Below are 57031 nucleotides of genomic sequence, written 5' to 3' on the forward strand. Positions count from 1 at the left end.
GCGCCCTGGCCCGGCGGCGGGTGCTGGTGAAGCGGCTGGTCTGCGTGGAGGACCTGGGCAACGTCGAGGTGCTCTTCACCGACAAGACCGGCACCCTCACCGACGGGCGGCTCAGCCTGGCCGAGACCCTCGGCCCGGACGGGCGGCCCGACGCGCACGTGCTGCTGGCCGGCCTGCTCGCCAACGAGGCCAGCGCCGGCGGTGACGGCAACCCGATGGACCGGGCGCTCTGGGCGGCGCCGGACGCCGGGGCCCAGCCGGTCGCCGCGTACCGGCGGGTGGGGCTGCTGCCCTTCGACCATCAGCGCCGCCGGGTGAGCGTGCTGGTGGACGGGCCGGACGGGCGGACGCTGGTGACCAAGGGCGCGCCCGAGGAGGTGATGGCGCTCTGCCGGGACGTACCGGAGGCGGCGCGGCGCGCCCTCGACGAGCGGCTGGCCGGCGGCGACCGGGTGACCGCGGTGGCCAGCCGGCCCGCGGCCGGACTGACCGGCATCGAGCCGGACGACGAGCGGGAGCTGACCTTCGGCGGGCTGCTGGTCTTCCTGGATCCGCCGAAGCCGGACGCCCGGGCCGCGCTGGACCGGCTCGCCGGGCTGGGCATCGGCGTCAAGGTGATCACCGGGGACCACCCGGCGGTCGCCGTCCGGGTCTGCGAGCAGCTCGGCCTGCCGGTGACCGGGGTGCTGACCGGGTCCGAGCTGGCCGGCATCGACGACGCGGCGCTGCCGGCGGCGATCGAGGCCACCACGGTCTTCGCCCGGGTCTCGCCGGAGGACAAGGCCCGGCTGGTACGCGCCCAGCGGACCGCCGGCCGGGACGTGGCGTTCCTCGGCGACGGGGTGAACGACGCGCTGGCGCTGCACGCCGCCGACATCGGCATCTCGGTGGCCGGCGGCACCGACGTGGCCCGGGACGCGGCCGACGTGCTGCTGCTGGAGAAGGACCTCGACGTGCTCGCCGACGGGGTCACCGAGGGCCGGCGGATCTTCGCCAACACCATCAAGTACGTGCTGATGGGCACGTCCAGCAACTTCGGCAACATGTTCAGCGCGGCCGGGGCGTCGGCGTTCCTGTCGTTCCTGCCGATGCTGCCGGCCCAGATCCTGCTCAACAACCTGATCTACGACCTGAGCCAGGTGGCGATCCCCACCGACCGGGTGGACGCCGACCAGCTCGCCCGCCCGGCGCACTGGGACCTGCGGGAGATCCGCCGGTTCATGCTGACCTTCGGGCCGCTCTCCTCGCTCTTCGACTTCCTCACCTTCGCGCTGCTGCTCAGCGTGCTGCACGCCGGGCCGGTCGAGTTCCGCACCGGCTGGTTCGTGGAGTCGCTGGCGACGCAGACGCTGGTGGTGTTCGTCATCCGTACCCACACCAGCCCGTTCTGGCGCAGCCGGCCCAGCCGGGCCCTGCTGCTCGCCGCCTTCGGCGCGGTCGCGGCGGCGTGGCTGATCCCGTACCTGCCGGTCGCCGGGCCGCTCGGCTTCCGGCCGCTGCCGATCGTCTTCCTGCCGGTGCTGGTGGGGCTCGTGGCGGCGTACCTGGCGCTGGTGGAGGCGACGAAGCGGACCCTGTTCGCCTCGTCGGACCTGCTGCGCCCGAGCCGCCGCGAACCGGCGGCGGTGCACCGCCGGCGCACCCACCGCCGGGCGGCCCGGTTCAGCACCCGTTAGGCGAGGCCCAGCAGGGTACGCAGGTGGCGCGGCGGCGGGCAGTCGTGCGCCAGCATCGCGTCGTGCCAGTCGCGTACCGGCACCCCGTCCGGGCGGGCCCGGGCGATGTCGGCGACCTCGCTGTAGCCGACGAAGTAGGTGGAGAGCTGGGTGGAGGTGAGCAGCGCCCGGCGCCACTTGCCGGCCGCCTCGCCCTCCTCCTGGAAGCCGCGCCCGGTCATCAGCGCCATGGCGTCGGCCTCGGGCAGGTCCTCGGCGTGCACGAGCTGGTCGAGCAGCGCGTTGATGGTCATCCGGAGCTGCATCTTGAGCTGCTGGAGCCGGACCGGCAGGCCACCGAAGCCGAGCCCGGCCATCAGCTCCTCGGCGTAGACCGCCCAGCCCTCGACGAACACCCCCGACTCGGTGAGCGCGCGGACCCGGGTGGGCCCGGCGTAGCGGCGGGCGTGGGCCAGCTGGAGGAAATGCCCGGGCATCGCCTCGTGCACGGTCAGGTTCCGGATCATGTGGTCGTTGTACTCCCGGTAGAAGGAGTCGACCCGGTGCGCCGGCCAGTCCGCCGGGGTGGGCGCGATGCAGTAGAAGGTCGGCACGTCCGCCGTCTCCAGCGGGCCGGGCGAGTCGCAGTAGGCCACCGCCACGCCCCGGGCGAACTCCGGCATCTCCTGGATCACACACGGGTCGTCGACCAGGGTGACCAGGTCGTGCGCGCGGACGAAGTCGGTCGCCTCGTCCAGGGTGACCGAGGCGAGGTCGACGATGGTGGCGTCGTCGGGGTGCTCGGCGGCGAGCAGGTCCAGCGCCCGGCGTACCGTCTCGTCGTCGGCCGGGCCGCCGACCAGCTCGACGGCCGCCGCGCGGAGCTCGGCGCCGACCCGGTCGAGGTTGGCCCAGGCCCGGCGCTGGATCTCGGCGGCGCTCAGCTCGGTGTCCAGGGTGTGCCAGAGCCGCGCCTCCCAGCGGCGCCGGCCCAGCCGCGGGTCGCGCCCCGGGCCGGTGTCGGCGACCAGCCCCATCCGCAGCCAGGCCACGAACTCCTCGAGCGCGGCGATCGCCGCGGTGGCGGCCGGCTCCACCCGGTCGTGCAGGGCCGGCGCCTGGGCCAGCAGCGCCGGCACCTCGTCGCGGATCAGCGCCGCCGTGCCGGTGAACTGCCCGATCGCCGTCTCGGCGTGGATCCGGGGCATGTCGCGCAGCGTCGCGCGGGCGGTGGCCAGCGCGTCGGGTACCGCGGCGAGCCGCCCGGCCAGGTGGGTGAGCCGCTCCTCGGCCGGCGCGTACGGGCGGGCCAGCAGGGCGTGCAGCAGCGGACCGGGGTTGTGCCGCAGCGGGTCCCACTCGTGGCTGCGGATCTCGGTGGCCTCGAAGAGCCCGCCGTCGACCAGGTTGCTGAGCAGGGCGTGGTCGACCTGTTCCGCGACGTCGAGGGAGTCCGGGTCGATCTCGGAGAGCGCGTCGGCCGCGTCCTTGAGCATCGCCTGGTCGGCGGCGAGGGCGTCGGCGGAGAGGTCGGGCAGCCGGTCGTCGTACCGATGGTCCCCGGCGGACGTGGCCAGCCCGGGCCGGCTCTCCAGCAACGCCTCCACGATCCGCTCGGCGAGCGGCCCAAACGCTTCCATGCCGAAACCCTACCGATCTCCCCGGCTTCCCGGTCTCCACCGCCGCTCCGGTTGATCACGGAGCTGCGTCAGCCGAGCCCGGTTTCCGGCCGCGACCTCCTTGATCAGCTCGGCTGGTCGGGGGTGGGGTGGGCGGGGCGTTCGGCGGCGCGGACGGCCTGCGCGTAGGCCAGGCTGGCCCGGCGGAGGGCGGCCTCGGGGTCGATTCCCGCCTGCCGCGCGGCGGCGACCGTGGCGAGCAGGCCGGCGCCGAGCCGGGCCTCCGGGTCGACCTGGGACTCGGCGAGCGGCGGGGGCACGGCCAGGCCGATCCGGGCCGCCCGGTCCAGGATCTTCGCGGCCAGGGCGAGGGCCGGCTGGCTCAGCGCGATGCCGTCCAGCACCGACTCCCGGGTCTTCTCCGCCCGCTTGATCCGCTCCCAGTTCGCCTCGATCTCCTCGATCGAGCCGGCCTCGACGCCGGCGAAGACGTGCGGGTTGCGCCGGACCATCTTGTCGACCAGGCCGCCGGCCACGTCGTCGACCGTCCAGCTCTTCCCCTCGGGCAGGTCCTCGGCGAGCCGGGCGTGCAGCAGCACCTGGAGCAGCACGTCACCCAGCTCCTCGCGGAGCGCGTCGGTGTCGTCGGCGCTGATCGCGTCGTACGCCTCGTAGCACTCCTCCAGCAGGAAGCCGGCCAGGCTGCGGTGCGTCTGCGCGCGCTTCCACGGGTCGCCGCCCGGCGAGGCGAGCCGGTCCATCACCTCGACCGCGTCGAGCAGCCGGGCGCCCGGCGGGTCCCAGGAGCCGTACATCAGCTCCAGCTCGGCCAGCCCCGGCTCGCGGGCCAGCCGCAGCCCCAGCTCCCGGGCCAGCGCCTCGTCCCCGGTCGGTCCGGCCAGCCAGACCGCGCTGCCGTGGGCCGCCGCCGCGTCGAGCAGCGCCTGCGTCGCGCCCCCGGTGACCACGGCCACCTCGGCACCGGCCGTGCGGACCACCCGGGTCAGCTCGCTCTCCGCGCCGGCCAGCACCGGAGCTTCGCGTACGACGTCCCAGGCGGCCGCGGTCAGCAGGCCGGCCGGCAGCCGGGGCGAGGTGACCAGCAGGACGATCCGTGCCGTCATGCTCAGGTGGTGGCCGGGCCGGTGGAGGCGTCCGTCTCGGCCGGGTCGGTGGCCTCCGGCTCCGGGGTCGAGATGTCGGTCACCTCGTCGGCGCCGTCGACGTACGGCAGGTCGTAGAGGCTGATGGTGCGCAGCTGGAGCAGGGCCGGCACGGCGAGCGACGCGTAGCGCGGGTTCACCCGGACGTCCTGGCGCTCCACCTCGTCCTTCAGCGCCTCGCTCAGCCCCACCACGGCCGACAGCTGCGGCGCGATGGTCGGGTCGGCGAAGGCCTTGCGCTGGTCGTCCGCGGACCAGCCGGCCGGGGCCACGTTCGCCTTCACCAGCGCCGCGTAGACGGCGGTCCGGTCGGCGTCGGACAGCTCCGCCTTCGGCAGCCCCTTGCCGAGCGCGGCGAAGACGTCGTACCACTCGGCGGCGAGCCGCGCGTACTCGGTGTCCGGCACGTTGAGCGCCTGCCCGATGTCCGCCGGGCTGATCTCGTCGGCGGTCTGCAGCTGCTTCGCCGCGACGATCCGCTTGCCCAGGTCGAGGCCGACCAGCAGGTTGACCACGTCCTGGCCGTCCAGGTCCAGCTGCCGCCGCTCGGCCGGCACCTGCTGGCCCTGCTCCTCGGCGGACTTCACCACGCCGGCGTACGCCCGCGCGGCCTCGTCCCGGATGGTGTTGACCCGGTCGATCGAGTAGCTGGTGTCGCCGACGTACGCGGCGACGTCCGGGGCGGACCGGCCGCAGCCGGCGACGGGAAGCACAGCGAGGGCCGCGACGCTGGCGGCGGCGAAGAGACGGCGAGCACGCATGACGGCCACTCTCTCACGCCCGGCGCCCGGCTGTGACGCCGCCCACCTGGGTGCCCACCACACCGCGCCCCGGCCCCCGCCGGCCCGCCGGGTCACCGTCCGCTCGCCACTGCGGGGCTGGCAGAACCGGCCAGCTCCTCGGGCTCGCCAGGTCACCGTCCGCTCGCCACTGCGGGGCTGGCAGAACCGGCCAGCTCCTCGGGCTCGCCGAGCACGTCGGAGAGGAGTTGGGCGCACCACTCCAGCAGCGCCTGGTCGCGCAGCGGTTCGCCGCCGATCCGGCGGGTGCTCGGCCGGGGCACGCTGACCTGGTCGAGCGCGGCCTTGTAGACCGAGTCCGGGTGGTAGCGCTTGAGCCGCAACTGCTTGGAGTCGGGCAGCGGCAGCGGGCCGAACCGGAGGTGCTTGCCCTGCATCGACACGTCGGTCAGGCCGTAACGGCGGGCCAGCAACCGGAACCGGGCCACCGCCACCAGGTTCTGCACCGGGGCGGGCGGCTCGCCGTACCGGTCGGTCATCTCGGCGACCACCTCGCGCAGCCGCTCGTCGTCCCGGGCCTCGGCGAGCTTGCGGTACATCTCCAGGCGCAGCCGCTCCACCGCGACGTAGTCGTGCGGCAGATGCGCGTCGACCGGCAGGTCGATCTTGACGTCGACCTCCTCCTCCGGCCGCTCGCCCTTGAACGCGGAGACCGCCTCGCCGACCATCCGGACGTACAGGTCGAAACCGACGCCCTCGATGTGCCCGGACTGCTCGCCGCCGAGCAGGTTGCCGGCGCCCCGGATCTCCAGGTCCTTCATCGCCACGTACATGCCGGCGCCCAGCTCGGTGTGCTGGGCGATGGTGGCCAGCCGCTCGTGCGCGTTCTCGGTGAGCGGCTTGTCCGGCGGATACAGGAAGTACGCGTACGCCCGCTCCCGGCCGCGGCCGACCCGGCCCCGGATCTGGTGCAGCTGGGCCAGGCCGAGCAGGTCGGCCCGCTCCACGATCAGCGTGTTGGCGTTCGGGATGTCGATGCCGGACTCCACGATCGTGGTGCAGACCAGGACGTCGAACTCCTTCTCCCAGAAGCCGACCATCACCTTCTCCAGGGCGTCCTCGCCCATCTGGCCGTGCGCCACCGCCACCCGGGCCTCGGGCACCAGCTCCCGGATCCGCCGGGCCGCCCTGTCGATCGACTCGACCCGGTTGTGCAGGTAGAACACCTGCCCGTCGCGGAGCAGCTCGCGGTGGATGGAGGCGGCCACCTGCCGGTCGTCGTACGCCCCCACGAAGGTGAGCACCGGGTGCCGTTCCTCGGGCGGGGTGGCGATGGTGGACATCTCCCGGATGCCGGTGATCGCCATCTCCAGCGTGCGCGGGATCGGGGTGGCCGACATCGCCAGCACGTCGACCGAGGCGCGCAGCGTCTTCAGGTGCTCCTTGTGCTCGACGCCGAAGCGCTGCTCCTCGTCGATGATGACCAGCCCGAGCGACTTGAACCGGGTGGACGCCTGGAGCAGCCGGTGGGTGCCGATCACGATGTCGACGGTGCCGTCGGCGACCATCTCCAGCGTCCGCTCGGTCTCCTTCGGCGTCTGGAACCGGCTCAGCTGCCGGATCGACACCGGGAACTGGCTCATCCGCTCGGCGAACGTGTTGTAGTGCTGCTGCACCAGCAGGGTGGTGGGCACCAGCACGGCCACCTGCTTGCCGTCCTGCACCGCCTTGAACGCCGCCCGGACCGCGATCTCGGTCTTGCCGTAGCCGACGTCGCCGCAGATCAGCCGGTCCATCGGGACGGTCTGCTCCATGTCCCGCTTGACCTCCTCGATGGCGGCCAGCTGGTCGGGCGTCTCCTGCCACGGGAACGCGTCCTCCAGCTCCCGCTGCCACGGGGTGTCGGGGCCGAAGTTGTGCCCCTTGGACGCCTTGCGCGCGGCGTAGAGCTGGATGAGCTGCGCGGCGATCTCGCGGACCGCCTTGCGCGCCCGGGCCTTGGACTTCTGCCAGTCCGAGCCGCCCATCTTGTGCAGCGTGGGCTGCTCACCGCCGACGTACCGGGAGAGCTGGTCGAGCTGGTCGGTGGGGACGAAGAGCCGGTCGCCGGGCTGGCCGCGCTTGCTCGGCGCGTACTCGATGACCAGGTACTCCCGGCTGGCGCCGTTGACGGTGCGCTGGACCAGCTCGACGTACCGGCCGATGCCGTGCTGCTCGTGCACCACGAAGTCGCCGGCCCGCAGCTCCAGCGGGTCGATGGTGTTGCGCCGCCGGCTGGGCATCTTGCGCATGTCGCGGGTGGAGGTGCCCCGGCCGCCGGTGACGTCGTCGCCGGTGAGCAGCACGAACCGGGACGCCTCGTCGACGAAGCCGGCGGTCAGGCAGCCGCAGGAGACCAGCAGCTCGCCGGGGGCCGGCGCGGCCGGCACCTCCTCGGTGAGCCGGGCGCCCAGGCCGGCGTCGCGGAGCACCTCGACGGCCCGCTGGGCGGGGCCGTGCCCCTCGAAGACCAGCGCGATCGACCAGCCCTCGCCGGCCCAGCGCTTCAGGTCGTCGACCACCCGGGCGGTCTCGCCGTGGTAGAGCGGGGCGGGCTGGGCGGCCAGGGTGACCGCGATGGCGTCGTCCGGGGTGACGTCGACCTCGGTCGGCTCGTCCTCCCACGGCTGCCGGGCGGGCGTGGCCCCCGCTTCCACCAGGCCGAACGGCGCGAGGGTCCACCACGGCTGGCCCAGGGCGCGGGCGCGGGTGCGTACGTCGGCCAGGGTCTTGAAGGCGGCGGCGCCGAGGTCGACCGGGGCCTGGCCACCGACGGCGGCCGCGGCCCAGCTGGCCTGGAGGAACTCCTCCGAGGTACGGACCAGGTCGTGCGCCCGGGTGCGGATCCGCTCCGGGTCGCAGAGCAGCACGTGGGTGCCGGTCGGCATGCAGTCGACGAGCAGTTCCAGCGCGTCGGCGCCGATCAGCGCCGGGGCCAGCGACTCCATCCCCTCGACCGGGATGCCCTCGGCCAGCTTGTCCAGGATCTCGGTCAGCTCAGGATGCTCGACGGCGAGCGCGGCGGCCCGCTTCCGCACCTCCGGGGTCAGCAGCAGCTCCCGGCACGGCGGCGCCCACAGCTGCGCCACGCCCTCGATGGTGCGCTGGTCGGCCACGGCGAAGGTGCGGATCTCCTCCACCTCGTCGCCCCAGAACTCGACCCGGGACGGGTGCTCGTCGGTGGGCGGGAAGACGTCGAGGATGCCGCCGCGCACCGCGAACTCGCCGCGCTTGGTGACCAGGTCCACCCGGGCGTACGCCATGTCGGTGAGCCGGCGGGCGATCTCCTCCAGGTCCGCCTCGTCGCCGGCGGCGAGCTGCACCGGTTCCAGGTCGCCGAGTCCCTTGAGCTGCGGCTGGAGCAGCGACCGGACGGGTGCCACGACCACCCGCAGCGGGCCGGTACGCCCGTGCGCGTCGGCCGCGTCCGGGTGGGCCAGCCGGCGCAGCACGGCCAGCCGCCGCCCGACGGTGTCCGAGCGGGGCGAGAGCCGCTCGTGCGGCAGCGTCTCCCAGGACGGGAAGACGGCCACCTGCTCCCGCGGCAGCAGGCTGCCCAGCGCAGCGGCCAGGTCGTCGGCCTCCCGGGTGGTGGCGGTCACCGCGAGCACCGGCCGTCCGGCGCCCCCGGCCGGCTCGTCGGCGGCGACGGCCGCGACGGCGAACGGGCGCAGCGCGGCCGGGGCGGTCAGGTCCAGGCCGTCGACCTGGGCGGCACCGGAGCGCGCCAGGTCGCGCGCGCGGGCCAGCCCGGGATCGGCCAGGGCGGCGGCGAACAGTCCGGTGAGCATGCGTGATCACTTCCCCGCGGAGAGCACACGACGATCACCCCTCGCCCGGGCTGGACGGGGGGTCTGTCGGATCGACACTATCTCTCCAGGAACCCGCTCGGCACGGCACGCCGGGACGGGCCACCGGGGGGAGAGTCGCCTTGCCCGAGGGAGTCGGCAGTGATCCGCGCCGGAGCACCACGTCCGCCCGCTGGCGGGTGCTCGGCCATCCGGACGGGATCCTGATCTACCAGGCCCGCTGCATCGTCGAGGACCATGGTTGGTCGGAGAGCGTGGCGGACGACCGCTACAAGGTCATCATCGGCGTGTCGGGGGCGTACCACCGCCGGTTCAACGGGCGTACGGCGGTCGCCGACAGCACCTCCGTCCTGTTCGCCCGGCCCGGCGACGAGATGGCGGTCGCCCACCCGTACGGCTGCGGCGACTCGTACACCTGCCTCGAGGTGGATCACGAGGTGCTGGCCGAACGGCCGGACGCGGCCCGCTGGTTCGCCCGCGAGGGCTGGGAGGGCCACTCCGACCCGGCCCTGGACCTGGCGCACCGGCAACTGGTCGCCGCGTCCCGGCGCCGGCTGGACGGCTTCGAGCTGGCCGAGCGGTTCCACCTCTTCCTGGGCCGGCTGCTCCAGCACAGCCGGCTGGCCGACGAGGGGGCCGACGCCGACCTCGACCACGCGATCCGGCGGCGCCCGGCGACGCTCGCCGCGCACCGGCGCCTCGCCGACCGGGCCCGGGAGGTGCTGGCCACCTCCGACTTCTCGCTCGGCCTCGACGAGGTCGCCCGGGCGGTCGGCTGCTCGCCGCACCACCTGAGCCGGGTCTTCCAGCGGGTCACCGGGAGCAGCCTGACCGCATACCGGAACCGGCTGCGGGTCCAGGCGGTGCTGGACACCCTGGTCGAGCCGGACGGGCGCCCGCTCGGCGCGCTGGCCAGCGACTACGGCTTCGCCGACCAGGCGCACCTGACCCGGGTGCTCCGGGACCAGGTGGGCCAACCGCCGGCCCGGCTGCGGCGGCTGCTGCACGGCACCGCGCCGCGGACCGGAGCCGCCTGACCGGAACCGCGCACATTTTTACAAGAACCGGCCGGCCGACTGGCCGAGGATTGTCCGCACCAGCCCGACCCGGTCGCCGGTGGCGCTCCGGAAAGCGGGGGCATGCGGACCCATTCGGGGGGGCCCGACGCCCCGGCTCGGGCCCGCGCAGGAGGTCCGCCACTCGGCCGGCCGCCGGAGGTGCCGCACTCCCCCCAGTGCGGCACCTTCCCTGCCAGCGGTACCCGGCGGCCGCGATGTTGACCGTGGGCCGCCCGGCGTGATGCGGTGAGCGGCATGGTTGAGCAGTACCGGGCGCAGTTCGACGCCGAGGTCACCTTCGCCAACGGCGGCGGGCTCCGCACCGAGGGCTTCCGGCTCGACATTCCCGGCCGTGAGATAACCGATTCGGAACTGGCCGCGCTCTTCGTCCGGCACCTCGGGCTGCTCATGGTCGCCGAGGTGCGGATCAGCGGCAAGACGATCATCGCGGAGCCGCACAAGGGCGGCCGGGGCACCGGGACGCCGGCGGCCGGGGGCGGCCGGCGGCTGATCGAGCTCAGCCACGTGATCAGCGACGGGATGGTCACCCTGCCCGGCTGGCAGCCGCCCCGGATCACCGACTGGCTGACCCGCGAGGCGTCCCGGGGGCGGTACGCGCCGGGCGTGGAGTTCCACGTCGCGCGGATCGACCTGATCGCCAACACCGGCACCTACCTGGACACCCCGGCGCACCGCTGGGCGGACGGGCCGGACCTCACCGGCGTACCGCTGGACCGCCTCGCCGACCTGCCCGGCCTGGTGGTCCGGGTGCCCGCCGGCACCCGCGCGGTCGACCGGCTGCTGCTCGCCCCGTACGACGTGGCCGGCCGGGCGGTGCTGCTGCACACCGGCTGGGACGCCCACTTCGGCACCGACCGGTACGCCGCCCCGGACGCGCCCTACCTGACCGGCGACGGCGCGGACTGGCTGGTCGAGGCGGGCGCGGCACTGGTCGGCATCGACTCGATCAACATTGACGACATGACCCCGGCGGCCGCCGGGCAGCGTCCCGCGCACAGTGGCCTGCTGGCCGCCGGCATCCCGATCGTGGAGCACCTGACCGGGCTGGCCGCCCTGCCGCCGGAGGGGTTCCGGTTCACCGCCGCGCCGCCCCGGGTGGCCGGCATGGGCACCTTCCCGGTGCGCGCCTTCGCCACCGTCGACGGCTGACCGCGGGTTCGGCCGGCCAGCGTCCGGCACCCGCCGCCGGCCACGACGGCGGATCGCCCCGGGCGGGACAGCGGCGGCGTCCCGGTCCGAGCCTGTCCGGCCGGGCCAGCGCTTCCGCCGGGAAAACCGCCCAAGCTGGGCATTTGCCCGCAATAGGCTGAGCCCGTGGACGAGGCGGAGCGGGACCTTCCGGTACGCCGGTGGCTGCCGCGCACCGCGGCGCTGCTGGTCGGCACGCTCGCCCTGGCCACCGCGTTCATCGCCGCGTACGTGGGCGCGCTGCACCAGCCCAACCCGCGGGACGTCCCGGTCGGGGTGGTGCTCGGCGACCAGCGCGCCCAGGCCGTGCTGGCCGCCGTGCGGCAGCGCACCGACAAGCTCAAACCGATCGAGTACGACGACCCGGCGGCCGCCGCCGACGGCCTGACCGCCCGCGCCGTCTACGGGGTGCTGACCACCGGCCCGGACAACGGGCTGCGACTCACCACCGCCAGCGCCTCCTCGCCGGCCGCCGCCGAACTGGTGACCCAGGTGCTCACCGAGGCCGCCCGGCAGGCCGGCGTGCCGATCCAGGTCGCCGACGAGGTGCCGGTGGCGGCGACCGACCCGCGCGGCCTCGTCCCGTTCTACCTGGCGGTCGGCCTCGTGCTCGGCGGCTATCTCGCCTCCACCGCGCTCGGCCTGCAGACCCGCACCGCGCCGGCCGGCCTGCCCCGGGCCGGCCTGCGGATCGCCGCGCTCGCGGTCTACTCGGTGGTGCTCGGAATCGTCGCGGCCGTCGTGGTCGGTCCGGTGCTCGACGTCTGGGACCACGACATCGTGGCGCTCTCCGGGGTGGGCGCGCTGGCCGTCTTCGCCGCCGCCATGGTGGCCGCCGCCGTGCAGGCCTGGCTCGGCGTGATCGGCACCGGCATCGTCATCCTGCTGCTCGTGGTGCTCGGCAATCCCGGCTCCGGCGGCGTCTACGCCCCCGAGTTCCTGCCCGACTGGATGCGCGACATGCACCGCTGGAACGTGCCCGGACTGGCCACCGACCTGATCCGCTCGGCGGTCTACTTCGATCGCCGCTCGGCCGGCTGGGCGGTGGCCGGGCTGATCCTGTGGGCGCTGCTCGGCGCGGCCGGGCTGATCACCGCGACGATCTTCCACGCGCACCGCCGGGCCGCCCGCGCCGCCGGGAGCCGGCCCGCCGTCGGCGGCGGGCCACGGACCGTTGACTGACCGGCACCGGCCGTCCCGGAGTGCAGATCATCACGCGATCCCCATGCTCCGGTCGGCCCCGGCACGGATACCATCCAGGGAGTCGGACAGCGCTGTCCTTCGTACTCACGTAAGGAGCGCACCCGTGACCGACCAGCACGACCACGACGGCCCGGACGCCGCACTGCGGGCCGACATCCGCCGCCTCGGCACGCTCCTCGGGCAGACCCTCGCCCGGCAGGAGGGCCGCCCGCTGCTCGACCTGGTCGAGGAGATCCGCGCCCAGGTCCGCTCCGACCCGCCGGCCGCCGCGCAGCGCCTCGGCGGTCTCGACGTCACCACCGGCACCAAGCTGGCCCGGGCCTTCTCCACCTACTTCCACCTGGCCAACATCACCGAGCAGGTGCACCGGGCCCGCGACCTGCGCCGGCGCCGGGCCATGCACGGCGGCTGGCTGGACCAGGCGGCCAAGATGATCGCCGAACGCGGCGTGCCGGCCGAGGAGATCGCGGCCGCCGCCCGCCGGCTCGCGGTACGCCCGGTCTTCACCGCCCACCCCACCGAGGCGGCCCGCCGGTCCATCCTGTCCAAGCTGCGCGCGATCGCCGACGAGTTGGACACCGAGACCGCGAACGCCATCCTCTACGGCGCCAGCGACGAGGGGCCGGCCAACCGGCGCCTGGCCGAGTTGCTCGACCTGATGTGGCAGACCGACGAGCTGCGGTTGGACCGGCCGGACCCGACCGACGAGGCCCGCAACGCCATCTACTACCTGCGCGACCTGCACGCCGAGGCCGCGCCGCAGGTCCTCGACGACCTCGCCGACACGCTGCGCACCCTGGGCGTGGAGACCTCGCCGACGGCCCGCCCGCTGACCTTCGGCACCTGGATCGGCGGCGACCGGGACGGCAACCCGTTCGTCACCCCGGCGGTCACCCGGGAAGTGCTGCGGATCCAGCACGAGCACGGCATCGAGGCCACCGAGCGGGCGATGGACGAGCTGATCAACGAGGTCAGCGTCTCCCGCCGGCTGCGCGCGGTCTCGCTGGACCTCTCGGCCAGCCTCGCCGCCGACCTGGACGCGCTGCCCGAGGTGGCGCCCCGGTTCCGCCGGGTCAACGCCGAGGAGCCGTACCGGCTCAAGGCTCGGTGCGTGAAGGCGAAGCTGGCCAACACCCGGGAGCGGCTGCGCAGCGGCACCGCGCACGTGCCGGGGCGGGACTACCGCGGTTCGGCCGAGCTGATCGCCGACCTGGAGCTGCTGCGCGCCTCGCTGGCCCGCAACTCCGGCCAGCTCACCGCGGTCGGCCGGCTCGCCTCGACCATTCGTACGGTCTCCGCGTTCGGCCTGCACCTGGCCACCATGGACGTCCGGGAGCACGCCGAGAAGCACCACGAGGTGCTGGCCCAGCTCTACGCGGCGGTCGGCGAGGTCTCCGACTACCCGTCGCTGACCCGGCTGGAGCGCACCAAGCTCCTCGCCGACGAGCTGACCGGCCGCCGGCCGCTCTCCACCCAGGACACCCCGCTCACCGAGTCGGCGCGCAAGACGTTCGACGTGTTCGCCGCGGTCCGCGAGGCGCAGGACCGGTTCGGCACCGAGGTGATCGAGTCGTACATCATCTCGATGACCCTGGGCGTCGACGACGTGCTGGCGGCCGTGGTGCTGGCCCGCGAGGCCGGCCTGGTCGACGTGCACAGCGGCCGGGCCCGGATCGGCATCGTGCCGCTGCTGGAGACCCCGGCCGAGCTGAACGCCGGCGGCGAGCTGCTGGACGAGCTGCTGTCGCTGCCGGCCTACCGGGCGCTGGTGGCGGCCCGGGGCGACGTGCAGGAGGTGATGCTGGGCTACTCCGACTCCAACAAGGAGGCCGGCATCACCACCAGCCAGTGGTCCATCCACCGGGCCCAGCGGGCGCTGCGGGACGTGGCCGCCCGGCACGGCGTGCACCTGCGGCTCTTCCACGGTCGGGGCGGCACGGTCGGCCGGGGCGGCGGCCCCACCCACGACGCCATCCTGGCCCAGCCGTACGGCACCCTGGACGGCGCGATCAAGGTCACCGAGCAGGGCGAGGTCATCTCCGACAAGTACACGCTCCCGGCGCTGGCCCGGGAGAACCTGGAGCTGACCATGGCCGCGGTGCTCCAGGCCACGCTGCTGCACACCGCGCCGCGGCAGCCGGCCGAGATGCTGGAGCGCTGGGACGCCACCATGGACGTGGTATCCGAGTCGGCCTTCCGGTCGTACCGGTCCCTGGTCGAGGATCCCGACCTAGCGGCGTACTTCTGGGCGTCGACCCCGACCGAGCTGCTCGGCGCGCTGAACATCGGCTCCCGGCCGGCGAAGCGGCCGAACACCGGCGCCGGCCTGTCCGGCCTGCGCGCCATCCCGTGGGTGTTCGGCTGGACGCAGACCCGGCAGATCGTGCCCGGCTGGTTCGGCGTGGGGTCCGGCCTGGCCGCGGCCCGCGCGGCCGGGCTCGAGGACGTGCTCGCCGAGATGAACCGGAACTGGCACTTCTTCCGCACGTTCCTGTCGAACGTCGAGATGATGCTGACCAAGACGGACCTGTCCATCGCCCGCCGGTACGTCGAGACGCTGGTGCCGAAGAAGCTGCACCCGATCTTCGCCAAGATCGAGCAGGAGTACGAGCTGACCAAGCAGGAGGTGCTGGCGGTCACCGCCTCGCCGGCCCTGCTGGAGAACTCGCCGGTGCTCCAGCGCACCCTGGCGGTACGCGACACCTACCTGGAGCCGCTGCACCACCTCCAGGTGGCGCTGCTGCGCCAGTACCGGGACTCCGGTGCCGCCGGCCGGGCGGTCGCCACCGCACCGGGCGGCCGGCGCGCTCCCAACGACGGCACCGCGCTGGAGCGGGCCCTGCTCACCACGGTCAACGGCATCGCCGCCGGCATGCGCAACACCGGCTGACCCCTCCCCCTTGTTGATCAAGGAGTTTGCGTCCGGGATCCGCGCCGTCCCCGACGCGAACTCCTTGGCCCACGGGGGGGGCCGGGGCGGAGTGGTCGCTGTCGGGCGGGATGTCCGGGTTGTTCGGGGGGTTGTGGGCCCGATGTCCGGCTCGGGTCGGTGGTGGGCGCCACTGTGCGGGCGGAATCGGGTCGGGGGTGGGGGCGTTGTACAGGGCAGACCGCGAAGCAGCCCGCCCCACGGGGTGCGGCGGCGGCGGTCGGAATGATCGGCCACCGGCCGTCGTTACCTTCCCCGGACGCCCGAGCAGGTCACTGATCGCCGGGCCCCGCGAAAACCTTCCCCCTTTTGCCGCGGCACCTCGTGCACCCCCTGCCGTCGTGCCGCGTCACCCCCGATCAGAGAGGCACTCATCATGCGTACCACTCTGCTGCGTAACACCGTCCTGACCGCTGCCGGCTTCGCCGCCACCGCCGGTGGGATCGCCGGCCCCGCCATCGCCGCCCACGCCGCCCCCGCGCAGAAGACCGCGCAGGTCAGCACCGACCGCAAGGGCCACGGCGAGCGGGAACTCGACGTCCGCTACGAGGCCCAGCCCAACTTCTACTACTGCGGCCCCGCCGCCACCCGCAACGCCCTGAGCGTGCTCGGTAAGAACATCGACGTGGACGCCATGGCCAAGGAGATGGGCACCACCGAGGCCGGCACCAACAGCATCAACGACATCACCCCCGTCCTGAACAAGGAAACCGGCAAGACCTACCACTCGGTGGAGATCCGCGACCCCAAGGCCGACGACAAGCAGACCGAGCGGCTGCGCGCTGACATCGTGCGCACCGTCGACGACGGCCGGGCCGTGGTCGCCAACATCGCCGGCACCGCCACCGACACCGACGGCAACACCCACTCCTTCGAAGGCGGCCACTACATCAGCGTCATCGGCTACCGCGACGGCGGGAAGACCGTCACGATCGCCGACTCGGCCGACCCGAACATGGCCTCCTACCGGATGAGCGTGGACAACCTCGCCGACTGGATCGCCACCCGCGGCTACAGCGCCTCCTGACGATCCGAGCAGCACCCGAAAGGGCCCGACCCCACCCGGGGTCGGGCCCTTTCGTCGTCGTCCCCGCCGGCGGTCGCAGACCGCTCACGAGCGACAGCCAGCCGCCGCGACACCCACCGGGCGGCCCGGTCGGGCGGCCTCCCGCCGCTCACGCCGCCCGGGTCACCAGTCCCCGCCGCCGAAGTCGCCCCCACCGAAGTCGCCGCCACCGAAGTCACCGCCGTAGCCGCCGAAGTCCCCGCCGCCGTAGTCGCCCGCCGCGCCGTAGTCGCCCTGGTCGCCGGCGAACTGGTCGCCACCGACGTCGTTGCCGCCCTGGTCGCCGATGTCCTGGCCGTCGCCGTAGCCGTCCTGGAAGCCCTCCTGGTAGCCGGCCTCGTAGCCGTAGCCCGGGTCGGCGAAGGCCGGCGAGAAGAGCGCGTCGGCGATCAGCAGGCCACCGAGCACCCCGGCGCCGGTGCCCAGCGCCGTCTTCCACCAGGGCGTCGAGTACCAGCCGGCCGGCACCGGCCGGCCCTGCCAGTTGCCGCCGGGGTAGTAGTAAGGCGTCTGGTTGCCCGGCTGGGGGCCGGCCCGGTAGGTCTGCCCCTGCACGTTGACCTCGCGCTCCTTGGTGAGCATGCCGGCGCCCCGGGCGGCCGCGAGCGGCGGCAGCTCCGGTCCCGGGTCGATGCCCATCGCCGTCCGCGCGGCCCGGATGTACGCGAGCCCTTCCAGCGCGGTCTCCCGGGCCAGCGCGAACTGGTGCGGCGTGCGGGCCTGCTCGAGCTGGGAGCCGGCGGCGTTGTACCGCTCACCGGCGTCGGCCAGCGCCTGGCGTACGGCCGGGGCGTCGCCGTGCAGATTCATCAGCTGGCCGCCCAGCCGCTCGTACCAGCGCTGGGCCTCCGCTCGGGCGTCGGCCAGCTCGATGGCCCGCCGGGACCTGCTTCCCCATCGCCAGAACACGAGCGCACCTCCGAGCATCAGCACCAGGACCAGGACCAGCCAAAGGGCAAGTTCCATGACTCGACCGTACCCAGCAGGCGCACGTCGTATCCGTTTGGCAAGCTTCTCGCCATGAGCTTCTCGACGGTGGCCGTGGTGGTGCTCTGCCTCGGCGCGGGCGGCGCCGTCGGCTGGCTGGCCGCCCGCGCCCGGTCGGCGACCGAGATCGCCCGGCTCGAGGCGACCCTCGCCGCCAACCGCGAGGGCGAGGGCCGGCTGGAGCAGTCCATGCGGGCGCTCAGCTACGAGGCGACCGCCCAGTCCCAGGAGGCGGTGGCGCGGGCGGTGGCGCCCCTGCACGACACCCTCCGCCGCTACGAGCAGCGGGTCACCGAGCTGGAGCGGGACCGCATCGACGCGTACGCCGAGCTGCGCGAGCAGGTACGCGCGATGAGCAGCGTCTCCGGGGAGTTGCGCACCGAGACCAAGCAGCTCGTCGCGGCGCTGCGGGCCCCGCAGGTGCGCGGCCGGTGGGGCGAGCACCAGCTCCGGCGGATCGTGGAGGCCGCCGGCATGCTGGAGCACTGCGACTTCAACGAGCAGGTCACCGCCGCCACGGACCACCAGGGGGTCCGCCCCGACCTGGTGGTCCGGCTGCACGGCGGTCGCACCGTGGTGGTGGACGCCAAGGCGCCGTTCGACGCGTACCTGACCGCCATGGAGGCGCGCGACGAGCGGGGGCGGGACGCCCAGCTCGACGCGCACGCCCGGCACCTGCGCGCGCACGTGGACGGGCTGGCCGCCAAGTCCTACTGGGCGGCCTTCGACCAGACCCCGGAGTTCGTGGTGCTCTTCGTGCCGGCCGACCCGTTCCTCGACGTGGCCCTCCAGCGCGACCCGACGCTGCTGGAGCACGCCTTCGCCCGCAACGTGGTGCTGGCCACGCCGGCCACCCTGGTGGCGATGCTGCGCACGGTGGCGTACTCGTGGCGGCAGGAGGCCCTGGCCCGCAACGCGGCCACCGTGCACTCGCTGGCCCGCGAGCTGTACGGGCGGCTGTCCACCCTGGGCGAGCACGTCGGCAAGCTCGGCGCCTCGCTCGGTGGGGCGGTGACCGCGTACAACCGGGCGGTCGGTTCGCTGGAGGCACGGGTGCTGGTGAGCGCCCGCAAGCTCGCCGAGCTGGGCGTCTCCGACCAGGACCTGGCCGCCCCGGCGCAGGTCGAGCTGACGCCCCGGCAGCCACAGGCGCCGGAGCTGCTCGACGCGCCGTCCACATCGTCCGAACGGCCAGCCGGCCCCGACGATCCACGTGCTGACTGTGACGACGATGGTCGATCTGCGTTACGGACCGGTCACAAATCCATCCTGGACTAGTGACATCGGGCGGGGCGCCCCAGAGGATCACGGGGACACGCGCCCTGTGCTCCACAGGGCCCTGTTCTCTGGAGGAAGAGAACGTGAGCCAACCCCGCAACCGGAGCCGGCGTACCTCCGCCGCGCTCTTCGCCTCGGTCCTGGCCGCCGGCGCCATGACCGTCGGAGGTGGCGCCGCGACCGCGAGCGCGGCCCCCGCCGCCACCCCCGACGCCTCCCAGCCGACCGCGGTCGAGGCGCTGGGCGCGCACGACGCCAAGCTCCTCGACGAGGCGGAGGCGAAGCACGCGCCGACCGTCACCCTGATCATCGCCGCCCGGCAGGGCTCGGCCGGCACGGTCGCCGCCGGCCTCGAGGACCTCGGCGCCACCGTCAGCCAACGCTACGACCAGGTCGGCTACCTGCTGGCCAAGGTCCCCACCGGGAAGGTGCTGAAGGCCGCCACGCTGCCCGGCGTCTCCGCCGTCGACCTCGACGAGACCATCAAGCGCCCCGACCCGGCCCCCGAGGCCGCCAAGGGCGGCGCGAAGGCCGCCCGGCAGGGCGCGACGCCGGCCGGCCCGGGCGCGGGCACCGGCGCGGTCAACCCGTACATGCCGACCGCCGAGACCGGCGCGGAGGCCTTCAAGGCCGCGCACCCGACCTGGGACGGACGCGGCGTGACCATCGGCATCATGGACTCCGGGATCGACCTGGACCAGCCGGCCCTGCAGCAGACCACCACCGGCGAGCGCAAGATCGTCGACTGGGTCACCGCGACCGACCCGCTCGAAGACGCCACCTGGCGGCCGATGACCACCCAGGTCAGCGGCCCGTCGTTCGTCATCGGCACCGGGGCGGGCGCGACCACCTGGACCGCACCGGCGGGCACCTTCACGTTCAACACGTTCCGCGAGTCCATCACCGCGGCCAGCGACCCGGCCGGTGACGTGAACCGCGACGGCGACACCACCGACGCCTGGGGCGTGCTCTACGACCCGGTCAGCCACGACATCCGGGTGGACGTCAACCAGAACCGGGACTTCACCGACGACGAGGTGATGCGGCCGTACCGGGAGAAGTTCCAGGTCGGCCACTTCGGCACGGACAACCCGGCCACCGCGGTCCGGGACCAGATGCCGTTCGTCGTGGAGTACCGCGAGGACGTCGACACCGCGCCGGCCGGCGGCCCCGGCCTCGTCGACTACGTGAACATCGGCATCATCGAGGCCACCCACGGCACCCACGTGGCCGGCATCACCGCCGCCAATGACATGCTGGGCAACAGCGCCTTCGACGGCGCCGCCCCGGGTGCCAAGCTGGTCTCCGCCCGCGCCTGCTCGTGGGGCGGCGGCTGCACCGCCGCGGCGCTCACCACCGGCATGGTCGACCTGGTGGTCAACCGCAAGGTCGACGTGGTCAACATGTCGATCGGTGGCCTGCCGGCGCTGAACGACGGCGCCAACGCCCGTGCCGAGCTCTACAACACCCTGATCACCACGTACGGGGTGCAGCTGTTCCTCTCGGCCGGCAACTCCGGCCCCGGCCTGAACACCGTCGGCGACCCGTCGGTGGCCAGCAACGTGGTCAGCGTCGCCGCGAACGCCAGCAAGGACACCTGGCTGGCCAACTACGGCTCGGTGGTACGCAAGGAGAACGCGCTGTTCAACTTCTCCTCGCGCGGCCCGCGGGAGGACGGCGGCTTCAAGCCGAACATCACCGCCCCGGGCTCGGCGATCTCCACCGCGCCGACCTGGCAGCCCGGCAACCCGGTCCCCGAGGCCGGCTACCCGCTGCCCCCGGGCTACCAGATGCTCAACGGCACCTCGATGGCCTCGCCGCAGGCCACCGGCGGCGCGGCGCTGCTGCTCTCCGCCGCCCGCGCCACCGGCCAGGCGGTCACCCCGGCCGCGCTGCGCCGGGCCCTCTACAGCTCCGCCAAGGCGATCAAGGGCGTGCCGACGTACGGCCAGGGCTACGGCATGCTCAACGTGCCGGGCGCCTGGGGCCTGCTCGCCAGGGGCGTACAGACCCGCGGCTACACGTCGGCGGCGCCGGTCTGCACCGAGCTGTCGGGCAACCTGGCGACGTACGACCCGGACAGCGGCGAGTTCGAGAAGAACCCGAACGTGGGCACCGGCGTCTACAACCGCTGCGCCGTCGGCCGGGGCGGCCAGCAGGTCAAGGAGAAGCGCTCCTACGAGGTCAAGCTGACCCGGACCAGCGGGCCGGACCGGACCATCAGGCACGAGATCGCGTTCCGGGGCAACGACGGCACCTTCTCGGCGCCGAAGTCCGTGGCGCTGCCGCTGAACCGGACGGTCACCGTCCAGGTGAAGGCCAAGCCGCTGAGCACCGGCGCGCACGGCGCGATCATGACGGTGGACGACCCGGCCACCTCGGTGATCGACTTCGAGGTCTCCACCGTCGTGGTGGTGCCGACCCAGGTCACCGCGCCCGACTACGCCTTCACCACCGAGGGTTCGGTCGAGCGCAACAGCTTCACCTCGTACTTCGTGACGGTCCCGGAGGGCGCGGGCGCGCTCCAGGTCAACCTCTCCGGCATCGCCACCGGCTCGCAGACCCGGTTCATCGCCATCAACCCGTACGGCGTGCCGGTCGACAGCACCACGAGCACCGCCTGCTACACCAACTTCTCCGACGCCGCGGCCTGCAAGCCGCAGGAGCGGGACTACCAGAACCCGATCGCCGGGGTCTGGGAGATCGAGGTGGAGGCCCGGCGTACCTCCCCGAGCCTGGACAACCCGTACCAGCTCCAGACGCGGGTGCAGGGTGTCGCGGTCGAGCCGGCCGTCGTCGAGCTGCCGGCGGTGACCGCCGGCACCCCGACCGAGGTGAGCTGGGACCTGACCAACACCTTCGGCCCGGTCCGGGTCAGCGGCGTCGGCGGCCCGCTCGCCAGCGTGCGCAGCGGGCGGCCGACCATCACCGTGGGCACCAGCCAGGAGTACACGGTGGACGTCCCGGCCGGTACGACCTCGTTCAGCGCCCGGATCGGCAACACCTCCGACCTCGGCGCCGACCTGGACCTGTACGTCTTCCGCGGCGCGACCCAGGTGGGCCGTTCCGCCGACGGCGACTCGGAGGAGGCGGTGACCCTGACCAACCCGGTCGCCGGCACCTACCGGGTGGTCGTGCAGGGCTACGCGGTCGCCGCCGGCGGCACCGAGTACGACTACCGGGACTCGTTCTCGTCGCCGGCGCTGGGTGCCCTCGCCGCCCCCAGCACCCCGGTGTTCCTGGCCAACGGCGCCACCGCCACGCTGACCGGCACGGTGACCGCCCTGGCCGCCCCGGCGGCCGGCCGGGAACTCTACGGTGACCTGGCCGTCACCACCGTCGAGGGCGCGGTCGTCGGCCGCGGCTCGGTGGCCGTCGGCGCGGTGAACTGACCGCCCGCCGACCCGTCAGGAGCCCCGTCCCCACCCGTGGGGGCGGGGCTCCGCCCATCGGGGCGGGACCGCGCCGGTCGGGGCGGGACTGCGCCGGTCGGGGCCGGACTGCGCCCGTCAGAGCGGGGCTCCGCCCGGGGCCGCGCTCAGGCCCGGCGGGCGGACTCGACGACGAACGGGGTGCCCTGCTGGCAGGTGGTCATCAGGCCGGGCTGCGGGTGACCGGTGACGACGACCCGGGTGCCCGGCTTGAGCACGTCGCGCGGGCCGCCGACGAGCAGGTTGCCGCCGATCAGCAGGCAGTTCGGCTCCACCCCGGCCTCCACCACGCCGGTCAGGGTGTCCCGGGCGGGGGGCGGCACCGAGGGGCCACCCTTGCCGGTCGGCGTCGGGCCGCCCCTGCCGGTCGGGGTCGGGTCGCTCGGGACGGCGCTCGGGTCCGGGCTGGGCTGGCTGGTCACCGGGGTGGCTCCCGTCGTCGTGGGGGTGGCGGGCTCGGTGCCCGGGCCCGCGCAGGCGCTCAGCGCCACGCCGGCGACCAGGGCGACCAGCACCGTCCGAGGAGTCTTCATGCCGAGTTCGACGTACCGGCCGACGGTTCCGTTCCGGCCGTCAGCCGCGCGCGGCGGCCTTCATGTCCCGCTTGAGCTCCTGCGGCAGCGAGAAGGTCAGCCGCTCGTTGGCGGTGGTGATCTCGTCGACGTCGGTGAAGCCCCGCTCGGCCAGGTGCGCGAGGACCTGCTGGACCAGTTCGTCCGGCACGCTGGCGCCCGAGGTCACCCCGACGGTGCGGGCGTCGGCCAGCCAGGCGTCGTCGATCTCGTGGGCGAAGTCGACCAGGTGCCCGGCGCGGGCGCCGGCGTCGAGGGCCACCTCGACCAGGCGGACCGAGTTGGAGGAGTTACGCGAGCCGACCACGATCACCACGTCGCAGTCCGGCGCGATCTCCTTGACCACGTGCTGCCGGTTGGAGGTGGCGTAGCAGATGTCGTCGCTGGGCGGCGACTGGAGCAGCGGCAGCCGCTGCTTGAGCCGGGCCACCGTCTCCAGCGTCTCGTCGACCGAGAGGGTGGTCTGGGAGAGCCAGACGACCTTGGCCGGGTCGCGCACGGTGATCGCGTCGACGCCGTCCGGCCCGTCCACGAGCTGGATGTGCGCGGGCGCCTCACCGGCGGTGCCGATGACCTCCTCGTGCCCCTCGTGGCCGATCAGCAGGATGTCGTAGTCCTCGGCGGCGAACCGGCGAGCCTCCTGGTGGACCTTGGTGACCAGCGGGCAGGTCGCGTCGATCGCCTTGAGCGAGCGCTCCCGGGCCTGCTCGTAGACCTCGGGGGCGACGCCGTGCGCGGAGAAGATCACGGTGGCGCCCTCCGGCACCTCCTCGTTCTCCTCCACGAAGATCGCGCCCTGGGCCTCGAGGGTCTGCACCACGTGTTTGTTGTGCACGATCTGCTTGCGCACGTAGATGGGGGCGCCGTAGAGCTTCAACGCCTCCTCGACGGTCTGCACCGCCCGGTCCACCCCGGCGCAGTAGCCGCGGGGCTTGGCCAGGAGCACGCGCTTGCCGGTCCGGGGAGTGGTCGCAGCCTCAGTCACCCGACCATCGTACGTGGCGGCTCTTCGGCCGGCAGCGGCCGCGAGGCGTCGACCGTCCCCGCCCCACCCCGTTGATCACCAGGCGCGGCGCGGTCCCGGAACTCACCGCCGTCCCGTTTCGGACGACACGGGCGGGGCGGAGGTGGTGTCGGGGTGGGCGGTGCGGCGGGAACTAGGGTGGGCGGATGGGCGCGGTGGGGCAGGGCGGCAGCGAGGTCGGACGGAGCACGTCCGAGGAGCCGTGGCCGGTCCGGGTGGTCAGCCAGAAGATCGGCGCGTGGATCGCCCGGCTGGGGTGGGTCTGGGTGGACGGGCAGGTGGCGCAGATCAGCCGCCGGCCGGGCGCCAGCACCGTCTTCCTCACCCTGCGCGACCCGTCCGCCGACCTGAGCCTGACCGTCACCACCAACCGGGACGTGCTCGACGCCGGCGCGCCCGAGCTGCGTGAGGGCGCCCGGGTGGTGCTGCACGCCAAGCCCGAGTTCTACGCCGCCCGGGGCACGCTGAGCCTGCGCGCCGACGAGATCCGCCAGGTCGGGCTGGGTGAGCTGCTGGCCCGGCTGGAGAAGCTCAAGAAGCTGCTCGCCGCGGAAGGACTCTTCGACCGGTCCCGCAAGCGCCGCCCGCCGTTCCTGCCGCAGCGGATCGGGCTGATCACCGGGCGGGCCTCGGCCGCCGAGCGGGACGTGCTCACCAACGCGCGCCGGCGCTGGCCCGCCGTGGAGTTCCGCACGGTCAACGTGGCGGTGCAGGGCCCGAGCGCGGTGCCCGACATCGTGGCGGCGCTCAAGGTGCTCGACGCCGACCCCACCGTCGACGTGATCGTCATCGCCCGGGGCGGCGGCGGCATCGAGGACCTGCTGCCCTTCTCCGACGAGGCGCTCTGCCGGGCGGTCTTCGCCTGCCGTACCCCCGTGGTCAGCGCGATCGGCCACGAGACGGACACGCCGCTGCTGGACTACGTGGCCGACGTCCGCGCGTCCACGCCGACCGACGCGGCCAAGCGCGTCGTCCCCGACCTCACCGAGGAGGTACGCCTCATCGGTCAGGCCCGGTCCCGGCTGGAGCGGGCGGTCCGCCACCTGGTGGACCGGGAGTCGCACCGGCTCGACCTGCTCCGTTCCCGACCCGTGCTGGCCCGGCCCCAGGTGATGGTCGAGCAGCGGGCCGCCGAGGTGGTCGCGCTGCGCGACCGCGCCGGCCGCTGCCTGGACCACCGGCTCGCCGCCGCCGGCGACGACCTGCGGCACACCCTGGCCCGGCTGCGCGCTCTCTCCCCCGCCGCGACCCTCGACCGGGGGTACGCGATCGTCCAGCGCGCCGACGGGCACGTGGTCCGCGCGGCGTCCGAGGTGGCCAAGGGCGACCCGCTGCGGGTCCGCCTCGCCGAGGGCGAGCTGGGCGCGACGGTGGACGGCGGGAGCTGACCGGCCCCCGGACGCCGCCTCGACCCGGCGGGTTGACGCCGCCTCGACCCGGCGGGTTGACGCCGCCTCGACTCGGCGGGTTCCGGCGACGCGCCGCCCGCACCCGGCGACCCGTGCCCACGGTCCGCGCCGGGAGTGTGATGGGATGGGCCCGATGAGCGACCAGAGAGACGCCGGGCCGGACGAGCGGCTCAGCTACGAGCAGGCGCGGGCCGAGCTGGCCCAGGTGGTCGAGCGGCTGGAGGCCGGCGGGACCTCGCTGGAGGAGTCGCTGGCGCTCTGGGAGCGGGGCGAGCGGCTCGCCGGCGTCTGCCAGCGCTGGCTGGACGGTGCCCGCGCCCGTATCGACGCCGCCCGGCAACCCGCCGAGGACTGACCGAAAACGCCGGCGCGGCGACCGGAACCGCCGCCACAGCGACCGGAACCGCCGGCGCGGCGACCGAGCCGCCGAGGACTGACCGGAAACGCCGGTGGGGCGGCCGTGGCCGCCCCACCGAAGCGTTCGGTCAGCTGAACAGGTTGTAGAACTCGGCCGGTGCCTCGACGACCTGGTCGGCCGGGGGCTTCTGGGCGGCGGTCGCGCTGCCGTAGTCCGAGTACGTGATCTTGATGTCCTGGGCGGCGCTCTGCCCGGCGGCGGGGAGCTGGAGCACCAGCTCGCTGAGCCGGCCCTGCCCGTCCACCTTGGCGGTGAACGGCACGGTCTTCGCCTGGGTGCCGAGCGCGGTGATCACCGCGGGGTCGAGCGAGCCGGCCTCGGCCGCCTTGGACACGTCGACGGTGCCCGCGTACGCGCCCTCGCCGGTCCGCCGGACCTCGGTGATGCCCTGGGTCAGCACGGCGCTGCCGGCCGGGTCGACCTTGTCGAAGTCGAAGCCGAGCGCCCGGTTGCCCTTGATCCGGGTCTGGTCGAGGTGCTGGTACTTGCCGAGATTGAGCTTCTGCACGCCGGGGACGCTGCTGGCGGCCTTCCCGCCGAGTTCCAGCTTCACCCAGCTGTCCGGCTTGAGATGGATCAGGTCCAGCTTCATCATCAGGTCGGACGACGGCTCGCCGATCGTCATCCGCATCTCCGCGCTCTGGCTCGGCTCGTGCACCTGCCCCTCCGCCGTGGAGCCGGCGCCGGACATGGTGAACCGGAAGTTCCCGTCGCGGATGGCGTTCGTGGAGTCGAGCAGCGCCTGCTTGGCGTCGCCGGTGCCCGCGCTGCCGCTCGGCGCGATGCTGCCGGAGGCGCTCGGGGTGCCGGAGGCCCCCGCGCCGGCGGTCCCGCCGTCGTTGCAGGCGGCCACGCCGGGGATGAGCAGCGCCGCGGCGAAGGCGGCGGCGCTGAACCGTCGAATCTTCATGGTGAACCTCTCCAGGTGGGTCGTCCGGCCCACGAGGTGCCGGAGGCGTTCCGCCGCAGCCCTGACGCCGGCTCCGGCGCACGGTCCCGGTGCGGCCTCGGAGGCGGCGACGGGTCCGTGCCTCCTCTGTTCCCTGAAGTGGTGTTCGGCAATCCCTGTCCGGTTGGGTCCGCCGTCCGCCGTCCACCCGGGCGCCGTCCGCCGTCCGCCCGGGCGACGCCGGCCGGTCCCCCGGGCGACGCCGGCCAGGTCAGCGCAGCGCGCTGGCCAGCTGACGCAGCTCGCCCTCCCGGGCGTCACCGATCACGAGCACCGTGCGGTTCGGTTCGAGCAGGACCAGGGCCTGTTCGTTGTCCCGCGCGGTGTACCGCTGCCAGCTCGCGCCGGGCAGCTCGGCCGGCCCCTGCGGCTGGCCGCCCTTCAGCTCGGTGCGCAGCAACTGCTCGGCCGGCACGTTGCTCTCCACCAGTTGGGCGCCCCGCCCCTCCGGGGTCAGGTAGCCGATCCGCAGCGTGGCGCCGGCGGGTTCGGTCCGGTAGCGGGCGCTGACCGTACGCCAGCCGGAGGCCAGCCCTTCGGGCTCGCTGACCGGGAACGCGCCGGCCGCCCGGGCCTGCTCGATCGCGGGCGCGGCATCGACGGTGGTCGGCTCGTCCCCACCCAGGAAGCCCCGGTAGAAGGCGAGCAGCAGCACGATGGGGACCAGCAGCACCAGCAGCGACAGGGCCATGTCCCGGGGCGACCGCTCGGAGCGCGACTTCTCCTTGCGGGCCGGCGGGGCGGGCTGGTCGCCGGAGACGGCGGGCTGCGGGCCGGCTTCGCCCGCGGCCGGCCGGTCGACCGGTTCGACGAGGGCCGGCTCGCCGGCCTCGGCCAGCGGTGCGGGACCGGTCGACGACTCGACCAGCGCCGGCTCCCCGGCCTGGGCAGCGGGCCCGGCGGGCCCGACCGGCGGCTGGCCGTCGGGCGGGGTGGCGTCGGTCGGTACGCGGTCGGCAGGCTGTGCGGGTTCCACCCGACCATTCTCGCAGCCCGCCGTGAGGCGTGATCCTGGCCTCCTCCGCCCCGCTCCGACGCGGAACCTGAGATCGTGTGAGGATCAGCGACAAAACCGGCGGCGGCGACGGCCGCATCCCGCCGGTCCACCCCGCAACGTCGCGAGGAGGAAGCCGTCATGACAATCACCAGGACGCGAACCCCCCAGGATCTGGACCGTAACCTGGCCCTCGACCTGGTCCGGGTCACCGAGGCCGCGGCGATGGCCGCCGGCCGCTGGGTCGGTCGGGGCGACAAGGAGGGCGGCGACGGAGCCGCCGTCGACGCCATGCGCAAGCTGATCAACTCGATCCCGATGCGCGGGGTCGTGGTGATCGGCGAGGGCGAGAAGGACAACGCCCCGATGCTCTTCAACGGCGAGGAGGTCGGCGACGGGACCGGTCCCGAGGTGGACGTGGCGGTCGACCCGATCGACGGCACCACGCTGATGAGCAAGGGCATGCCGAACGCCCTCGCGGTGCTCGCGGTGGCCGAGCGCGGCGCGATGTTCGACCCGAGCGCCGTCTTCTACATGGAGAAGCTCGCCGTCGGCCCGATGTACGCCGACGTGGTCGACATCAACGCCGGGGTGGCCGAGAACATCCGCCGGATCGCCAGGGTCAAGGGCACCGACGCCACCGAGGTGACGGTCTGCGTGCTGGACCGGTCGCGCCACGACGACCTGGTCAAGCAGATCCGGCGGACCGGGGCGGGCATCCGGTTCATCTCCGACGGCGACATCGCCGGCGCGATCGCGGCGGCCCGGGGCGAGTCCGACGTCGACGTGCTGATGGGCATCGGCGGCACGCCGGAGGGCATCACCGCGGCCTGCGCGCTCAAGTGCATGGGCGGGATGATGCAGGCCAAGCTCTGGCCCAAGGACGCCGAGGAGCGGGAGAAGGCGATCGCCGCCGGGCACGACCTGGACCGGGTGCTCTTCACCGACGACCTGGTCACCGGCGACAACTGCTTCTTCGTGGCCACCGGCGTCACCTCGGGCGACCTGCTGCGCGGGGTGCGCTACCGCTCCGGCGGGGCGTACACCCAGTCGATCGTGATGCGCTCCAAGAGCGGCACGATCCGGGTGATCGACTCGTACCACCGGCTGGAGAAGCTGGCCCTCTACTCGGCGGTCGACTTCGACGGCCGTCCCCTGGCCGAGCAGGAGTGACGCTGACCGGGACGGCGGCTCCGCCCACGCTGCCGCCGGCCCGGCGGATCGCCGGCGTCGGGCTGGCCACCGGCGCCGGCGTCGGCGTGGCCGTCCAGTCCCGGATCAACGGCGAGTTGGGGGTACGGCTGGCCGACGGGATCGCCGCGGCGGTGGTCTCGTTCGGCGTGGGCCTGCTGATCCTGTTGGTGCTGGTCCCCGCCACCCCGGCCGGCCGGCGCGGGCTGGCCGCCCTGCGGGTGGCGCTGCGCGCCGGCTCGCTGCGGCCCTGGCAGTGCCTGGGCGGCCTGTGCGGCGCCTTCCTGGTCGCCACCCAGGGGCTCACCATCGGCACGCTCGGCGTCGCCGTGTTCACCGTGGCCGTGGTGGCTGGGCAGTCGGGCAGCAGCCTGCTGGTGGACCGGGCCGGCCTCGGACCGACCGGGCCGCAGCCGATCACCCCGCACCGGCTGGTCGGCGCGGTGCTCACCGTGCTGGCGGTGCTGCTGGCGGTGGGCGACCGGCTGGGCGACCCCGGCGCGCTGGCGCTGGCCCTGCTGCCGATGGCCGCCGGCGTCGGCATCGCCTGGCAGCAGGCGGTGAACGGCCAGGTGCGGGCGGCGGCCGGCAGCGCCACGATCGCCACGCTGGTGAACTTCGCCGTCGGCACGGCGGCGTTGCTCGCCACCTTCGCGGTGGAGGTGGCGGTGCGGGGCCGCCCGGCCGGCGGCTTCCCGGCCGAGCCGTGGCTCTATCTGGGCGGGCCCATCGGCATCGTGTTCATCGCGCTGGCCGCGGCCATCGTCCGCTTCACCGGGGTGCTGCTGCTCGGCCTGGCCACCATCGCCGGGCAGATCGTCGGGGCCGTCCTGCTCGACCTGCTGCTCCCGACCTCGGCCGCGCGCCCCGGTCTGGACACCCTGCTCGGCGCCGCCCTGACCATGGTGGCGGTCCTCATCGCCGCGCTCGGGCCGGCCCCGCGCCGGTGACCGGGCGCAGTCCGGCGACGGTCTCGGCGAGGGCCTGGTCCAGCGGTGTCGGCGTGAGGCCGAGGGCCCGCTCGGCGGCGGTGGCGTCCAGCACGTACGGCCGGCGGAACTGGTAGGCGGTCTCGCGCAGCTCACGGGCGGTCGGGTCGGCCAGCCCGGCGAGCCAGAGCAGCGGGTACGGCATCCGGATCAGGCGCGGCGCCCGGGCACCGACCAGGGCCGCGGCGCGGGTGGCCAGGTCCCGCATCGGCACGGCCGGTGAGCTGGGCACGTGCCAGGCCCGGCCCCAGGCCCGCTCCTCGGCCGCGGCGGCGACCAGGGTGCGGGCGACGTCCGGGATGTACGTCCAGGTGTGCGGGGCGTCCCAGTCCACCGGCAGGAACACCGGTCGCCCGGCGAGCACCCGGGGCAGCACCATCATCGCCAGCGAGGAGCCGCCGGTGCCCAGGTAGTCGGAGCCGCGTACCTCGGTGATCCGGGCCTGGCCGGCCCGGTGCGCGGCGAGCGCGTCCGCCCACATCCGGTTGCGGACCCGCCCCTTGACGCCGGTGGCGGCGAGCGGGGTGGCCTCGGTCATCGGGCCGTCGACCGGTCCGTACCCGTAGAGGTTGCCGACGGTGGCGAGCACCGCGCCGGTCCGCTGCGCGGCGGTGAGCAGCGCGGCGGCCAGCGGCGGCCAGTCGGTGGGCCACCGGTGGTACGCCGGGTTGGCGCAGTTGTAGAGCGCCGCGGCGCCCTCGGTCAGCGCGGTGAGCCGGTCGGTGTCGGCGGCGTCGGCGGCGGTCCGCTCGATCGCCGGGTGGTCGGGTCCGGTGCCGCGCCGGGTCACCACCCGTACCCGCTCGCCGCGGTCGGCGAGGAGGCGGGCGGTGGCGGTGCCGACGGGTCCGGCGCCGACGATCACGTGCAGGGCCATGGAGGGGCCACCCTTCGAAGCGGGGATGCGTTCTGAGAGCACCGCTCTCGCAACAGAGCATGCTCCACCGCGCCCCCTTCCGTCAAGAGCGGTGCTCTCTCTTTTGATTGCCGCTCTCAGACGTGGCAGAGTGGGGGCATGGTCGCTCCCTCGCTCCGCGCCCGGGTCCGCGCCGGAATGATCGACGAGATCAAGGCGGTGGCCCGCCGCCACCTGGCCACCGACGGCGCGAACCTCTCGCTGCGCGCGGTCGCCCGCGACATGGGCATGGTCTCCTCGGCCATCTACCGCTACTTCCCCAGCCGCGACGACCTGCTCACCGCGCTGATCCTCGACGCGTACCAGGCGCTCGGCGGCGCGGTGGAGGCGGCCGACGCCGCGGCCGACCGGGCCGACCTGCGCGGGCGCTGGCACGCGGCGTGCCGGGCCGCCCGGACCTGGGCGCTCGCCCACCCCGCCGAGTACGCCCTGCTCTACGGCAGTCCGGTCCCCGGGTACGCCGCCCCCGACGACACCGTGGCGCCGGCGTCGCGCCCCCCGCTGACCCTGGTCGGCATCCTCCGCGACGGGGTCGCCAGCGGCCGGCTCCGCCCGACCGAGGAGGAACTGCCCGAGCCGCTTCGCGACGACCTGGCCGAGGTCGCCGCGGGCACCTCCATGGCGCTGCCCGCCGCGCTGCTGGCCCGGGGCATGGCCGGCTGGACCCAGCTCTTCGGCCTGATCAGCTTCGAACTCTTCGGCCGGTTCAACCGGATGCTGCCGCACCGCGACGAGTACTTCGACCACCAGACCGCCCTGATGGCCGACCTCATCGGCCTGCCCTGAACGCCGGCGGGCCGACCGCGGGAACCCGGTCGTCGCGCTCCCGGACGGCTCAGGTGCCGTCGGAGGAGTGACCGGGGAACAGGTGCGCGGACGGGTCGATCGCCACGGCCGCGTTGTTCACCGCGGTGGCGGCCTCGCCGAAACCGGTGGCGATCAGCCGGACCTTGCCCGGGTACTCGGTGATGTCGCCGGCCGCGAAGACCCGGGGCAGGTTGGTGGCCATCGCACTGTCCACCACGATGTGCCGGCGGTCCAGGTTCAACCCCCACTCGGCCAGCGGCCCCAGGTCGGCGGTGAAGCCGAGCGCGGCCACGACGGTGTCCACCGGGAGCGTCTCCACCGGCCCGCCGCGTACGGTCAGCTCGGCACCGGTGACCCGGTCCTCCCCGTACAGCTGGGTCACCTCGGCGTTGACCACCACCCGCACGGGCAGCGCGCGGACCCGCGCCACGGTGGAGGCGTGGGCCCGGAACTTCTCCCGCCGGTGCACCAGGGTGACCGACCGGGCGAGCGGCGCCAGGGTGACCGCCCAGTCGAACGCGGAGTCGCCGCCGCCGACGATCAGCACGTCCCGGCCGGCCAGCTCGGCCGGCTGCGGCACGAAATAGACGATCCCGGCGCCCAGGAAGCTGTCCGCCACCGGCAGTGGTCGCGGCGCGAAGCTGCCCAGCCCGCCGGTCACCACCACCGCCCCGCAGTGCAACTGGTCCCCGCCGGCCAGCCCGAGCACCGGCCGCCCGTCGAGGTACGCCAGCTTCTCGGCGCGGACCCCGAGCAGGTATTCGGGCTGGAAGGGCGCGGCCTGGGCGACCAGGTTGGCCACCAGCTCCCGGCCCTTGACCGCCGGGAAGCCGGCGACGTCGAGGATGAGCTTCTCCGGGTACATGGCGGTGACCTGCCCGCCCGGCTCGGGCAGCGCGTCGACGACGGCCACGGAGAGCCCGCGGAAGCCGGCGTAGTACGCGGCGAAGAGCCCGGCCGGACCGGCCCCGATCACGGCGACATCGACCTCGCGCATGGCGTACCGTCACTTTCGGTCACGGATCAACGCGTATTGATCCCGACGGTAGGCGGCCGGGGGTCACCGGGCAAGCACGTCCCGGATCCGCGTCGGTGCCCGATCAGGGGAGGGTGACGGTGGACGGCTCGACCGGCGCCGGGTCGGGCAGCTCGTCCCGGCGGCGGCGGAACAGGATCGCCGCGACGATCCCGCCGAGGAACCCGAACAGGTGCCCCTGCCAGGAGATGCGCTCGTCGGTCGGGAGGATGCCGAGCAGCTGCCAGCCGTAGAGCAGGCCGACCAGCAGCACCACCGCGAAGTTCCACCAGCTCCGCTCGACCACCCCACGGGTGAGCAGGATGCCGAGATAGCCGAAGATCACCCCGCTCGCGCCGACCACCACCGAGTTCGGCGAGCCGGTGAACCACACCCCCAGACCGCTGACCAGGATGATCACCATGGTGGACCAGAGGAACCGGCGGGTGCCCGCGGCCAGCACGAAGGTGCCGAGCAGGATCAGCGGGATGCTGTTGCTGTAGAGGTGGTTCCAGCCGGCGTGCAGGAACGGCGAGAAGATCACTCCGTCGAGCCCCTGGATCCGGCGCGGGATGATCCCGGCGGTGACGTCGAGGTCGGCGCGGAGGCCGACGTCGAGGGCCTCGATGAGGAAGAGGACCGGCACGACCGCGCACATCGCCACGAAGGCCCGACCCAGCGAGGCGTAGAACGCCTCGGTGCCGAACCGTCGGGGATCGCCGCCCGTGGGGCCACCGCGCCAGGTCACGTACCAACAGCTATCAGCAATCGGGCCCGACCGCCACCCGAGCGCCGCAGCCGACCGGGATGAGACGACGGCGGGCGGCGCGGATATCCGCGCCGCCCGCCGTCGATGGGCGTCCGATCAGTACCAACCGCTGTTCTGCGAGTGCTGCCAGGCACCGCACGGGTTGTTGTACCGGCCCTCGATGTAGCCGAGGCCCCACTTGATCTGGGTGGCCGGGTTGGTCTTCCAGTCGTCGGCGACCGAGCCCATCTTGCTGCCCGGGAGCGCCTGGGGGATGCCGTACGCGCCGGACCCCGCGTTGTACGCCTTGTGGTTCCAGCCGCTCTCCTTGGTCCAGAGCTTGTCCAGACAGGGGAACTGGTCGATGTCGAAGCCCTCGTCGAGCATGATCGCGCAACCGATCTTGCGGTTGCCGCTGTACTCCTCGCAGGAGGACGGGATCGGTCCGTCGTACGGCTTGGTGACCGCCTTGGCCGCGGCCTCGCGCTCCTTCTTGCGGGACGCGGCGGCCGCCTCGGCCTCCTTGGCCCGCTCGGCGGCCTCCTTGGCCGCCGCGGCGGCCCGCAGCTTCGCCTGGTACTCGGCGGCCCGCTGCTTGGCCGACACCAACCGGTGGTCGGCCTGCCGGTCCCGCTGGTACGCGTACTCCGCCTGATCGACCTCGAGGCCGACCTGCGCGGTCAGGCCCTGCTGCTGGGTCTGACGGTCTTCGCCCAGGTAGAAGCCACCGGCGACGCCCACGGAAAGCAGCGCGACAGCGGCCGTACGGGCGCCGAACCGGCTCCACAGCCGACTCACGAAGTGTCCCTTCGTCGGGGGCAAGGACACGGCGCGGACGCCTGGCCGCCTCAATGGCCGCGCGTCGGCACGCCGCGAGCGCCCCGGCCCCGAACTCGCGGCCGCCGCCCCGCGGTTCGTGGCCCTTCGCCGCGCCGGGGCGAACGATGCTCGACGATCCTGTCGGGGCGTCCGACGACTCCAGATCGGTGCGCGAACCTGGCCGCGCGGAACTGGAGTTGTCGGAGACGCTCGATGGACACCATTGCGCACAGTGAGGCTGATGGGAAACGCTGGGCCTTATTTGTGATCTGCACCACAAGGCGAATGCCCACAAAAGCGGGCAAAAGCCCGGATCAGAGCGGTCCATCCTCCAACAGGTCAGTGACCATTGCGGCGATCGGTGAACGCTCCGAACGGCTGAGGGTGACGTGCGCGAAGAGCGGATGACCCTTCAGCGCCTCGATCACGGCGGTCACCCCGTCGTGCCGCCCCACCCGCAGGTTGTCCCGCTGCGCCACGTCGTGGGTGAGCACCACCCGGGACCCCTGACCGATCCGGGACAGCACGGTGAGCAGCACTCCCCGCTCCAACGACTGCGCCTCGTCCACGATGACGAACGCGTCGTGCAGGCTGCGGCCCCGGATGTGGGTCAGCGGCAGCACCTCCAGCAGGCCACGGGCGATGACCTCCTCCAGCACGTTCTCGTGCACCACGGAGCCGAGGGTGTCGAAGACCGCCTGCGCCCAGGGGGACATCTTCTCCGACTCGGAGCCGGGCAGGTAGCCGAGCTCCTGACCGCCGACCGCGTAGAGCGGGCGGAAGACGATGACCTTCTTGTGGCGGCGGCGCTCCATCACCGCCTCCAGGCCGGCGCAGAGCGCCAGGGCCGACTTCCCGGTGCCGGCCCGGCCGCCCAGCGACACGATGCCGATCGCCTCGTCCAGCAGCAGGTCCAGCGCGACCCGCTGCTCCGCCGAGCGGCCGTGCACGCCGAACGCCTCCCGGTCGCCCCGGACCAGCCGGACGGTCTTGTCCGGCAGTACCCGACCCAGCGCCGAGCCCCGGCCGGACTGCAGCACCAGCCCGGTGTGGCAGGGCAGGCCGGCGGCGGCATCCAGGTCCAGCGTCTCGCCCGCGTAGAGCCGGGCGATCTCCTCCTCGGTCAGCTCCAGCTCGGCCATGCCGGTCCAGGTCGGGTCGCTGGCCTGGCCGTGCCGGTACTCGTCGGCGCGCAGGCCCACCGAGGCCGCCTTCACCCGCAGCGGCATGTCCTTGCTGACCAGGGTGACCTCCCGCCCCTCGGCGGCCAGGTTGAGCGCCACCGAGAGGATGCGGGCATCGTTCGACTCGTTGCGGAACCCCGGTGGCAGCACCCCGTCGTCGGTGTGGTTCAACTCGACCCGGAGGGTGCCGCCCTGGTCGTTGGCGGGCACCGGCCGATCGAGCCGGCCGTGCCGCACCCGCAGCTCGTCGAGCATCCGCAGGGACTGGCGGGCGAACCAGCCCAGCTCGGGATGGTGCCGCTTGCCTTCCAACTCCGAGATGACCACCAGCGGCAGCACCACCTCGTGTTCGGCGAAGCGGTAGAACGCCGCGGGATCGGAGAGCAGCACCGAGGTGTCCAGGACAAAGGCCGGGCCGGCTGGTCGGGGCTCCTCGGTGCCGGCCGACGCGGGCGCCGCGGTGCGGCGGCTGCGGGTGGTCCGGCGGGTCACGGCGGTCGCGGCCGGGGTCTGGTCGGCACCGGCGGGGGTACGGCGAGTGGTCACAGGCCTGCTCCGCGGATGGGCACCCGGCCACCCGAGTTCCGCCTCGTCCGGTGCCCGGTGGACACGGGGTCGGATGCGGGCCCCGTGCGCGAGGTCGCAGGTCCGGGCTGTCCGGCTGGCCCGGGAAAGCCCCGCGCCATGTCTAGACGCTAATGCCCGCGCGGCCCGTCGGCTAGTGGTGGCCCGGGGCTGCGGCGCATCGACCGGGTGAACCCAGCCCGCTCAGCGCCGCCCGGCCCGGTGCGGCGCATGGTCGTTCGGAAGGTCGACCGCGGCGCGAGGCCGGCCGGGATGCATGCCCCCTGCGCGCATCCCGGCCGGCCGGACCACCGTCACCAGTCGGCGGTGGCCCAGACGGTGCGCGTCCGCCGCGAACGACGCACCGCGCCCGGGCGGCCTCAGCCGTGCCGGCGTACCAGGGTCCCGGTCTGCCGCCCGCCCCCCAAAGACGCGCTGAACGAGGAGCCCGTGTACGTGGTGCCCTGCCGGGTGGCGAGTCCGCCGAGCTGCACGGTCGCGGTGGCCCGCGGGGCCGCGCCGGGTGCGGGCTTCGCGGTCACCGCGGCCGGTACGGCGGTGCCGGCGAACGGGACCGCGGCGCGGCTGGGCGGGGCGGACACCGGGACCGGGGCGGACACCGGGGTGGACCGGGCCAGCGCCGAGGCGATCGCGGCCTGCGCGTCGCGGCGCCGCCGGTTCCAGGCGCCCCGGTCACCGTCGAAATACCCCTGCCGGTAGCCGAAGCGGTAGCCGATCCGGTAGCTGAGCTGCCCGTGCAGCCGGCCCGCCGCGTAGCAGGTCGAGCCGAGCAGGAGGACGAGGAGGACGGCCAGGAAAGGGCTCACCGGGTCACCCCCGCCCGCGTCCCGGCCCGGCGGCTCATCGCTCCTCCGGTTCGGCCACCGGGTCGACGACCAGCAGCCGCTCCAGGTCCTCGGTGCTGACCTCCTCGACCAGCTCGACGCTGATCCGGCAGCCGTCCAGGATCACCTCGGCCACCGAGGTCCGGCGGATGTCGCCGCCGGCGTCGTAGACCCGGACGCTCAGTTCGGGGCAGCCCAGGTGGGTACGCCAGGCGTCCCACTCGTCCCGGTCGCCGACGCTGAGCGACAGATAGCGGCAGCCCCGGGCCAGGTAGAGGCGCCACGGTGCGCTCAACCCGGCGGCCACCCCGGCCGCGATCAGGCCAAAGGCCTGGGAGCGGGTCGCGAGCTCGGTCACGAGACCCCCTCGGCACTCGCGGAGTGACGCATGTGAGCACTCGTCGTCTCATGCACGTGACACACCGTAAGTTGTCTCATGAGCGTGACAGTATCAGCTTTTCGTCCGTTTACCGCCGTACTGGCGTCCATCTATTCTGCCCGGGTGGCACCCCTCAAGAGCACTCCCCAATCGTTTACCGGCGCTCCGGATCCTCCGTCTCGTCGGCGTGACAACAGCGTGCCGGGCCGCGCCGTCGGACCGGCCGCGCCGTACCGTCACGGAGTGACCGAGACGGCCAACGCCCGGAAGATCGCCTTCGCCACCTTCGTTCGCCGCGCGCTGGACGACGCGCGCGCCATGCGGGCCTGGAGCGGCACCGAGGTCTCCCGGCGCACCGGGGTCTCCCGGCAGACCATCAACCGCTGGGTACGCGGCGACTGGGCCAGCGACCCCGAGGTGGAACGGGTGGTCGCCTTCTGCGAAGGGCTCGGCCTCAACCCGGCGGCCGCCTTCACCGCGCTGGGCTGGGACCGGGCGACCGCGCCGAAGGCCAGCCCCACCCCGCCGCCGATGGACCCGGACGTCGAGGCACTGCTGCGCCGGCTGGTCGACCCCCGGGTCTCGGACGCGGAGAAGTTCCACATCCGGGAAACCATCCGCTACCTCGCGTACCGCCCGACCCTGCCGACGGATTCCGGAAAACGAGGCAGGCAGGCCGGATAGTCGACACGCCAGGCAGTTCCGCAAATGGCGAAAGAACCCCCGGACAGATCCGATCTATCCCCTCCGGGCCCGGATCGGACGCGCTAGCGTCCCTGTTTGTACTGCTCGGGGCTCGTCGTCGGCGGGGGGACGGGACAAGGCCGAACTCAGCCCTGCGGGACAGAAGGAGGGGTCTGTCCATGACCCTGAAATGGTTGGCAGTCGTGGTCGCGGTGGTGTCGGTGACATCGTGCGTGACCGGCAACGTGGTGGTCGGCGTACTGAACGGCGGGCAGCTTCCCCTGGTCGTCAACCTCTTCGCGCTCATCACTGCCGGCACCTCGGTGGTCCTCGCCGTCGTCGCCGAACTGCACGACCGGCTCAACGACCGGGTCAGCGCGCTCACCGAGTTCCTGGTGGCGCGGCTCAACGAGATCGAGGCACACACCGGCGACCGGAACACCGGCTTCGTGGAGGGCTACCTGCTCAGCCACGGCCAGGACGCGGCCGTGGTGCCGTTCGGGCGCCGGGGACGGGGAGCCGCCGAACGCTGACCACCACCTGGCCGGCCAACCATCGCGGCCACGAATACCCCGCCCGGCGCGGGGTACGCTGACGCGCGTGCCGCCGTTGAATCTGGGCAACCAGCAGCCAAGGACCCCGTTGGACGCCGAGCACGCGTGGCGCGCCACCGCGGCACGCGCGCGGGACGTGGTCCTCTTCTTCGACTTCGACGGCACCCTCGCGCCGGTCGGCGACGATCCCACCACGGTCCGGCCCGCTCCCCGGGTGCTCAGCGCGCTGGCGGCGCTCGCCCCGCGGGTACGCCGGATCGCCATCGTCTCCGCGCGCCCGGTGGAGTTCCTCCGCGACCAGTTCGGCGGCCTCGCCGGCATCGACCTGTACGGGCTCTACGGCCTGGAGCACAGCCACTCCGGCGGCGAGACGGTCACCGAGCCCGCCGCGCTGCCCTGGGTGCCCACCATGGCCGAGCTGGCCGACCAGGCCCGCGCCGAACTGCCGCCCGGCGCCCTGGTCGAGTTCAAGCGGCTCTCCGTCGCGCTGCACTGGCGGACCGCCCCGCAACTCGGTGACCTGGTGCAGGAGTGGGGCCGGGCCAACGCCGAGCGGCTCGGCCTGCGCTGCCAGGCCGGGCGGATGGTGCTGGAGCTGAAGCCCCCGGTCGACCGGGACAAGGGCCTGGTCATCGGCGAGGTGATCCGGGACGCCGGCGGTGCCTGGTACTTCGGTGACGACGTCTCCGACATCAAGGCGTTCGCCGCGCTGCGCGCCCGTGCCGCCGCCGACCCGGAGTTCATCGGCGTCTGCGTGGCCGTCGCCAACCCGGAGACCGGCCACGAGGTCGCCGACGCCGCCGACCTCACCCTCGACTCCCCCGCCGCCCTCGGCACCTTCCTCACCGCCGCCCTCCCCCACCTCCCCTAACCCACCCACCCCACCCGCCCCCGCCCCGCCCCCAGCTCCGCCGATCATGGAGTTGTGGTGGTGAACGAAGGCGGCATCACGGGTAATTCGGGCGCCACAAGTCCATGATCGACGGGGCGGTGGGGCGGAGGGCGAGGGCGGGGGTCGAGGGCGGGGGTTAGGTGCCGAAGCGGCGTTGGCGGGTGGCGTAGGAGCGGAGGGCGCGGAGGAAGTCGACGCGGCGGAAGTCGGGCCAGTTGAGTTCGCAGAAGTAGAACTCGGAGTGGGCGCTCTGCCAGAGCATGAAGCCCGAGAGGCGCTGCTCCCCGCTGGTCCGGATGATCAGATCCGGGTCGGGCAGGCCCTTGGTGTAGAGGTGCTCGGAGATGTGGTCTACGTCGATCGAGGTGGCCAGCTCCTCGATCGTGCCGCCGGCCGCCGCGTGTTCCAGCAGCAGCGAGCGGACCGCGTCGGCGATCTCGCGCCGGCCGCCGTACCCGACGGCGATGTTGACCTGGGCGCCGCCGCTGCGGCCCCGGGTGCGCTCCTCGGCGGCCTTGAGCGCGGCGGCGTGGTGCGCCGGCAGCACGTCGAGCGCGCCCACCATCCGCAGCCGCCAGGGGTTGCCCTCCTTGGCCAGCTCGCTGCTCAGGTCCTCGATGATCTGGAGCAGCGGGTCCAGCTCGGCGGCCGGCCGGGACAGGTTGTCGGTGGAGAGCAGCCAGAGCGTCACGTGCCCGACCCCGGCCGCGTCGCACCAGCGCAGCAGCTCCTTGATCCGCTCGGCGCCCATCCGGTGCCCGTCGTTCGGATCGACGAAGCCCATCTCCCGGGCCCACCTGCGGTTGCCGTCGCACATCACGCCGACGTGCCGGGGCACCGGCTTGCCCGCGAGCTTCGCCGTGAGCCGGCGCTCGTAGACGGAGTAGAGGAGTTTCCGCACAGTCATCACCTTGCAGGGTAGCGACCCGGATTGAAGATCAGTGGCGCGGTGGCCGATCCCGCGCCGCGACGCCCGCGCCGATCCGGGCCAGGGTGCGGGCGTCGAGCCGGCCGTCACCCAGCCCCAGCTCCACCACCGTCCGGTAGACCCGCTCGTCGCGGCGGGCCGCCCGGACCGCGGCGTCGACCACCCACCGCCGGCGGGCCAGCCAGGCCGCGACCGAACTGTGCCGCAGGTGCGTGCCGAGCCGGTCGCGCAGCGCCTCGGCGTACCGGCGGGCCGCGTGGGCGGGGGTGCCGGCCGCGGCCGCCCCGGCCAGTGCCCCGGAGCGCAGCGCGTAGAAGATCCCCTCGCCGGTGAACGGGTTGATCAGCGAGAGCGCGTCGCCGGCCAGCACCACCCGGCCCCGGCCCGGCGCCGGCCGGTGGGTGGAGAGCGGCAGGTGGTGCGCGCGCAGATCGGTCACCGTGGCCGGGTCGACGCCCGGGAGCAGGTCGGCCAGCCGGTCCAGCAGGTGGGCCCGGGTCAGCGGCTCGCCCCGCAGCACCTCCCCGTACCCGACGTTCGCCCGGCCGTCCCCGATCGGAAAGGACCAGGCGTACGCCGGCCAGCGCGCCGACGAGGTGACGATGAGCTGCTCGGGCGGGCCGGGCAGGGCGGGGGCGTAGCCGCGGATGGCGAGCGCGAGGTGGCGGTCCGGGTTCGCCGGGTGGCCCAGCGCCCGGCGCAGGACCGAGCCGGCGCCGTCGGCGCCGACCACCGCCCGACCGGTCAGTTCCCCGTCGAGCACCACCCGGTCGGCGTGCTGCTCCACCCGGCGTACGGTGTGCCGGCGCAGCTCCGCGCCGGCCGCCACCGCCGCCGCCACCAGGCGGGCGTCGAACACCCGCCGGGGCACCGTGTACGCGGGCCGGGGCAGCGTCCGGGCCACCGCCCCGCCGCCGGGTCCGGCCAGCCGCAGCGCGGGCAGCGGGGCGTAGCCGTCGACCGCCCCGGTCACGCCCAGTTCGGCGAGAACGTCCAGCGCGTGCGCGGCGATCCCGTCGCCGCAGGCCTTGTCCCGGGGGAAGTCGTACCGGTCCAGCAGCAGGACCCGCTCCGCCCCCGCCCGCCGCGCGCCCAGCGCCGCCGCCGCACCGGCCGGCCCCGCCCCAACGACGATGACGTCCCACACCCCTCCATCCTCCCCGCCCGGGCCCGCACCCCACCCCCCGCCGCGCCCACCGACCCTGACTCCCACCCCCGCCCTGGAAGCCGATCAGGGAGTTCGCGCCGGGCGGCGGGCCGCCACGGACGAGAAGTCCTCGCTCAGCAGGGCGGTGCGGGCGGCGCAGGGCGGGCCGCGACCGACGCGGCATTTTTGATCAACGGGCGGTGCGGGCGGCGGTGCGGGGACGGGCCGCCACGGACGCGACGTTCTCGATCAGCGGGGCGGTGCGGGCGGCGGCGGGGTGGGCTGGCGGGGATGGCTGGCGCGGCGCAGGGAGTAGAGGGTCAACAGGGCGGCGGCGAGGAGGGGCGCACCGTCCCGCACCAGACCGTCCACGCCGAGCAGCCACCAGCAGAGCGGCAGGTCCACCGCCAGGACGCCGAGGGTGACGACGATCAGGAACCGTCGGGCCCAGGGCCGTTCCCGCAGCAGGAAGGCGGTGCCGAACAGGACCAGGTAGCTGACCAGGATGCCGGCGGCGAACCAGCACAGCACGGCCGGTACGGCGCTGAGCCGGCCGTCCAGGATGGAGCCCGCCGCGATCAGCGCCGGGACCAGCATCAGCGGGCTGTAGGTGAACGCGGCGACCCGGGCGGTGAGCAGCCAACCGGTGACCGGTGGGCGCTTCGGGGTGACCTCCCGCCAGGAGATCACGCCACCGGAGATCACCAGGCCCTTGCGGTGCCGGACCAGGTGCCCGCGTACCGCGTCGGAGCGGTAGAGCAGCACCACCACGGCGACGCAGAGCGCGGTGAGCACCCCGAACCCGAGCAGGCCGGGCAGCGGTGGCACCCCGGACCGGGGCACGACCAGCCGTCCCACCGCGAAGACCGTGGTCACCGCGAGGATCAGTCCGAACGGTCGCGCCGCGACCCGACCGCGCTTGACGTGCCCGATCAGCACCAGGAAGGCGAGGGAGCGGAGCATCGCCCAGCCGGTGCGTACGGCGAGATCGAACTCCTGCTCCGGGGCGTACCAGTAATTGAGCAGCTCGACCACGACGGTGGCCGCCGCGGTGACGGCGAGCAGCGTGGTCAGCGCCCGGACGGCGGACGGCCGCCGGACCTCGACAGGTTCGGCGGCCGTCCTCATGGCATCCGATGTTGCCCGCTGCGGGCAACCGGCACACCTCTACTTCTGCGGCTCCGCGTCGAGCCGGGCGCGCAGCGCGTCCAGCTCGGCCCAGAGGACGCCGGGCAGCTTGTCGCCGAACTTCTCGAACCACTCGGTGACCAGCGGCAGTTCCTTGCGCCACTCCTCGGGGTCGACCTTCAGCGCGATCCGGACGTCCTCGGGGGTCATGTCCAGCCCTTCGACGTCCAGCGCGTCCTGGGCCGGGACCATGCCGATCGGGGTCTCGACCGCCTCGGCCCGCCCCTCGATCCGCTCGATGACCCACTTGAGCACCCGGGAGTTCTCGCCGAAGCCCGGCCAGAGGAAGTTGCCCTCCGCGTCCTTCCGGAACCAGTTGACGTAGTAGATCTTGGGCAGCTTGGCCTCGTCACCGTCGGCGCCCTTGCCCATCTCGATCCAGTGCCGGAAGTAGTCGCCGGCGTGGTAGCCGATGAACGGCAGCATGGCCATCGGGTCGCGGCGCACCACGCCGACCGCGCCGGACGCGGCGGCGGTGGTCTCCGAGGAGAGCGTGGCGCCCATGTAGACGCCGTGCACCCAGTCCCGCGCCTCGGTGACCAGCGGGATGGTGTCCCGCCGACGGCCGCCGAAGAGGATCGCGTCGATCGGCACGCCGTTCGGGTCGTAGTAGTCCTCGGCGAGGATGGGGCACTGCGTGATCGGCGTGCAGAATCGGCTGTTCGCGTGCGAGGAGAGGCTGTCGCTCTCCGGCGTCCAGTCGTTGCCCTTCCAGTCGATCAGGTGCGCCGGCGGCTCACCCATGCCCTCCCACCAGATGTCGCCGTCGTCGGTCAGCGCCACGTTGGTGAAGATGGAGTTGCCGCGGTCCAGCGTCCGCATCGCGTTGGCGTTGGTCTTCCAGTCGGTGCCCGGGGCGACGCCGAAGAGGCCGTACTCCGGGTTGACCGCGTAGAGGCGGCCGTCGGAGCCGAAGCGCATCCAGGCGATGTCGTCGCCGATGGTCTCGACCTTCCAGCCCGGGATGGTCGGCTCCAGCATGGCCAGGTTGGTCTTGCCGCAGGCCGACGGGAAGGCGCCGGCGACGTGGTAGACCTTGCCCTCCGGCGAGGTGATCTTGAGGATCAGCATGTGCTCGGCGAGCCAGCCCTCGTCGCGCCCCATCACGCTGGCGATCCGCAGCGAGTAGCACTTCTTGCCGAGCAGCGAGTTGCCGCCGTAGCCGGAGCCGAACGACCAGATCTCCCGGGTCTCCGGGAAGTGCGAGATGTACTTGGTGTCGTTGCACGGCCAGGCCACGTCCTGCTGGCCCGGGGCGAGCGGGGCGCCGATCGAGTGCAGCGCGTGCACGAAGTCGGCCTTGTCGCCCATGGCGGCCAGGACCTTCTCGCCCATCCGGGTCATGATCCGCATCGAGGCCACCACGTACGGGCTGTCGGTGATCTCGACGCCGAACATCGGGCTCTCCGCCTCGACGGGACCCATGCAGAACGGGATGACATACATCGTGCGCCCGCGCATGGAGCCGCGGTACAGCTCCGTCATCGTCCGCTTCATCTCGGCCGGCGCCATCCAGTTGTTGGTGGGGCCGGCGTCCGCCTCGTCGACCGAGCAGATGAAGGTGCGCTCCTCGACCCGGGCGACGTCCGTCGGGTCCGTCCGCGCGTAGAACGAGTTGGGCTTCTTCTCGGGGTTCAGTCGGATCAGGGTGCCGTTCTCGACGAGTTCGTCGGTGAGGCGACGCCACTCCTCGTCGGACCCGTCCACCCAGACCACCCGGTCGGGGGTGGTCAGTTCCGCGACCTCACGTACCCAGGCGAGCAGTTTGGGGTGGGACGTCGGGGCCTGATCGATACCCCGAACAGTAGCCGGAGCAACCATGTCACATCTCCTTGTGGTCGACGCTGACCGATCTATGGGATGCACGAGTACTGGCGAACGAGAGCGCCGCCGTCGTGGAAACCTGGGATTGGGCTCAGCGTAAACCGGGCTGCCTCGCGAGTCAGTGGGACTGGTTGTGAAGAACTGCACAAGGTACGGCCACGCTGCGGCATCGCGATCTCTTACCCGCTTTCGCGCGCAGTTTCACGCAAATCTTGCGGAGAACCTTCGGCGGGCGCCGTCAGCGCCGAGGGTCGCGAGGTGCGCGATGCGGGTAACCGCACGCCGGTGTCACGAACGACGATTCCGTGATCCGCTCCACAATTGCGCCGGATCCGGTTACGCTCCGCTGACGAAGATCACCATGAGCAGCCGACCGCCCCGGCGGGTGCCGGCCGTCGCCGGACGGCCGGCCGCCGGTCGCGTCCCCGCTTGTCGGTGTTACCGCTCCCACGAGCGTCAAACCGGTACTCTCTGCGAGTGGCCGCCACGATGACCCGGAACCGAACGGTGCAGCCGCGGACCCGTCGGGGTCCGCTCGGCGCGCTGCTCGACCGCTTCGGCCACCTGATCCACGAGATGAGCAAGTTCGCCACCGTGGGCGGGTTCGCCTTCCTCATCGACTTCGCGCTCTTCAACTACCTGGCCAGCGTCCGGCACGTGCCACCGGTCGCGGCGAAGACCATCGCCACGGTCGTCGCGGCGACGGTCGCGTTCCTCGGCAACCGGTTCTGGACCTGGCGGCACCGCCAGCGCTCCCACCCGGCCCGGGAGTACGCCCTCTTCTTCTTCTTCAACGGGGTGGGCCTCGGCATCGCGGTGGGCTGCCTCGCCGTCAGCCGCTACGGGCTGGGCGCCCTCTGGCCGGGGGTGTTCCAGACCCCCCTGGCCGACAACATCGCCAGCTTCGTCGTCGGCACCGGCCTCGGGACGCTGTTCCGATTCTGGTCGTACCGGCGGTTCGTTTTCGTCGAGGCGGGAACACCTGCCGTTCCGGCACCGAGCCACGACCGGAAGTCCGGGGCGTGACCAACCGCCCACTCCGTCCCGCCGGGCCGAGCCGGCCCTGCCCGCTGCCCTAAGGTGTTCCGCATGCCTCTTGTCCGTCTGCTGCCCGAGCGCTGGCAGAAGTTCGTCCACGAGGCGCTCAAATTCGGCATCGTCGGCGGCATCAACACCGTCATCAATTACGCGGTGTTCAATGCGCTGGCACTCACGGTTTTCCGCGACGGCCAACTCAAGGCGACCGTCATCGCGACGATCATCGCGACGATCACGTCATATCTGATGAACCGGCACTGGACGTACCGGGATCGACCGAAATCGGCGCTTAAGCGGGAGTACGTCCTATTCTTCGTGTTCAACGCCACCGGCCTGGTGATCGAACTGGGCGTGCTCGCGGCGGCGAAGTACGGCCTCGGCGTGACCAGCCTGCTGATGCTGAACGTCGCGAAGACCGGCGGCGTCCTGCTGGCCACCCTGTTCCGCTTCTGGTCCTACCGGACCTTCGTCTTCCAGCCGGTGCCGCAGCACGCCGAGGAGACCTGGCACAGCATCCCGCGCGACGAGTGGGACAACGTGGCCGAGCTGGACCCGGTGGCGGAGCTGGCCGAGTCGGTCAGCGAGTTGGAGGAGACCGAGCCCCGTCCCGGCAGCCGACCGGAACGGATCGGCGGGCGCGACTACGCGCCCCCGCAGGGCCGCCCGGCCTCGGCGGACGCGCTGGGGCGCGCCTTCAAGGCCGACCTCACCATCGAACTCCAACCCATCCCACCCCACCTTCCTCGCCACTGACGCGCCACCGCGGCACCGCCGGGGCCGGGCCCGGCGGGCCGGGCCCGGCGGAACCCGGGGCGGAGCGGTCAGGCGGAGGGGTCGCGGAGCGGTTTGCCCTCGCGCATGTCGGCGAGGATCTCCCGCATCTCGCCGTCGCCGAGGCTGTGCTTGTCGTGGTGGGCCTCGACGAGTTCGTAGAGCTTCGTCTGCACCCGGTCCACGCCCGGCACGTCGTTGAGCACCGACTGGCCCCGCTCACCGGCCGACTCGATGGTCAGCGTGCCGCAGCCCAGCAGCCGCTCCAGGAACTTCTGGTGCATGGCGTGGTCGTTGATCCGGGTCAGCGGCAGGTCCCGCCGGTTGCGGGAGAAGACGCCCTCCTGCAACAGCACCCGCTCGTTGGTGAAGAGGTAGTGGGTGGTGCGCCAGACCAGGAACGGCCACAGGCCGAGCCAGAGCACCAGCACCAGGCCGAGCGCGGCGATCACGTAGAGCGCGATCGTGCCGCCGTCACCTTCGGGCAGCAGGGCCCAGCCGGCGACCACCGCCGCGACGGCGAGCACCAGCACCAGGATCGGCCGGATCAGGGCCTTCCAGTGCGGATGCAGGTGCAACACGACGTGCTCGTCCTCGGTGAGCACGTCTTCAGGGAACGCCACGGGAACCTCCTCGCAGAACAGGACGCGCTGACCGTAACCGGTCGGCGCATCCCGGCGGATCAGCCGCGCGGCGGGTGTTGGCGGCGACCCGCCCGGCACAGCGCGGGGCCTGTCCGTTCAGCGCAGGTGCAGCACGTCGCCGGCGGCGAGGCGCAGCTCCCCGGCCGGACCGTCCACCAGCAGCTGCCCGTCGGCGTCCACCCCGGTGGCGGTGCCGTGCACCTCGCCGCCGTCCGGCAGGAGCACCCGGACCTGCCGGCCGACCGTGGCGCACGCCGCCACGTACGCGTCCCGCAGGCCGCTGGCCACCGCGTCACCGCCGGCGTCGCGCCAGCGGTCGTACCAGTCGGCGAGGGCGCGCAGCAGGGCCCGCAGCAGCGGATCCCGGTCGGTGGCCGCGGCCCCGGCGAGCTGGAGCGAGGTGGCCGGCAGCCCGGTCGGGTTCGCCGGCAGCTCGTCGGCGCGGAGCGTGACGTTCAGGCCGATGCCCACCACGACGGCGGGGGGCTGCGCCGGGGAGCCGCCCGGCACCGCCTCGGCGAGCACCCCGGCGCACTTGGCGCCGTCGATCAGCAGGTCGTTCGGCCACTTCAGCCGGGCGTCCAGCTCGGCCAGCCGGGCCACCGCCTCGACCAGCGCGACCCCGGCGAGCAGCGGGAGCCAGCCGTACCCCGGGGGCGGCACGGGTGACCAGCCGCGCTCGGCGACGGCCTCGCCGGGCCGGAGCAGGACGCTGGTCGCGAGGCCGGCCCGGGGCGGCGACTGCCACACCCGGCCGCGCCGGCCGCGCCCGGCGGTCTGCCGCTCGGCGACCACCACGAGCCCCTCCGCCTCACCGGCCTGCGCCGCCGCGACCACGTCGGCGTTGGTCGAGCCGGTCTCGGCGACCAGCTCCAGGCGGCGCCAGGGCCCGTGCGGGGCGACCAGCGCGCGCCGCAGCCGGGCCGCCGACAGCGGCGGGCGGTCCAGATCGGTGTACGGCGAGCCGGGCATCCCGCCAGCCTACGGCCCGCCGGCGGCCGGGTCGGCCGGAAGCGGGTGAGGCGCACTGCACAGCCGCGCCTTGGTGAACCATCGTTATATTCCCTGGGTGACTACCGAGACCGGGATCAACATCCACACGACGGCCGGGAAGCTGGCGGACCTGGAACGTCGGGTCGACGAGGCGGTGCACGCCGGGTCGGCCCGCGCGGTCGAGAAGCAGCACACGCGGGGCAAGAAGACCGCCCGGGAGCGGATCGAGATGCTGCTCGACGAGGGCTCCTTCGTCGAGCTGGACGAGTTCGCCCGGCACCGGTCCACCAACTTCGGGCTGGAGCGGACCCGCCCGTACGGCGACGGCGTGGTTACCGGCTACGGCACCGTGGACGGCCGGCAGGTCTGCGTCTTCGCGCAGGACTTCACGGTCTTCGGCGGCTCGCTGGGCGAGGTCTTCGGCGAGAAGATCGTCAAGGTGATGGACCTGGCCATGAAGATCGGCTGCCCGGTGGTCGGCATCAACGACTCGGGCGGCGCGCGGATCCAGGAGGGCGTCGCCTCGCTCGGCCTCTACGGCGAGATCTTCTTCCGCAACGTGCGGGCCAGCGGCGTCATCCCGCAGATCTCCCTGATCATGGGACCGTGCGCGGGCGGCGCGGTCTACTCGCCGGCCGTCACCGACTTCACCGTGATGGTCGACCAGACCTCGCACATGTTCATCACCGGCCCCGACGTGATCAAGACGGTCACCGGCGAGGACGTCGGCATGGAGGAGCTGGGCGGCGCCCGGACCCACAACTCGCGCAGCGGCAACGCGCACTACCTCGGCACCGACGAGGAGGACGCGATCGAGTACGTCAAGGCGCTGCTGTCGTACCTGCCGTCGAACAACCTGGACGAGCCGCCGGTCTTCTCCGTTGACGCGGAGCTCGACATCACGGACGAGGACCGGACCCTGGACACGCTGATCCCGGACTCGGCGAACCAGCCGTACGACATCCACCGGGTCATCGAGCACGTCCTCGACGACGCCGAGTTCCTGGAGGTCCAGCCGCTCTACGCGCAGAACCTGGTGGTCGGCTTCGGCCGGGTGGAGGGTCGCCCGGTGGGTGTGGTCGCCAACCAGCCGATGCACTTCGCGGGCACGCTGGACATCGCCGCGTCGGAGAAGGCGGCCCGCTTCGTGCGGACCTGTGACGCGTTCAACATCCCGGTGCTGACCTTCGTGGACGTGCCCGGCTTCCTGCCCGGCACCGGGCAGGAGTGGGACGGCATCATCCGCCGTGGCGCGAAGCTCATCTACGCGTACGCCGAGGCCACCGTCCCGAAGGTCACCGTGATCACCCGCAAGGCCTACGGCGGCGCGTACGACGTGATGGGCTCCAAGCACCTCGGTGCGGACCTGAACTTCGCCTGGCCGACCGCGCAGATCGCGGTGATGGGTGCGCAGGGCGCGGTGAACATCCTGTACCGCTCGGAGCTGACCAACGCCGAGGACCCGGCCGCCGTCCGGGCCGAGAAGATCGCCGAGTACGAGGACACCCTGGCCAACCCGTACATCGCCGCCGAGCGCGGCTACGTCGACGCGGTGATCCCGCCGCACGAGACCCGGGTGCAGATCGTCCGGGCGCTGCGGGTGCTGCGCACCAAGCGCGAGACGCTGCCGCCGAAGAAGCACGGCAACATCCCGCTGTAGCGGATGCCGCCGAGGCCCGCGCCGCCCGTTCGGCGCGGGCCTCCGCGCGTCAGCAGGGTGGGCTGGTGAAGTCGCACATCCGGTCCGCAGCGGTGCGGCCGAGGGCACGGAGCTCATCGCCGTCCACCAGCGGTACGGACCGGTTGCGCACGCCCCCCTGCGGGGCGAGCACGGTGACCAGATCCCCGACCTGTACGACCGCGCGGAGATCCTCGCCGGCCGTCGGCTGGACGAGCTGTGGGCCCGGCGCGGGCGCCTCCGTGTGCCGGAGCAGCACCGAGCGGTCGCCGGCGAAGTCCCGCGCCGTTACCTGCCAGCTGTGCTGGATGGACACCGTCCCGCGGTGCCCGTCCCGCTCCGCGGGGGTGGTCTGCCGCCAGCTGGCGCAGGCCCGCACATACCGGTCGAGGTCGGCGAAGACCTGAGCGGATCCGGCCCGCCCCAACCGGTACACGTCCTGGGCGAGGACCGGCATCCCGCCGGTGCTGTCCCGTCCCGCCGTCGAGGCCTGCAGCAGATTGCGTGAGCGCGAGTAGCGCGACTCCACTGACTCCGGCGGCACCCCGTTCTCCGCGGCGCACCTTTCGAGCAGCGGGTCGACCCGCACCGGCTCACCGAGGCCGATGTCACCGAGCTGGATGTTGGCGCGCACCGGCAGGTCGTTCCCGGACAGCAGCACGAACGAGGGCACCTCGCCGCCCACCGGATCCGGCTGGCTCAGCGGGCCGGCGACCGTGGGCGCCGCGCCGGTACGGGCGGCCACCGCGACGACCGAGGCCGACGCGAGGGCCAGGACCGCCATCGCGGCCGCCACGGCCGTACGCCGGCTGCGGCGCCGGGCGCGGGCCCGGATGTCCGCGGGCTCCGGCCAGCGGACCTCCCGCAGATCCCGACTCACCAGGTCGACGAAGTCGTCACGCATCGGCGGCCTCCTCCAGATCCACGACTTTGAGCAGCCCGGCGAGGGCGGCGCGGCCCCGGGACAGCCGGGCCTTCACCGTGCCGACCGGCGCGTCGGTTTCCCGCGCCACCTCGGCCACCGGCATGCCGAGCAGGTAGTACAGCGCGATGGCGACGCGTTGCTCCTCGGGCAGCCGGCGCAGCGCGGCCACCACCTCGAGCGTGTCGGTGCTGGGCGCCGGGACGCTCTCGTCCGCCCCGTGCCGCAGGTACGCCCGGGCCCGGCTGCGCAGGCTGCGCCACCGGCTCACCGCGATCCGGCTGGCCACCACCCGCACCCACGCCTCGGGATCGTCGTACCGGCTCACCGTCGACCAGCGCTGCCAGGCCCGGATGTACGCCTCCTGCACGGCGTCCTGGGCCTCGGCCAGGTTGCCGGTGAGCACGTAGACGACGCCGAGCAGCCGCTGCCGGGTATCCCGGTAGAACTCGTCGAACCCCTCGACGTCCGGCACCCTGTTACCTCCCCCGTGACACGTCGCCGGAGAGACGCCTGGCGGAGCCGGTGCGGTTGCCCGCTCAGCCGATCATTTTTTCCAGCTCGGCGCGGGGGAACTCGCCGGCCGCGATCCGCTCGCGCACGGCCCGGCGGACGGCGGCCTGCACGGCGGCGTTGGCCGGCGTCGGCACCCCGTGCAGCCGGCCGAGCAGCACGATCTCGCCGTTGAGATGGTCGGCCTCGGCGGATCCGGCGCCCCGGGCCAGGCTCTGCCAGGTCGAGCCGCCGGCCCGCTGCTCGCCGTCGACCGGCCGGTGCTGGACCCGGTCGCCCCGCTCGGCCGCCTCCTCGTCCGGGGTGGTGTGCGGGATGCCCGCGGCGGCGAGCACGGCCTCACCCTCGGCGCGTACCCGGGCGGCCAGCGGTGCGGGGATGTCCCGGCCGAGCAGCGCCTGGAGCCCGTTGCCGAGGTTGCCGAGCAGCTTGCCGTACTTCCAGCGCAGCACGTCGTCGCGGACCGGGGCGACGAAGCCGGCGGCGGTCAGGTCGGCGGCGACGGCCCGGCTGGTGTCGTCGGAGCCGGACGGGTAGCGGCCCAGGTGCAGCATGCCGGGATGCGGGTACCCGTTGGCGACCACCACCCCGGGTTCCAGGTGGGTGGCGGGCAGCCAGACGCAGACCGGGTGCACCCGGGCGAAGAGGCGCAGCGCGGCGCGTTCGTTGGCGACGCCGTTCTGGGCCAGGACGATCGGCAGCCGCTCACCCGCCGTGCCACCGCCCTCGACCGGGGTGTCCACCCAGGTCGCCAGCGCGGCCCCGGTGTCCTGCGACTTGACGGTCAGCACCAGCACGGTGTCGGCGGGCAACGGCCGGTCGCCGGGCCCGGCCACCACCGGCAGCCGGCCGGTCCGCGGGCCGTCGGGGGTACGCAGGGTGAGTCCGCGCGCCCGGATCGCGTCCAGGTGCGCGCCGCGGGCCACCAGCGTGACGTCCCGGCCGGCGTCGGCCAGCCGTACGCCGATGGTGCCGCCGACCGCGCCCGCCCCGATGATCAGATACCGCATCCGTCCGATTCTGCCCCGCCCCGGCGCGGGGGCCGGCTCGGGGCATGCCGTCCGCCGCTCAGCCGGTCAACCCGGCGTCGGCGAGGATCGGGCCGGTGAGCAGCAGCGCGCCGACGGCCAGCGCGGCGATGCTGACCAGGAGGAACACGCCCACCCAGAAGAGCGGCGGGAACGGGGTGAGCCGGGCGAGCTGGTCGGCGTCGGACTCCGGCATCCGCCCGCGGCCGCGCAACCGTTGCAGCTCGATCACCGGGCGTACGCCGCCGAACAGCAGGAACCAGACCGACGTCCAGGCGAAGGCGGCCTGCACCTGCGGCGACGCGTACCACGACACGGCGAGCACCACGCCGCCGGTGACCAGCAGGGAGAGCACCCCGAAGACGTTGCGGATCAGTACCAGCATGGCCAGCAGCAGGGCCACCGCGAGCCAGAGCAGCAGGGTGATCCGGTTGCCGGCGAGCAGCCAGGCCCCGGCCAGGCCGAGCAGCGCCGGCGCCACGTAGCCGGCGAGCAGGGTGAGGATCATGCCGGGTCCGGTGGGGCGCCCGGCGGAGAGGGTCAGGCCGGAGGTGTCCGAGTGCAGCCGGATGCCGCGCAGCTTCCGCCCGGTGAGGAGCGCGACCAGCGCGTGACCGCCCTCGTGGGCGATGGTCACCGCGTTGCGGGCGATCCGCCAGGGCAGCCGGGTGGCGACCACCGCGACCGCGACCACGGCGGTGAGCAGGACCAGCAGCGGCGGCGGGTCGGGCTGCGCGGCCAGCAACGTGTCCCAGATCGTGCGCAGGCCGTCGAGGAGGGGCATGGGCCGGGAGCATACCCGCTGATCCCGTGTCACTCCGGAGCCGATACGCCATCGCCCGGATCCCGTGGTATCTCGGCACGACGACAACCTTCTATGAAAATTTCTTTAAGGGCTCTTGCGATCTAGGGCAGTTACCTCCAAAGATAGGCGTCAATCATTTGACGTCCCTGGAGGCATCAATGGCCCGTCCCCGACTCTCCGTACGCCGCCTGCTCGCCACCGGCCTCACCGTCGCCGCCACCGCGGCCGCGGCCCTCGTCGCCACGGCCGGACCGGCCGCCGCCGCGACCACCCCCGGCATCGACGTCTCGCACTACCAGGGCTCGATCAACTGGACCAGCGTGAAGAACGCCGGCATCCAGTTCGCCTACATCAAGGCCACCGAGGGCACCAGCTACAAGGACTCGGCGTTCAACACCAACTACGTGAACGCCTACAACGCCGGCGTGATCCGGGGGGCGTACCACTTCGCCCGGCCGAACATCTCCGGCGGCGCGGCCCAGGCCGACTACCTGGCCAGCAACGGTGGCGCCTGGTCGGCGGACAGCCGTACCCTGCCGGCCGCCCTCGACCTGGAGGCGAACCCGTACAGCGGTGGCTACTGCTACGGCAAGACCACGTCGGGCATGCGGACCTGGATCAGCGACTTCCTCAGCCGCTACAAGGCCCGCACCTCCCGGTACGCGGTCATCTACACCACGACCAGCTGGTGGAACCAGTGCACCGGCAGCTGGACCGCGCCGTGGGCCAACCACCCGCTCTGGGTCGCCCGCTGGTCCAGCTCGGTGGGCACCCTGCCGGCCGGCGCCCCGTTCTGGAGCTTCTGGCAGTACACCTCCAGCGGCTCGGTCTCCGGGATCAGCGGCAACGTGGACCGCAACTACTGGAACGGTGACCGGACCCGCCTGGTCGCTCTGGCGAACAACACCTGATCCACCCCGCACAGCGGTCGGCGGCAGCGGGACCTCGGTCCGGCTGCCGCCGTCGTCGTGTGAGCTGTCCGGGCCAGGCCCGGCGTCGGTTGAGCTGTCCGGGTCAGGCCCGGCGTCGCGGGGCGACCGGCACGGACACCGCGCCCCGCCCGGTCAGGGTGGTCCGGCGGGCCAGTCGCCAGCTCGCCACCCCCGCGACGACGAGGGCCACGACACCGAACGCCGCGACCGGCGCGGAGAGGCCGGCGCTCACCAGCAGCAGGACGATGTCCCCGAGCGCGACCAGCATCCACAGCGCCAACCGGGGGCCGGTGTCCTTGTGTCGGTAACGCATGTCGTACCTCCTTCCGTCGTCACGGGTCCAGTACCCCGTACCACGGAAGGCCATGCGAATCAGTTTCGCGGCGGTGGGATTCCCAGCTCAGTTCGCGCGGTCCGGCTTGAAGTGCGCGAGGATGACCTGCCAGTTCGCCAGGTTCTCGTCCCAGGTGCCCACCGGGACCTCCCAGCGCAGCGCGAAGCCGCGGTTGCTGGCGGTCGCCACCCCTCGGTTGCGGACGTGGATGCGGGCGCCGTCCCGGCTCTCCAGCCAGTCCCAGTCGGCACAGGTGCGGTACCAGTCGCAGGCCTTGATGCCGATGTACTGGTAGTCGCGGACCAGCCGCTTGCGGTCCGGCTCCAGCTCGTGCCAGTCGGCGACCGCGTCCTTCTTCGGGGTGTTGGTCCACTGGATGAACAGTTCCCGCTTGCCCCCGCTGACGTCGTAGACGATCACCGAGTTGCCGGAGCCGCCGCGGGCCTTCATGCCCGGCGGGATCGGCACCTTGAAGCCGATCGGCCCGGTGTAGAGGGTCCACCCGGCCGGCAGCGCCGCCGCACCGGTGCTCGGGCTGGCCGACGGCGTCGGGCTGGGCGGCGCGCTGCTCGGCGCGGCCGACGTCGGTGCGGCGCTGGTCGCGGCCGGCGGCGCCGGGGCGCCGGAGGTGGCCGCGCCCGACTGGCCCTCGTCGCCGTTGCCGTCACCGCGGTTGAGCAGCGGCACCGCCACCGCGAGACCGGCCAGCAGGAGCACGACCAGCGCGCCGATCATCAGGTTGCGCCGGTTGCGCTCGGGCCGCGTACCCGGGACGACCGCGGCCCGGCCGGTCGACGGCGCGGGACTGACCGGCTCGGCCAGCACCGAGGTCGGGTTCCGCGGCGGGCGCGGCGGCTCCGCGGCCGCGGCGACCGCCGGTTCGCCGTCCACCCGGGTCTCGTCCAGGGCCGGGACCGGACCGTCCACCGGGGACCCGTCGGCGGGCTTCGCGGGCAGGTCGAGCTTGGCGGTCGGCCCGGCCGGCGGCGGCGGCGTCACCTTCGCCGTCGGGGCCGCCTCGACCGAGCCGGCGGGCGTGGCACCGGCGGCAGCCGCCGCGCCCGGAACGAAACTGGGCGGGCTGGCGGGCCGTCCGTCGGCCGGGCGCGGCGCCGGCACCAGCGGCGGGCGCGGCTCGCGCGGACCGTTCGGCCCCGGCCGGCGTACGCCGTCCAGCAGCGAGATGCTCTTCGCGCGCCGGCCGCCGGCCTTGCGGAGCAGGCGCTCCGCCACGTCGGCGGTGATCCGCTCGGTCGGGTCCTTGCGGAGCAGGCCCTGCAGCACCGGCTTGAGCGGGCCGGCGTTCTTCGGCGGCGGCAGCGGCTCGGTGGCCAGCGCGGCCAGCGTGGCGATCGCCGACGGCCGGGCGTACGGCGACTTGCCCTCCACGGCCGCATAGAGGGTCGCGCCCAGCGACCAGAGGTCGGCCTCCGGACCCGCCGTGCCGTCCCGCGCCCGCTCCGGCGCGATGTACGCCGGCGAGCCCAGCACCATGCCGGTGCGGGTCACGTTCGGGTCGCCGGGGATGGTGGCCAGGCCGAAGTCGGTGAGCACCACCCGGCCGTCCTCGCCGAGCAGCACGTTGCCCGGCTTCACGTCGCGGTGCATGACCCCGGCCTTGTGGGCGGCCTTCAACGCGCCCAGCACCCCGAGGCCGATCTCGACCGCCTTCGCCGCCGACACCGGCCCGTCCTCGGCGATGGTGTCCTGCAACGACTTCGACGCCACGTACTCCATCACGATCCACGGATCACCGTCGGTGCGCAGCACATCGAAGATGCGGACCACGTTGACGTTGTTGAGCCGGGCGATGGCCCGGGCCTCCCGCAGCGAGCGTTCCCGCATCTCGCGCCGCTCCTCGGGGGTGAGGCTGGGGGGCGGTACGAGTTCCTTGATCGCCACGTCCCGGTGCAGGACCTCGTCCCGCGCCTTCCACACCCGACCCATGCCGCCCTGGCCGAGCGGCGAGAGAAGCCGGTACCGGTCGGCGACGAGTTGGGGAAGCGCGTTCGACATCGCAGAGACGGTACCCGCCAGCTCCGACCGTCACACCGCCGGCACGCCACTGTGCGGCGAAGGTCAAGTTCTCGACGCGTACCCTGAGGTCATGTCTGCCGAAGAGCCGCTGTTCCGGATCGTCCGCGGGGTGCCCACCGCCGAGGAGCTGGCCGCCCTCGTCGGCGCGATCATGGTGCGGACCCGGCCGACCGCGGCCCCGCCGGCGCCCGTGTCGCACTGGGCCCGCAGCGCCCGGCCGGCCGCCGCGACGCCCGTCGCCGGCCCCGGCGCGTGGCGCGCCTCCGGCCTCCCCCGCTGACCCTTCCCGGGGGTACGCCCCCCTGCCGGGATCCGCCGCGAGCCACTAACCTCACTCAGGGAAACGGCGCGGTGACAGGCAGGGAGGGTCGATGATCCCCGAGGAGAACGAACCGGCGGGCTGGCTACACGGCTACAACGGCATCGAGGCCGACATCCGGCAGCTACGGGAGTTCGCCGACCGGCTCCAGGACGAGGTGACCCGCAATTACGCACCGCACCTGTCGTACATCGCCGACGACATGCGGGCGCGGATCCCCAACCCGGCCGACGCCTTCGTCGAGCTGGTCCAGTTCCTCCAGGCCCACCACGAGACGCAGACCGCCGCGGTGGAGATGGTGTGGGGCATGGTGCCCGCCACCGGCCGCCTCGCCGACGCCGCCGGCCTGATCGCCGCGAAGTACCAGCACTCCGACGCCTTCTCGGCGGCCCGGGTGGCCGACGTCGAACGCGCCCTCGCCGCACCGTCCACAACGGTCCCCCGCCCCGTGCCACCGCTGCGCGACCCGACCGCGCCCGAGGAGGGCCCGGTGGCGCTGCCATGATCGAGCGCGGCAGCGGCCGGACCTCCGGCCTCACCGACTGGCAGCGGATGGACGTGCTCAGCATGTGGGCGTGCGTCCAGGACCAGGACACCACCGGGCAGTGGAAGCAGGTCGCCGGCTGGCGCAAAATCTGCGACCTCGCCCTGGCCCACCTCAGCCGCCTGCGGGAATACCGGCACGGCCTCGCCGAGGCCTGGCCGCCGGCGACCAACGCGGCCGCCCGGGCGTACCTCGCCGAACTGGACCAGCTCATCGACAAGGTCCAGCGCACCCACGACGCCGCCGC

At 73.5% G+C, this 57031-nt stretch carries 50 protein-coding genes (1 of these 50 running past the window's edge); 22 read left to right on the forward strand and 28 right to left on the reverse strand.

Going from position 1 to position 57031, the window contains the following annotated elements; genetic code table 11:
- On the forward strand, positions 1-1676 hold the 3' portion of the coding sequence (gene mgtA / locus ACIBPB_RS01560; RefSeq protein WP_396837699.1) for a magnesium-translocating P-type ATPase. It extends 934 nt beyond the left edge of the window; 1676 of the gene's 2610 nt are visible here — the last part of the coding sequence; its start codon lies beyond the left edge, outside the window; it ends in the stop codon at positions 1674-1676.
- Here mgtA and ACIBPB_RS01565 read toward each other — a convergent pair.
- The 4 genes from ACIBPB_RS01565 to mfd form a co-directional block, all read right to left on the reverse strand.
- The gene (locus tag ACIBPB_RS01565; RefSeq protein WP_396837700.1) at positions 1673-3295 is read right to left on the reverse strand and encodes a DUF885 domain-containing protein; all 1623 of its coding nucleotides are present in this window, start codon (positions 3293-3295) and stop codon (positions 1673-1675) included. The genes mgtA and ACIBPB_RS01565 overlap by 4 nt on opposite strands.
- Positions 3296-3399: 104 nt before the next feature.
- Positions 3400-4398 (reverse strand): nucleoside triphosphate pyrophosphohydrolase, encoded by a 999-nt coding sequence (locus ACIBPB_RS01570; protein WP_396837701.1) that lies wholly within the window; start codon positions 4396-4398, stop codon positions 3400-3402.
- 2 nt (positions 4399-4400) lie between these two features.
- Positions 4401-5198, reverse strand: a complete 798-nt coding sequence (locus tag ACIBPB_RS01575; RefSeq protein WP_357326409.1) for a hypothetical protein — start codon at positions 5196-5198, stop codon at positions 4401-4403.
- Between the two features lie 152 nt (positions 5199-5350).
- Positions 5351-9007: a transcription-repair coupling factor gene (gene mfd / locus ACIBPB_RS01580; RefSeq protein WP_396837702.1), complete on the reverse strand. Its 3657-nt coding sequence runs from the start codon at positions 9005-9007 to the stop codon at positions 5351-5353.
- 140 nt (positions 9008-9147) lie between these two features.
- Here mfd and ACIBPB_RS01585 point away from each other — a divergent pair, with 140 nt between their 5' ends.
- From ACIBPB_RS01585 to ACIBPB_RS01605, 5 genes are all read left to right on the forward strand, one after another.
- Positions 9148-10062 (forward strand): helix-turn-helix domain-containing protein, encoded by a 915-nt coding sequence (locus ACIBPB_RS01585; protein ID WP_396837703.1) that lies wholly within the window; start codon positions 9148-9150, stop codon positions 10060-10062.
- A gap of 276 nt (positions 10063-10338) precedes the next feature.
- Positions 10339-11253 (forward strand): cyclase family protein, encoded by a 915-nt coding sequence (locus ACIBPB_RS01590; RefSeq protein ID WP_396837704.1) that lies wholly within the window; start codon positions 10339-10341, stop codon positions 11251-11253.
- Positions 11254-11418: 165 nt separating this feature from the next.
- Positions 11419-12474, forward strand: a complete 1056-nt coding sequence (locus ACIBPB_RS01595) for a hypothetical protein (RefSeq protein WP_396837705.1) — start codon at positions 11419-11421, stop codon at positions 12472-12474.
- 124 nt (positions 12475-12598) lie between these two features.
- Entirely contained in the window at positions 12599-15385 is a 2787-nt protein-coding gene (gene ppc, locus ACIBPB_RS01600; RefSeq protein ID WP_396837706.1) for a phosphoenolpyruvate carboxylase, read from the forward strand.
- Positions 15386-15800: 415 nt separating this feature from the next.
- Positions 15801-16451: a C39 family peptidase gene (locus ACIBPB_RS01605; protein ID WP_396837707.1), complete on the forward strand. Its 651-nt coding sequence runs from the start codon at positions 15801-15803 to the stop codon at positions 16449-16451.
- Between the two features lie 162 nt (positions 16452-16613).
- On the opposite strand, the gene ACIBPB_RS01610 is transcribed toward ACIBPB_RS01605, so the two are convergent.
- Positions 16614-17456 (reverse strand): hypothetical protein, encoded by an 843-nt coding sequence (locus ACIBPB_RS01610; RefSeq protein ID WP_396837708.1) that lies wholly within the window; start codon positions 17454-17456, stop codon positions 16614-16616.
- Between the two features lie 54 nt (positions 17457-17510).
- Here ACIBPB_RS01610 and ACIBPB_RS01615 point away from each other — a divergent pair, with 54 nt between their 5' ends.
- Both ACIBPB_RS01615 and ACIBPB_RS01620 read left to right on the forward strand, forming a co-directional pair.
- On the forward strand, positions 17511-18755 hold the full coding sequence (locus tag ACIBPB_RS01615; RefSeq protein WP_396837709.1) for a DNA recombination protein RmuC: 1245 nt from the start codon (positions 17511-17513) through the stop codon (positions 18753-18755).
- Positions 18756-18838: 83 nt separating this feature from the next.
- Positions 18839-22147, forward strand: a complete 3309-nt coding sequence (locus tag ACIBPB_RS01620) for a S8 family serine peptidase (RefSeq protein WP_396837710.1) — start codon at positions 18839-18841, stop codon at positions 22145-22147.
- A gap of 146 nt (positions 22148-22293) precedes the next feature.
- On the opposite strand, the gene ACIBPB_RS01625 is transcribed toward ACIBPB_RS01620, so the two are convergent.
- On the reverse strand, positions 22294-22719 hold the full coding sequence (locus ACIBPB_RS01625; protein WP_396837711.1) for a hypothetical protein: 426 nt from the start codon (positions 22717-22719) through the stop codon (positions 22294-22296).
- 40 nt (positions 22720-22759) lie between these two features.
- The gene (locus ACIBPB_RS01630; RefSeq protein ID WP_046562532.1) at positions 22760-23743 is read right to left on the reverse strand and encodes a 4-hydroxy-3-methylbut-2-enyl diphosphate reductase; all 984 of its coding nucleotides are present in this window, start codon (positions 23741-23743) and stop codon (positions 22760-22762) included.
- A gap of 185 nt (positions 23744-23928) precedes the next feature.
- Here ACIBPB_RS01630 and xseA point away from each other — a divergent pair, with 185 nt between their 5' ends.
- Both xseA and ACIBPB_RS01640 read left to right on the forward strand, forming a co-directional pair.
- On the forward strand, positions 23929-25170 hold the full coding sequence (gene xseA, locus ACIBPB_RS01635; protein WP_396837712.1) for an exodeoxyribonuclease VII large subunit: 1242 nt from the start codon (positions 23929-23931) through the stop codon (positions 25168-25170).
- Between the two features lie 154 nt (positions 25171-25324).
- Positions 25325-25546, forward strand: a complete 222-nt coding sequence (locus ACIBPB_RS01640) for an exodeoxyribonuclease VII small subunit (protein ID WP_046562612.1) — start codon at positions 25325-25327, stop codon at positions 25544-25546.
- 130 nt (positions 25547-25676) lie between these two features.
- Here the strand turns inward: ACIBPB_RS01640 and ACIBPB_RS01645 are convergent, their stop codons facing one another.
- Complete coding sequence (locus tag ACIBPB_RS01645) at positions 25677-26519, reverse strand: hypothetical protein (protein ID WP_396837713.1); 843 nt, start codon at positions 26517-26519, stop codon at positions 25677-25679.
- A 250-nt stretch (positions 26520-26769) separates the two neighbouring features.
- The gene (locus ACIBPB_RS01650; protein WP_396837714.1) at positions 26770-27534 is read right to left on the reverse strand and encodes a DUF4245 family protein; all 765 of its coding nucleotides are present in this window, start codon (positions 27532-27534) and stop codon (positions 26770-26772) included.
- Between the two features lie 159 nt (positions 27535-27693).
- Here ACIBPB_RS01650 and glpX point away from each other — a divergent pair, with 159 nt between their 5' ends.
- On the forward strand, positions 27694-28725 hold the full coding sequence (gene glpX, locus ACIBPB_RS01655) for a class II fructose-bisphosphatase (RefSeq protein ID WP_396837715.1): 1032 nt from the start codon (positions 27694-27696) through the stop codon (positions 28723-28725).
- Positions 28722-29693, forward strand: a complete 972-nt coding sequence (locus ACIBPB_RS01660) for a DMT family transporter (protein WP_357326362.1) — start codon at positions 28722-28724, stop codon at positions 29691-29693. Before glpX ends, ACIBPB_RS01660 begins: the two co-directional genes overlap by 4 nt.
- On the opposite strand, the gene ACIBPB_RS01665 is transcribed toward ACIBPB_RS01660, so the two are convergent.
- On the reverse strand, positions 29659-30609 hold the full coding sequence (locus ACIBPB_RS01665) for an NAD-dependent epimerase/dehydratase family protein (protein WP_396837716.1): 951 nt from the start codon (positions 30607-30609) through the stop codon (positions 29659-29661). The two genes, ACIBPB_RS01660 and ACIBPB_RS01665, sit on opposite strands and share 35 nt — an antisense overlap.
- Before the next feature lie 138 nt (positions 30610-30747).
- On the opposite strand from ACIBPB_RS01665, the gene ACIBPB_RS01670 reads away from it, so the two are divergent.
- Positions 30748-31434: a TetR/AcrR family transcriptional regulator gene (locus tag ACIBPB_RS01670; RefSeq protein ID WP_396837717.1), complete on the forward strand. Its 687-nt coding sequence runs from the start codon at positions 30748-30750 to the stop codon at positions 31432-31434.
- A 49-nt stretch (positions 31435-31483) separates the two neighbouring features.
- On the opposite strand, the gene ACIBPB_RS01675 is transcribed toward ACIBPB_RS01670, so the two are convergent.
- The 6 genes from ACIBPB_RS01675 to ACIBPB_RS01700 all read right to left on the reverse strand — a co-directional run bounded on the left by ACIBPB_RS01675 (position 31484) and on the right by ACIBPB_RS01700 (position 36988).
- On the reverse strand, positions 31484-32452 hold the full coding sequence (locus tag ACIBPB_RS01675) for an NAD(P)/FAD-dependent oxidoreductase (protein ID WP_357326352.1): 969 nt from the start codon (positions 32450-32452) through the stop codon (positions 31484-31486).
- Positions 32453-32555: 103 nt separating this feature from the next.
- A complete protein-coding gene (locus ACIBPB_RS01680; protein ID WP_046562524.1) occupies positions 32556-33218 on the reverse strand; it encodes a rhomboid family intramembrane serine protease in 663 nt (220 codons plus the stop codon).
- Between the two features lie 117 nt (positions 33219-33335).
- Positions 33336-34016: a lytic transglycosylase domain-containing protein gene (locus ACIBPB_RS01685; protein ID WP_396837718.1), complete on the reverse strand. Its 681-nt coding sequence runs from the start codon at positions 34014-34016 to the stop codon at positions 33336-33338.
- A 335-nt stretch (positions 34017-34351) separates the two neighbouring features.
- Positions 34352-35767: a PhoH family protein gene (locus tag ACIBPB_RS01690; RefSeq protein WP_396837719.1), complete on the reverse strand. Its 1416-nt coding sequence runs from the start codon at positions 35765-35767 to the stop codon at positions 34352-34354.
- A 398-nt stretch (positions 35768-36165) separates the two neighbouring features.
- A complete protein-coding gene (locus ACIBPB_RS01695; protein ID WP_396837720.1) occupies positions 36166-36612 on the reverse strand; it encodes a hypothetical protein in 447 nt (148 codons plus the stop codon).
- A 34-nt stretch (positions 36613-36646) separates the two neighbouring features.
- Positions 36647-36988 carry a hypothetical protein gene (locus ACIBPB_RS01700; RefSeq protein ID WP_357326338.1) on the reverse strand — a complete coding sequence of 114 codons (342 nt, stop codon included), beginning with the start codon at positions 36986-36988 and terminating at the stop codon, positions 36647-36649.
- Positions 36989-37252: 264 nt separating this feature from the next.
- Between ACIBPB_RS01700 and ACIBPB_RS01705 the strand changes: the two genes are divergently transcribed.
- From ACIBPB_RS01705 to otsB, 3 genes are all read left to right on the forward strand, one after another.
- Positions 37253-37693 (forward strand): helix-turn-helix domain-containing protein, encoded by a 441-nt coding sequence (locus ACIBPB_RS01705; protein WP_396837721.1) that lies wholly within the window; start codon positions 37253-37255, stop codon positions 37691-37693.
- 179 nt (positions 37694-37872) lie between these two features.
- Positions 37873-38226, forward strand: a complete 354-nt coding sequence (locus tag ACIBPB_RS01710) for a hypothetical protein (protein ID WP_046562518.1) — start codon at positions 37873-37875, stop codon at positions 38224-38226.
- A 67-nt stretch (positions 38227-38293) separates the two neighbouring features.
- Positions 38294-39118, forward strand: coding sequence for a trehalose-phosphatase (gene otsB / locus ACIBPB_RS01715; protein ID WP_396837722.1), 825 nt, complete (start codon positions 38294-38296; stop codon positions 39116-39118).
- A 157-nt stretch (positions 39119-39275) separates the two neighbouring features.
- Here otsB and ACIBPB_RS01720 read toward each other — a convergent pair whose 3' ends face one another.
- The 4 genes from ACIBPB_RS01720 to ACIBPB_RS01735 all read right to left on the reverse strand — a co-directional run bounded on the left by ACIBPB_RS01720 (position 39276) and on the right by ACIBPB_RS01735 (position 44223).
- Positions 39276-40046, reverse strand: a complete 771-nt coding sequence (locus ACIBPB_RS01720; RefSeq protein WP_396837723.1) for an isoprenyl transferase — start codon at positions 40044-40046, stop codon at positions 39276-39278.
- Between the two features lie 31 nt (positions 40047-40077).
- The gene (locus ACIBPB_RS01725) at positions 40078-41214 is read right to left on the reverse strand and encodes a geranylgeranyl reductase family protein (protein WP_396837724.1); all 1137 of its coding nucleotides are present in this window, start codon (positions 41212-41214) and stop codon (positions 40078-40080) included.
- Between the two features lie 249 nt (positions 41215-41463).
- Complete coding sequence (locus tag ACIBPB_RS01730; protein WP_396837725.1) at positions 41464-42342, reverse strand: hypothetical protein; 879 nt, start codon at positions 42340-42342, stop codon at positions 41464-41466.
- A gap of 39 nt (positions 42343-42381) precedes the next feature.
- A complete protein-coding gene (locus ACIBPB_RS01735; RefSeq protein WP_396837726.1) occupies positions 42382-44223 on the reverse strand; it encodes a phosphoenolpyruvate carboxykinase (GTP) in 1842 nt (613 codons plus the stop codon).
- Between the two features lie 438 nt (positions 44224-44661).
- Between ACIBPB_RS01735 and ACIBPB_RS01740 the strand changes: the two genes are divergently transcribed.
- A complete protein-coding gene (locus ACIBPB_RS01740) occupies positions 44662-45252 on the forward strand; it encodes a GtrA family protein (RefSeq protein WP_396838156.1) in 591 nt (196 codons plus the stop codon).
- 63 nt (positions 45253-45315) lie between these two features.
- Positions 45316-46017, forward strand: a complete 702-nt coding sequence (locus tag ACIBPB_RS01745) for a GtrA family protein (protein WP_396837727.1) — start codon at positions 45316-45318, stop codon at positions 46015-46017.
- A 68-nt stretch (positions 46018-46085) separates the two neighbouring features.
- Here the strand turns inward: ACIBPB_RS01745 and ACIBPB_RS01750 are convergent, their stop codons facing one another.
- Together ACIBPB_RS01750 and ACIBPB_RS01755 are read right to left on the reverse strand one after the other, a co-directional pair.
- The gene (locus ACIBPB_RS01750) at positions 46086-46658 is read right to left on the reverse strand and encodes a PH domain-containing protein (protein WP_396837728.1); all 573 of its coding nucleotides are present in this window, start codon (positions 46656-46658) and stop codon (positions 46086-46088) included.
- Positions 46659-46775: 117 nt separating this feature from the next.
- Positions 46776-47651: a biotin--[acetyl-CoA-carboxylase] ligase gene (locus tag ACIBPB_RS01755; RefSeq protein WP_396837729.1), complete on the reverse strand. Its 876-nt coding sequence runs from the start codon at positions 47649-47651 to the stop codon at positions 46776-46778.
- A gap of 97 nt (positions 47652-47748) precedes the next feature.
- Between ACIBPB_RS01755 and ACIBPB_RS01760 the strand changes: the two genes are divergently transcribed.
- Positions 47749-49332 carry an acyl-CoA carboxylase subunit beta gene (locus ACIBPB_RS01760; RefSeq protein ID WP_396837730.1) on the forward strand — a complete coding sequence of 528 codons (1584 nt, stop codon included), beginning with the start codon at positions 47749-47751 and terminating at the stop codon, positions 49330-49332.
- Positions 49333-49381: 49 nt separating this feature from the next.
- On the opposite strand, the gene ACIBPB_RS01765 is transcribed toward ACIBPB_RS01760, so the two are convergent.
- From ACIBPB_RS01765 to ACIBPB_RS01780, 4 genes are all read right to left on the reverse strand, one after another.
- Entirely contained in the window at positions 49382-50254 is an 873-nt protein-coding gene (locus ACIBPB_RS01765) for a hypothetical protein (RefSeq protein WP_396837731.1), read from the reverse strand.
- On the reverse strand, positions 50247-50747 hold the full coding sequence (locus ACIBPB_RS01770; protein WP_357324654.1) for a SigE family RNA polymerase sigma factor: 501 nt from the start codon (positions 50745-50747) through the stop codon (positions 50247-50249). Before ACIBPB_RS01770 ends, ACIBPB_RS01765 begins: the two co-directional genes overlap by 8 nt.
- A gap of 64 nt (positions 50748-50811) precedes the next feature.
- Positions 50812-51795, reverse strand: coding sequence for a ketopantoate reductase family protein (locus ACIBPB_RS01775; protein ID WP_396837732.1), 984 nt, complete (start codon positions 51793-51795; stop codon positions 50812-50814).
- A 58-nt stretch (positions 51796-51853) separates the two neighbouring features.
- Entirely contained in the window at positions 51854-52597 is a 744-nt protein-coding gene (locus ACIBPB_RS01780; RefSeq protein WP_396837733.1) for a M50 family metallopeptidase, read from the reverse strand.
- 179 nt (positions 52598-52776) lie between these two features.
- On the opposite strand from ACIBPB_RS01780, the gene ACIBPB_RS01785 reads away from it, so the two are divergent.
- A complete protein-coding gene (locus ACIBPB_RS01785; protein ID WP_396837734.1) occupies positions 52777-53529 on the forward strand; it encodes a GH25 family lysozyme in 753 nt (250 codons plus the stop codon).
- Between the two features lie 103 nt (positions 53530-53632).
- Here the strand turns inward: ACIBPB_RS01785 and ACIBPB_RS01790 are convergent, their stop codons facing one another.
- Both ACIBPB_RS01790 and ACIBPB_RS01795 read right to left on the reverse strand, forming a co-directional pair.
- Entirely contained in the window at positions 53633-53863 is a 231-nt protein-coding gene (locus ACIBPB_RS01790) for a hypothetical protein (RefSeq protein WP_357324642.1), read from the reverse strand.
- Positions 53864-53950: 87 nt separating this feature from the next.
- Complete coding sequence (locus tag ACIBPB_RS01795) at positions 53951-55900, reverse strand: serine/threonine-protein kinase (protein WP_396837735.1); 1950 nt, start codon at positions 55898-55900, stop codon at positions 53951-53953.
- Positions 55901-55991: 91 nt separating this feature from the next.
- Between ACIBPB_RS01795 and ACIBPB_RS01800 the strand changes: the two genes are divergently transcribed.
- Both ACIBPB_RS01800 and ACIBPB_RS01805 read left to right on the forward strand, forming a co-directional pair.
- Entirely contained in the window at positions 55992-56201 is a 210-nt protein-coding gene (locus ACIBPB_RS01800; protein WP_357324636.1) for an acyl-CoA carboxylase subunit epsilon, read from the forward strand.
- Between the two features lie 91 nt (positions 56202-56292).
- Positions 56293-56745, forward strand: a complete 453-nt coding sequence (locus ACIBPB_RS01805; protein WP_396837736.1) for a hypothetical protein — start codon at positions 56293-56295, stop codon at positions 56743-56745.
- Positions 56746-57031 lie beyond the last annotated feature (286 nt).

The sequence above is a fragment of the Micromonospora sp. NPDC049836 genome, from assembly GCF_044465125.1.
GTDB lineage: Bacteria > Actinomycetota > Actinomycetes > Mycobacteriales > Micromonosporaceae > Micromonospora.

What these genes read in the sequence shown, in the direction of transcription:
- ACIBPB_RS01565 (WP_396837700.1), bottom strand. Translation starts at nt 3,295, where the DNA reads ATGGAAGCGTTTGGGCCGCTCGCCGAGCGGATCGTGGAGGCGTTGCTG.
- ACIBPB_RS01570 (WP_396837701.1), bottom strand. Translation starts at nt 4,398, where the DNA reads ATGACGGCACGGATCGTCCTGCTGGTCACCTCGCCCCGGCTGCCGGCC.
- ACIBPB_RS01575 (WP_357326409.1), bottom strand. Translation starts at nt 5,198, where the DNA reads ATGCGTGCTCGCCGTCTCTTCGCCGCCGCCAGCGTCGCGGCCCTCGCT.
- mfd (WP_396837702.1), bottom strand. Translation starts at nt 9,007, where the DNA reads ATGCTCACCGGACTGTTCGCCGCCGCCCTGGCCGATCCCGGGCTGGCC.
- ACIBPB_RS01590 (WP_396837704.1), top strand. Translation starts at nt 10,339, where the DNA reads ATGGTTGAGCAGTACCGGGCGCAGTTCGACGCCGAGGTCACCTTCGCC.
- ACIBPB_RS01605 (WP_396837707.1), top strand. Translation starts at nt 15,801, where the DNA reads ATGCGTACCACTCTGCTGCGTAACACCGTCCTGACCGCTGCCGGCTTC.
- ACIBPB_RS01610 (WP_396837708.1), bottom strand. Translation starts at nt 17,456, where the DNA reads ATGGAACTTGCCCTTTGGCTGGTCCTGGTCCTGGTGCTGATGCTCGGA.
- ACIBPB_RS01615 (WP_396837709.1), top strand. Translation starts at nt 17,511, where the DNA reads ATGAGCTTCTCGACGGTGGCCGTGGTGGTGCTCTGCCTCGGCGCGGGC.
- ACIBPB_RS01625 (WP_396837711.1), bottom strand. Translation starts at nt 22,719, where the DNA reads ATGAAGACTCCTCGGACGGTGCTGGTCGCCCTGGTCGCCGGCGTGGCG.
- xseA (WP_396837712.1), top strand. Translation starts at nt 23,929, where the DNA reads ATGGGCGCGGTGGGGCAGGGCGGCAGCGAGGTCGGACGGAGCACGTCC.
- ACIBPB_RS01640 (WP_046562612.1), top strand. Translation starts at nt 25,325, where the DNA reads ATGAGCGACCAGAGAGACGCCGGGCCGGACGAGCGGCTCAGCTACGAG.
- ACIBPB_RS01645 (WP_396837713.1), bottom strand. Translation starts at nt 26,519, where the DNA reads ATGAAGATTCGACGGTTCAGCGCCGCCGCCTTCGCCGCGGCGCTGCTC.
- glpX (WP_396837715.1), top strand. Translation starts at nt 27,694, where the DNA reads ATGACAATCACCAGGACGCGAACCCCCCAGGATCTGGACCGTAACCTG.
- ACIBPB_RS01665 (WP_396837716.1), bottom strand. Translation starts at nt 30,609, where the DNA reads ATGGCCCTGCACGTGATCGTCGGCGCCGGACCCGTCGGCACCGCCACC.
- ACIBPB_RS01670 (WP_396837717.1), top strand. Translation starts at nt 30,748, where the DNA reads ATGGTCGCTCCCTCGCTCCGCGCCCGGGTCCGCGCCGGAATGATCGAC.
- ACIBPB_RS01675 (WP_357326352.1), bottom strand. Translation starts at nt 32,452, where the DNA reads ATGCGCGAGGTCGATGTCGCCGTGATCGGGGCCGGTCCGGCCGGGCTC.
- ACIBPB_RS01710 (WP_046562518.1), top strand. Translation starts at nt 37,873, where the DNA reads ATGACCCTGAAATGGTTGGCAGTCGTGGTCGCGGTGGTGTCGGTGACA.
- ACIBPB_RS01720 (WP_396837723.1), bottom strand. Translation starts at nt 40,046, where the DNA reads ATGACTGTGCGGAAACTCCTCTACTCCGTCTACGAGCGCCGGCTCACG.
- ACIBPB_RS01730 (WP_396837725.1), bottom strand. Translation starts at nt 42,342, where the DNA reads ATGAGGACGGCCGCCGAACCTGTCGAGGTCCGGCGGCCGTCCGCCGTC.
- ACIBPB_RS01735 (WP_396837726.1), bottom strand. Translation starts at nt 44,223, where the DNA reads ATGGTTGCTCCGGCTACTGTTCGGGGTATCGATCAGGCCCCGACGTCC.
- ACIBPB_RS01745 (WP_396837727.1), top strand. Translation starts at nt 45,316, where the DNA reads ATGCCTCTTGTCCGTCTGCTGCCCGAGCGCTGGCAGAAGTTCGTCCAC.
- ACIBPB_RS01755 (WP_396837729.1), bottom strand. Translation starts at nt 47,651, where the DNA reads ATGCCCGGCTCGCCGTACACCGATCTGGACCGCCCGCCGCTGTCGGCG.
- ACIBPB_RS01765 (WP_396837731.1), bottom strand. Translation starts at nt 50,254, where the DNA reads ATGCGTGACGACTTCGTCGACCTGGTGAGTCGGGATCTGCGGGAGGTC.
- ACIBPB_RS01775 (WP_396837732.1), bottom strand. Translation starts at nt 51,795, where the DNA reads ATGCGGTATCTGATCATCGGGGCGGGCGCGGTCGGCGGCACCATCGGC.
- ACIBPB_RS01780 (WP_396837733.1), bottom strand. Translation starts at nt 52,597, where the DNA reads ATGCCCCTCCTCGACGGCCTGCGCACGATCTGGGACACGTTGCTGGCC.
- ACIBPB_RS01785 (WP_396837734.1), top strand. Translation starts at nt 52,777, where the DNA reads ATGGCCCGTCCCCGACTCTCCGTACGCCGCCTGCTCGCCACCGGCCTC.
- ACIBPB_RS01790 (WP_357324642.1), bottom strand. Translation starts at nt 53,863, where the DNA reads ATGCGTTACCGACACAAGGACACCGGCCCCCGGTTGGCGCTGTGGATG.
- ACIBPB_RS01795 (WP_396837735.1), bottom strand. Translation starts at nt 55,900, where the DNA reads ATGTCGAACGCGCTTCCCCAACTCGTCGCCGACCGGTACCGGCTTCTC.
- ACIBPB_RS01800 (WP_357324636.1), top strand. Translation starts at nt 55,992, where the DNA reads ATGTCTGCCGAAGAGCCGCTGTTCCGGATCGTCCGCGGGGTGCCCACC.
- ACIBPB_RS01805 (WP_396837736.1), top strand. Translation starts at nt 56,293, where the DNA reads ATGATCCCCGAGGAGAACGAACCGGCGGGCTGGCTACACGGCTACAAC.